Below are 43,524 nucleotides of genomic sequence, written 5' to 3' on the forward strand. Positions count from 1 at the left end.
CGTCGGAAGGCGGCCCGGGAAACCACCGAGCCGCGCCATCGAGACCCGAGCAGCGAAACCACCGGGGCACACCGTCGGAAGATGGGGAGGGAAATCACCAGGTCACGCGGCCGGGACCCGGACGGAGAAACCGCCGAGCCGCACCATCGGAAGCCGGGCGGGATGGCCGCCGAGCCGCACCATCGGAAGCCGGGCGGGAAAGCCGCCGAGCCGCGCCTCAGGGCGCCGGGTAGCGGAGCCGCCGGGGCACGCCGTACCGCGGAGTACGTCAGCGCAGCCGCGCCACGCGCCACACCGCGAGCACCACCACGGCTGCGACCATCACCACGTACGCGATCACCACACGCCAGTCGGGGCCGCGCCCCGAACCGCGCGGCGGGAAGCCGGGCCAGGTGTGGCCGACGCGGCGGGCGGCCATCATTCCCCAGCCGGCCGCGCACGAGCAGATCAGCAGTCCGAGCATGGCGACCACGGCGCCGCCGTCGCCGAACTCGAAGGCAAGCGGGAAGGCGAACATCAGGGAGCCGATCGCGGCCAGGCCGACGATGGGCGCGAGCTGCCAGATGCGCAGCCGGCGCTGCGGACGCAGCTCGACCTCGACCTCCGGCTCCGGTGACATCTCGCCGGGACCGGGACCGTCGGCGATCACGCCGTCCGGAGTGTCCTCGGGGCCGTCGGAAATCAGCGGTTCTCCGTCCGGATCCAGGTTCAGGCGATCGCCTTCCGGATCGATACCGTGCTCAGTGTCTCGTGCGGTGTCACGAGGGCCGGCCTCCATCGCCACGCGCCCTCCCAACTCGGACTTTCACTGGTCGATCGAAGCTCGATGATGGCACGGCGCCGGAGGCCGGGATGACGGCCGGAGCGTCCCGATGCCATGACGTGATCAGGCTGTGACCGGTCGTTCGACCAACGCCAGTGCGAGCTGCGGGAGTTCCGTGAGATCTGCCGCGGCCCCACTTAGCCAATGCACCCGCGGGTCGCGTCGGAACCATGAATCCTGGCGGCGCGCGAAGCGCTTGGTGGCACGTACGGTCTCGGCGCGCGCCTCCGCTTCGGTGTACTCCCCCGCCAGCGCGGCGAGTACCTGCTGATAGCCGAGTGCGCGCGCGGCCGTGCGCCCTTCGCGCAACCCCTGCGCCTCCAGTGCCCGCACCTCGTCGACCAGACCCGCGCCCCACATCCGGTCGACCCGGCGCGCGATGCGCTCGTCCAGCTCGGGGCGCGCCACGTCGACGCCGATCTGGAGGGTGTCGTACACGGAGTCGTGGCCCGGCAGATTGGCGGTGAAGGGCTTGCCGGTGATCTCGATGACCTCAAGGGCACGGACGATACGGCGGCCGTTGCTGGGCAGGATCGCGTGTGCGGCCTCGGGGTCGGCCACGGCCAGCCGCGCGTGCAGCGCGCCGGAACCGCGCAGGGTGAGTTCCTCCTCCAGCCGGGCCCGTACCTCGGGGTCGGTGCCGGGGAACTCGAGATGGTCCACGGCCCCGCGGACGTACAGCCCGGAACCGCCCACCAGGATCGGCCAGCGGCCATCGGCGAGCAGGGTGTCGATGCGGTCACGAGCGAGCCGCTGGTACTCGGCGACGCTGGCGGTGACGGTCACGTCCCAGATGTCCAGGAGGTGGTGCGGGATTCCGCCGCGCTCCTCGGACGTCAGCTTGGCCGTGCCGATGTCCATCCCTCGGTACAACTGCATGGAGTCGGCGTTGACGATCTCGCCTCCGAGGCGGCGGGCGAGGAAAACGCCCAGATCGGACTTTCCTGCCGCGGTCGGTCCGACGACGGCGATGACCCGGGGGGTGGGGGGTGTGCTTCTCACCGTCCCAGTCTCCCAAACGTACAGACCCATCCTCGAACGAGTTACGTAACGGCAAAACTCCGAGGTCGTTGCCTGTGCGAGGTTCCAGCCGCCGGCATTCGAGGGCCGGTGACCCGGGCGACGCAATGGGACGCACCGGGCGACGCGGGATTTCGCCCTCACGAGTAACGTATGGAGTGGATATGGGCGTTTTTGCATGGCTTTTCCGGAGGTCGAGGACTACGGAGGGGGCGTCAACCGCTGAGGTGCAGGCCGACACGGCGTCGACCGGGGCCGAGGCGGCGGAAGCGGCGGAGGGTTCGTCCGTGACCGAGGCCGAGGTGACGGCGGAGACGGTGGAGACGGCCGGAACCGCCTCCGCGGAGGACGTCGAGATCCCCCAGCAGCAGACCGCCGAGAAGGCCGCCGACAGCGAGGCCGGCGAAGGCGCCCGCACGTGACTGCCCGCGAGGAAGGTGGACGATGGGTCTCCTGGACAATCTGAAAGCCAAGCTGGCGCCCGCCAAGGACAAGGTCTCGGACCTCGCGCAACAGCACGGGGACAAGGTCGGCCTGGGGCTCGACAAGGCCGCCCGGGTGGTCGACGAGAAGACCAAGCACAAGTACAGCGACAAGATCGTGACGGGCACGGACAAGGCGAAGGGCGCCGTGGACCGCCTCGCGCAGAAGGACAGCGGCGGCACCACACCTCCGGCGGACACACCCCCTCCGCCCGCCGCTTCCTGAGCAGGACACCCCGGCGGACGACCGCGGAGCACTCCGGGCTCCTCGGCCGTCCGTCCGCCGTGTCATGGCGGGCCCGCCTACGAGACCTGCCTCGCGGCGGCGTCCGGTGACCGGTGACCGCCCTTACGGCCGGGCCGCAACCAGAAGCGTTCGAGGACTACCTCACGTGGCCGATTGCTGAGTCCGCCTACGACCAGCCGCACGCCTTCGAGGACCAGCTCACGCGGCGCCCGGTGACCGCCCCTACGACCACGCCGCCACCAGATACCCCACTCCGTACGGCGCGTCCTCGTACAGCAGCGCGCCGCCGAGGCCCGCGCCCTCCGCGGCGCCCGCGAGGACCTGCCAGGGGGCCCGCCCGGACGCCTTGAGCTCCTGAGCCAGCTCCGCGTCCATCGCTTTGAGGGCGGCCACGTCGGCCGACCCGAGGGCACGCGCGGCCTCCGCGTCGAAGCCCGCCGCGCGCTCGTCGAGATAGCCGGGCGCCTTGAGCGTCCGGCACGCGCTGGCGTCGCCCATCACCAGCAGCGCCACCCGCCCGGCCCGCGCGCCGATTCCCTCCCCCACTTCGATACACCGCTCGGCCTCCAGAGGTTCCCCCACCCCGAGCCCCTCGACGGGGGCGTCGGACCAGCCCGTGTGCTCCAGGAGCCACCCGGCGACGGCCAGTGAGGGCGGCAGCTCGCGCCCGTCCGCCCGCGGGCCCGCCTCGTCACCGGGGTCCGCGTTTCCCAGGCGTACGTCGATATCCACGCCGAAGCCCCGGAAGGAGCCCTCGGTGCCCGCGGCGTGCGGACCGCGCCCGCTCTGTTCCGCGGGGCCGACGACGACCAGCAGGTCGGGGCGGGAGGCGGCGAGCAGGCCCAGCGCGTCCGTACAGGCGGCTCGCGCGGCGTCGAGCTCGGGCGCCGCGCCGACGGCGACGTCCGGCACGAGCAGCGGCGGACAGGGGCAGACTGCGGCGGCTACAAGCATGATCGGCAGCGTAGTCCGCGTGCGGCGGTACGGCTCAGCGGCGGACGTAACCGACCGGCGCACGTCACCGGTCACCGGCCGAGGCATGTCACGGGCCGACGCATGTCACGGGCCGGCGCACGTCACCGGTCACCGGCCGAGGCATGTCACGGGCCGACGCATGTCACGGGCCGGCGCATGTCACCGGTCAGCGCATGTCACCGGTCGCGGACGCCGTGTCGCTCGTCGGCGAGCGGGACGTCACTCCTCGATGAGCACGTGCGTGAGGTCGATCGCGGTGAGGACGAGCACCACGAGCTTGCCGTCGCTGATCACGTACTCGATGAACAGGCTGCGCGACAGGGCCACCTCGCGGGTCGCCTCGTCACCGCCCACGGCGTGCGAGAGCTTGTGCCGCGGGTCGGCGAGCAGGATCGCCAGTCCCCGTTCCAGCACCTCCCCGCGCTCGGCGGGGAGGCTGTCCCGGACGCGAGCGGCGCGCTCGGTGAATTCCACGCTGTACGGCATGGGCGGATCCTTCCCGGCACGGGCCCCTCACAGTCCCGGCCACGTCCGTTGCCGGAAGGGCGGGCGTGGTACGGGCGACGCACGTAGCCACACCCGCACCCGACGGCCGGCGCCGTCAGTCGCAACCACATCCGTTGCCCGCCGCGACCGGCAGTGGTGCCGGCACGCCGATCTTCGGGAGGCCGAGCATGACGCCCGCCGGTTTCGCGGCCGAGGCGGCGTTCCGCTTCTCCCAGGCGTCGCCCGCGCGCGTGCGGCGCACCTTCAGGGTGGGGCCCTCGGCGAGGAGGTGGTGCGGAGCGGCGTAGGTGATGTCGACGGTGACGACGTCGCCGGGGCGGACGTCCTCGTCGGGCTTGGTGAAGTGGACCAGGCGGTTGTCGGGGGCGCGGCCGGAGAGGCGGTGCGTGGCGCCGTCCTTGCGGCCCTCGCCCTCGGCGACCATCAGCTCCAGGGTGCGGCCGACCTGCTTCTTGTTCTCGTCCCAGGAGATCTCCTCCTGGACGGCCACGAGACGCTCGTAGCGGGCCTGGACGACCTCCTTGGGGATCTGCCCCTCCATGGTGGCCGCCGGGGTTCCGGGGCGCTTGGAGTACTGGAACGTGAACGCGTTCGCGAAGCGGGCCTCTCGGACCGCGTACAGGGTCTGCTCGAAGTCCTCCTCGGTCTCGCCGGGGAAGCCCACGATGATGTCGGTGGTGATCGCCGCGTGCGGGATGGCGGCCCGCACCTTGTCGATGATTCCCAGGTAGCGCTCCTGGCGGTAGGAGCGGCGCATCGCCTTGAGGACCGTGTCCGAGCCGGACTGCATCGGCATGTGCAGCTGCGGCATCACGTTCGGCGTCTCGGCCATGGCGGCGATCACGTCGTCCGTGAAGTCGCGTGGGTGCGGCGAGGTGAAACGCACACGCTCCAGGCCCTCGATCGTGCCGCAGGCGCGGAGCAGCTTACTGAAGGCTTCACGGTCGCCTATGTCACTGCCGTAGGCGTTCACGTTCTGCCCCAGCAGCGTGATCTCGGAGACGCCCTCGCCGACGAGGGCCTCGATCTCGGCGAGGATGTCGCCGGTCCTGCGGTCCTTCTCCTTGCCGCGCAGCGCCGGGACAATGCAGAAGGTGCAGGTGTTGTTGCACCCCACGGAGATCGACACCCAGGCGGCGTACGCGCTCTCGCGGCGGGTCGGCAGCGTGGACGGGAACGCCTCAAGGGACTCGGCGATCTCGACCTGCGCCTCTTCCTGTACGCGGGCGCGCTCCAGGAGGACCGGCAGCTTGCCGATGTTGTGCGTGCCGAAGACGACGTCCACCCAGGGGGCGCGCTTCACGATCGTGTCGCGGTCCTTCTGCGCGAGGCAGCCGCCGACGGCGATCTGCATGCCGGGGCGCTTCGTCTTCATCGGGGCGAGGCGGCCGAGGTTGCCGTACAGCCGGTTGTCGGCGTTCTCCCGGACCGCGCAGGTGTTGAAGACCACGACGTCCGCGTCGCCGTCCGCGTCCTTGGGCGCGCGGACATAACCGGCTCCTTCGAGGAGCCCCGAGAGCCGTTCGGAGTCGTGGACGTTCATCTGGCACCCGTAGGTGCGTACTTCGTACGTCTTGGTTTCCTGAACGTCCACTGCCTGGCTCCGGTCGCTGCTGGTCATGCGACAAGGGTAGGCGGTACCTCGGACAGCCTCCGCCGCGCGGAGTCCGACAGTGCGGAAGCGGCGCCGGAGCGGTGCCCCGACCAGGGCCCGGCGTGCGGGTTCGCGCCGCCCGACGTCCGGGGCCCGCGGCCCCGCCCTGGTCAGACCGGCGTCCGGGCTGGCAGGATCGCGCGCATGTTCCAGGCACTCCCCCGCATCGGCAGACGCCGCGCGCTGCTCGGCTCGGCAGCCGCCTTCGCGGTCTTCGGGCTGCTGCTGTGGTGGCTGCTGCCGCTGGGCGAGGAGTCCCCGGGCGGCAGGATCACGTTCAGCACCGGGACGCCGACCGGGGTCTACCAGAAGTACGGCGAGCTGCTCCAGGGCGCCCTCGACAAGGACATGCCGCGTCTGGACGTACGGCTCCAGAACAGTGAAGGGTCGCAGGAGAACGTCCGCCGGGTGGCCACCGGACAGGCCGACTTCACCGTCGCGGCGGCCGACGCGGTGGAGACGTACATGCTCCAGGACAGGCAGGGAGCGGACATGCTGCGCAGCTGCGCGCGGCTGTACGACGACTACGTGCACCTGGTGGTCCCCCGCACGTCGTCCGTGCGGTCCGTGGCCGACCTGCGGGGCAAGCGGGTCGCCGTGGGGCCGACCGGTTCCGGCGTCCGGCTGATCGCGAACCATGTCCTCCAGGCCGCCGGACTCGACCCGGTGAAGGACATCGACCCACTTGCCGACGGCATCAGCACCATGCCGGAGAAGCTCAGGCGGCACCAGATCGACGCCTTCTTCTGGTCCGGCGGCCTGCCGACGAGCGCCGTGCTGGAACTCTCCAAGACCTCCGACATCAGGCTGGTGCCGATAGGGACCGACCTGATCACGAAGCTGCACGAGCAGGGCGGCGCCTCCCGGTACTACCGGGCCGCGGTGATGCCCGCCGATGCCTATCCCAAGGCCCAGCTGGGCTCGTCCGTGCAGACGGTGGCGGTGGCGAACCTCCTGGTCACGCGGGAGGACACGGACGCCGGGCTCACCGAGGAGATCACCCGCACGGTGATAGACAGCCGCGACCGCATCGGCGGCGTGGTGCACGCGGCACAACTGGTGGACCTGCGGACGGCCATCTACACGGATCCGCTCCAGCTCCACGAGGGCGCCCGGCGCTACTACCGGTCGGTCAAACCGTAGGCCGTACCGTCGCCCGGCCATAGGCGCAACTACCGCGCCGTCAAGCCGTGACCGTCCGCCTCCGACCGTCCCGCCCCACGGGCTGGCCCGCCCCACGGGCTGGCCCGCCCCACGAGCTGGCCCGCCTCACGAGCTGGGCCGTGACCTCGGCACCCGCACCGTCACCTTCAGGCCGTGCGGCTCGTGGTGGTCGTACGCGATGGAGCCCCCCGCGGCGGTGAGCAGCGCGCGGGAGATGGACAGGCCAAGGCCCGAACCCTTGATGTTCTGGTGGCCGGCGCTGCGCCAGAAGCGGTCGCCGATGCGGGCCAGGTCGTCGTCGCTGAGCCCCGGTCCGCCGTCGGTGACCACGACGGTCGAGGACTCGCCGTTCGAGGCGACCCGCACCTCGACGCTCTCCCCCTCGGGCGTGAACTTCAGTGCGTTGTCGATCACCGCGTCCAAGGCGCTGGAGAGGGTGACCGGATCGGTCCAGGCGGTGGTGGCGGGGCAGGTACCGAGGAGGCGGACGCCATTGCTGTCGGCGACCGGACCCCACGCCGCCACCCGCTCGGCCGTGAGCTCGCCGATGTCGGTGAGGCGCAGGTCCGCCTCGGCGTGCTCGGCGAGCGCGAGGTCGAGGAGGTCGTCGAGGACGTGCGCCAGGCGCTTGCCCTCGGTGCGGACCGAGGCGATCTCCTCATTGCCCTCGGGGAGTTCGAGAGCGAGCAGTTCGATGCGCAGCAGCAGGGCCGAGAGCGGGTTGCGCAGTTGGTGCGAGGCGTCCGCGACGAAGGCGCGCTGCTGCTCGAGCACGTCCTCGACGTTGTCCGCCATCTCGTTGAACGACCGGGCGAGGCGCCGGAGTTCCGGCGGCCCGCCGGCCGCCGCCACCCGGGACTTCAGGCGTCCGGTCGCGATGTCGTGGGTGGTGGCGTCGAGAACCCGTACGGGCCTGAGCACCCAGCCGGTCAGGCGCAGGGCGGCGCCGAGGGCGAGAAGCATCGCGGCGATCTCGCCCGCCCCGATGATCAGCCAGCCGTGCAGGGTCTTCGAACGCATCTGTCCGGTGGGAGAGTCGGTGACCACTACGGCGACGACGTCACCGTCCTTGACGACCGGGGACGCGACGATGAGCCGGTGCCTGTCCCAGGGCCAGACCTGCTCGGGGTCGTGGCTGCGGCGGCTCCCGAGCGCCTCGTTGAAGCTGTCGCGTCCTTCGCCCGTCTCGGGCAGCAGCCAGCTGTCGGGGGCGTTGGCCATGGGCGCGTCGTCGCGGTAGAAGACACCGGCCCGGATGCCGTACAGGCTGAAGTAGCGCGCGAGTTCCTTGCTCAGGGTCTCCCGGCGTTCGTCCGTGGTGCCGCTCAGGGCGCTGGTCGCCGGATCGGCGACGTACTGCGCGAGGGCCGCGAAGCGAGCCGTGTCGTCTATGCGGTCGACGACCACCTTCTGCTGCTGCGCGGCGGCGATGCTCACCGCGAGCGGGACGCCGAGCGCGAGCAGTACGGCGGCCATCAGGACGATGAGCAGCGGGAAAAGACGTGTACGCAACTGTCCCCGCTACGCCACGGGAGCGACGAGCCGGTACCCGACGCCGCGCACGGTCTCGATCAGCGCGGGCATCCCCAGCTTGGAACGGAGGGAGGCGACGTGCACCTCCAGGGTGCGCCCGGTCCCCTCCCAGCTGGTCCGCCACACCTCGCTGATGATCTGCTCCCTGCGGAACACCACTCCGGGCCGCTGGGCCAGCAGCGCGAGCAGGTCGAACTCCTTGCGGGTCAGCTGGACGACCGAACCGTCGACGCTGACCTGGCGGGTGGGCAGCTCGATGCGTACGGGGCCGAGGCGCAGCGCGCTGTCACCGGGGGCCGAGGCGTCGTCGGGGACACTGCGCCGGCTCACGGCGTGGATACGGGCGAGCAGCTCTCCCGTGTCGTAGGGCTTCACCACGTAGTCGTCGGCCCCGAGATTCAGGCCGTGGATCCGGGAACGTACGTCCGCGCGCGCGGTGACCATGATCACCGGAGTGCTGGTGCGCTTGCGGATCTTGCCGCAGACCTCGTAGCCGTCCTGGTCGGGAAGGCCCAGGTCGAGCAGGACGACCCCGAAACCGTCGCTCTCCGGCACCAGCGCCTGAAGCGCCTCCTCGCCACTGCGGGCGTGCGTGACGTGGAAACCGTGCCGTGCCAGGACCGCGGAGAGGGCGGCGGCGACATGGTTGTCGTCCTCGACGAGGAGCAGTCTCATTCCGGCCCCCTCGGGTTCATCGGTCGTACGGTGTCGGATCATCCGTCGTACGGTCCCGGGTTGTAAAACCACGGGCACGCGCGCGTGCACCCTGGCAGTCACGCTGATAGGTAAGGACGGCGTCAAGAGGGTTCGGGTTGCGCACGGCTTCCGTTATCCAGCCGGTACGCGCCCCGTTGACGGCCGCTACACAATGTGGCCAGCCGCTATCGGATCGTTATGCTCAATTTCCCCTCAGATGTAATGACGCTGGTCGTACGGGGTCACTACTGTCCTCCCAAACCGCGAGGACGGAGCCAAAAAGCGATGACCGAAGTATCGGTGGCCAAGGACGCCGTGGCCGCGACCGAGGAACTGGTCGTCCTGAAGAGCGTCAACAAGCACTTCGGCGCGTTGCACGTGCTCCAGGACATCGACCTGACGATCGCCCGTGGCGAGGTGGTCGTGGTCATCGGGCCCTCCGGGTCCGGAAAGTCCACCCTGTGCCGCACCATCAACCGTCTGGAGACGATCGACTCCGGCGACATCTCGATCGACGGAAAGCCGCTGCCCGAGGAGGGCAAGGCACTGGCCCGGCTGCGGGCCGACGTCGGCATGGTCTTCCAGTCCTTCAATCTCTTCGCGCACAAGACGGTGCTCGAGAACGTGATGCTGGGCCAGGTCAAGGTCCGCAAGGCCGACAAGAAGGCGGCCGAGGAGAAGGCCCGCGCTCTGCTGGACCGTGTCGGTGTGACCACGCAGGCGGACAAGTACCCGGCGCAGCTGTCGGGCGGTCAGCAGCAGCGCGTGGCGATCGCCCGGGCGCTGGCGATGGACCCCAAGGTCATGCTCTTCGACGAGCCGACCTCGGCGCTCGACCCCGAGATGATCAACGAGGTGCTGGAGGTCATGCAGCAGCTCGCACGCGACGGCATGACCATGATCGTCGTCACCCACGAGATGGGTTTCGCTCGTTCGGCTGCCAACCGGGTTGTGTTCATGGCCGACGGACGCATCGTCGAAGAGGCTGTGCCGGACCAGTTCTTCAGCAATCCCCGAAGCGACCGGGCCAAGGACTTCCTGTCGAAGATCCTGCACCACTGACGTCCCGCACTTCTTCGTGACCGAAGGCCGTTCCCGACGGCCTGACCTGCTGAAGGCTGCACCACTGAGGGTCGCGACCGAAGACCTGCACCACTGAAGGCCCTTTCACCAAGGCCTGCATCTCTTCACCACTCAAAGGATGTTCACCATGAAGCTCCGCAAGGTCACAGCCGCCTCGGCCGCCGTTCTCGCACTCGCCCTCACCGCCACGGCGTGCGGCTCCGACGACAAGGACGACTCCGGCTCCTCCTCTTCCGGCGGCAGCAAGAAGATCACCGTCGGTATCAAGTTCGACCAGCCCGGTATCGGCCAGAAAACGCCGGACGGCTACGCGGGCTTCGATGTGGACGTGGCGACGTACATCGCCAAGGAGCTCGGCTACTCGGAGGACCAGATCGAGTGGAAGGAGTCGAAGAGCGCCGACCGCGAGACCATGCTCCAGCGCGGTGACGTCGACTTCATCGCCGCCTCCTACTCGATCAACGAAGAGCGTCAGGCGAAGGTCGACTTCGCCGGCCCGTACCTGCTCGCCCACCAGGACGTGCTGATCCGTGCCGACGACGACAGCATCAAGTCGCCGGAGGACCTCAACTCCAAGAAGCTCTGTTCGGTGACGGGCTCGACCTCGGCGCAGAACGTCAAGGAGAAGCTCGCCCCCAAGGCCCAGCTCCAGGAGTACCCGACGTACTCCGCCTGCCTGACGGGCCTCCAGAACGGTGCGATCGACGCGCTGACCACGGACGACTCGATCCTCGCCGGCTACGCCTCGCAGGAAGCCTTCAAGGGCAAGTTCAAGCTCGGCGGCTTCAAGATGACCAACGAGAACTACGGCATCGGCGTCAAGAAGGGCAGCGACCTCAAGGCGAAGATCAACACCGCCCTGGAGAAGATGGTGTCGGACAAGGCCTGGGACAAGGCCGTGACGGACAACTTCGGTCCGGCGAACTACAAGAACGAGCCCGCCCCGAAGATCGGCGACATCAAGGCATGACGTAGGGCCTGAGAGGTGCGCCGCCCACGAGGGCGGCGCACCCGGGCATCGCCACACGCGGAAGCGCGGGAGATCGTGTTCGACTTTCTTGAAGGTTACGACCTGCTGGGAGCCTTCTGGGTGACGGTGAAACTCACCGTCTTCTCAGCGATCGGCTCCCTGATCTGGGGAACTCTGCTGGCCGCCATGCGGGTCGGCCCGGTGCCGCTGATGCGTGGCTTCGGCACCGCCTACGTCAACATCGTGCGGAACATCCCGCTGACCGTGATCATCCTCTTCACCTCGCTGGGACTCAGCCAGACCCTCGGTATCAATCTCGGCGCGGACACGTTCGAGGCCATCAACTTCCGGCTCGCCGTGCTCGGTCTGACCGCTTACACCGCGGCGTTCGTGTGCGAGGCGCTGCGGTCCGGCATCAACACGGTGCCCGTCGGCCAGGCCGAGGCCGCACGCGCCATCGGCCTCAACTTCACCCAGGTCCTGACGCTGATCGTGCTGCCGCAGGCGTTCCGCTCGGTCGTCGGCCCTCTGACGAACGTACTGATCGCACTGACGAAGAACACCACGGTCGCCGCCGCGATCGGTGTCGCCGAAGCGGCGACGCTGATGAAGGAGATGATCGAGAACGAGGCCCAGCTCGTGCTGATCTCCGCGGTCTTCGCGTTCGGATTCGTGTGTCTGACGCTGCCGACCGGCCTGATCTTCGGCTGGGTGGGCAAGAAGGTGGCGGTTAAGCGATGAGTTCGGTCCTCTATGACGCGCAGGGCCCACGGGCCAAGCGCCGAAACGTTCTCTTCACGGTGGTCTTCGTCGTCGCGTTCGCGGCGCTCGCGTGGTGGGTGCTCTCCAGCCTCAACGACAAGGACCAGCTCGCCTGGGCCAAGTGGGAGCCGTTCGTCCACACCGAGGCGTGGACGACGTACATCTGGCCGGGCCTGCAGAACACGCTCAAGGCCGCGGCGCTCGCCATGGTCATCGCCCTGCCGCTCGGCGCGGTCCTCGGCATCGCGCGGCTCTCGGAGCACGCCTGGGTGCGGGTTCCGGTCGCCACCGTGGTGGAGTTCTTCCGCTCCATTCCGGTGCTGGTCCTGATGATCTTCGGCAACGCCCTGTACGCCGAGTACACCAACGTCAGTTCGGACTCCCGTCCGCTGTACGCGGTCGTCACCGGGCTCGTGCTCTACAACGCCGCGGTGCTCGCGGAGATCGTCAGGGCGGGCATCCTGTCGCTGCCCAAGGGCCAGTCCGAAGCCGCGATGGCGGTGGGCCTGCGCAAGAACCAGGTGATGCGGTTCATCCTGCTTCCCCAGGCGGTCACGGCGATGCTCCCGGCCATCGTGAGCCAGCTGGTCGTGATCGTGAAGGACACCGCCCTGGGCGGCGCCGTTCTCACATTCTCCGAGCTGCTCGCCTCGGTGGGCCCGATGAGCGGCTACTACGGCGCGAACACCATCGCCAGCTTCACGGTCATCGCACTGATCTACATCGCCCTCAACTTCGCCCTCACGACCTTCGCGAGCTGGCTGGAGCGGCGGCTGCGACGGGGCAAGAAGTCGACCGGAGCGGTCGTCGGCGCCGGCGCGGTCGAGGAACTCGCGGCACCCGGCGACCACGGGGGCACCACCAAGGCGCCGTGACCCGCCGGGCTCCCTGGCTCAAGACCGGGCTCCCTGGCTCAAGAACTGACGAGATGTGAGCAACCGGAGGCAGTGGCGCGAGCGCCACTGCCTCCGTCACTTGACGCAAGCACCGGCAATGGGTTGCATACGTTCTGTGATCGTGCACCCCGCCCCAACTGGCTTTTCCCGTACGTCCCTCAGGACACCGCTCCGGGCGGGGGGCAACGCGCCGTGGACCCGGTGATCATCGTCGGGGCGGGGCCCGTGGGGCTCACGCTCGCCCTGGCACTCGCCCGCCAGGAGGTTCCCTCCGTGGTCCTGGACGAGGGGCCGGGCAAGGACGAACAGCGGCCGGCGCGAACGGTGGTGCTGCGCGAGGACACCGCCGCGCTCATCGAGCGGCTGACCGGCTTCCCGCTCTCCGGGGCCGGCTTCCGTTGGGCCGGATGGCGGTCGATGCGGCGCAAGCAGGTGATGCGCGAGATCAGGTTCGGTGCCGGAGGTTCCGAGGACGCCGAGAGCCTGGACGATCCCAGCCGCACCGAGGATGCCGCCGCCACGGAGCTCCCGGGTGACGACGAGCCGTACACCGCCCCGCTGCACGTCGCCCAGCACGTGCTGACCGCCGCCCTGCGCGGCGCCCTCGCCGGCGAACGGCTCGTCAAGATCGCCTCGGACAGCCGCCTCGACTCCATGGAACAGGAGACGAACGGCGTCACCGCGCACACCCGCGGCCCCAAGGGCACGTGGTGGCGCGGCAGTTACCTGGTGGGCTGCGACGGCCCCCGCTCCACCGTGCGCAAACTCCAGGACATCCGCTTCCCCGGCCGTACCGCCGTCGAACGACACGCCGTGGCGGCCCTGCGTACGGAACTTCCCTGGCCCGGCGAAGCGTTGTTGCACCGTATGCCGCCATGGCGGACCTCGGGCCCCTCGGCCGGCGAGGTGACCGCCCGTCCCCTCGCCGACAGCGTGTGGCGGCTGGACTGGCTGCTGCCCCCGGGCAAGGACCTGGTCACGCCCGAGCTGCTGGTCGCGCGAGTCCGGGAGACCCTCGGCGGCTGGAGCGGGGGAACCACCCCGCCGTACGAGCTGCTCGACACCGGAGTCCACACCGTCCATCACCGCCTCGCCCGCCGGTGGCGCTCCCGCCGCGTCTTCCTCGCCGGGGACGCCGCCCATCTGCTCGGCGCGCTCGGCACCCAGGGCCTCGACGAGGGGCTGCGGGACGCCGACAACCTCGCCTGGAAGCTGGCGCTCGCCTGGCACCACGGACCGCACGAGGCGCTGCTCGACAGCTACCAGGCCGAGCGGCGCGCGGTCGTCGCGGCCCGGCTGCGCGCCGCCGACCAGTCGCTGCCCCTGCTGCGCGGCGGCGGAGGGCTGCGCGCGTACGTCCCCGGGTCGGCCCGGGGACACGACGCGCTGCTCACGGACGGTCACCTGGGGCACGGCCTGCTGGGTGCGCCGGGGTCGTACGCCGACTCGCCGCTCGCGCCTCCGTACGCCGAGGCGCAGACTCCGGTGGACACGGCACCAGGAACGCCGGTCGTCGACGTACGGGTGACGGCGGAGGACGGCTCGTTCGTGCCCCTGCGGGAGCGGCTCGGGCGCGGAGTCCTGCTCGTGGTGCTCATCGCACCGGGCACCGGCGTGTGGGAGCGGAAGCACTGGGTGACGGCCGGAATCATGCCCCGGCTCGCGGCCGCCGTGACCGCGCTGCCGCACCCGGCCGAGCTTCTGGTCGCGGAGAGTTACCCGGGCGCGGCCGCCCACACAGTGCTGCTCGTCCGCCCCGACGGGCATCTGGTGACCGCGCTGAGCGGGGTGCGCCCGGCCGATCTGTACGCCGCCGCCGAGGCGACGGTGGGTGGACCGTCGAAGACGGAGGCGACGGCGAGCACGAGTTGATCACACGGTCGCTCGAACCCGGCTCGAGCGACCGCGGACCCGGCGGTCCACATAGTGACTGTCAGTTGACCCGTCTCCACCACCATGGTGTACTCCGGATCGTGACCGATACCTGTGTGCACCTGTGGCGGAGGGTCCATATGGACCTGATCCGCTACGCGGGCTGCGTCTGTCACCCGTCCTGCTGATTCGCATCCCTCTTCCCGCGTGAGCCGCTTCTCGACGGCCGCGGGCTCCCAGGCGAAACCCCCAGGACGGTAAGTGTGTCTGTGTCACCCTCTGTCTCCGCGCCCACGCAAGCTCCCACCCAGGCCGAGTTGCTCGACTTCGTGCGCCGTAGCGCCGCCGACGCCGAACTGATCGCCTCCCTGCCGCTCGACCCCGAAGGCCGCACCTGGGTCCGCCTCGAAGGCCCCGGGGGCAGCGAGGCCTGGCTCATCGGCTGGCCGCCCGGTACCGGAACCGGCTGGCACGACCACGCCGACTCGGTCGGCGCCTTCCTCACCGCCTCGGGCGAACTCCGGGAGTACTCCCTCGCGGCCCGGCTTCCCACCGACGGGTGGAAGACCCTCGAACTCAGCGAAGGTGTGGACCGCGAGCGGCGGTTGACGGCCGGCAAGGGCCGCTCCTTCGGCCGCCACCACGTGCACGAGGTGCTCAACGAGTCCACCGAGGAGCACGCGATCTCGGTCCACGCCTACTACCCGCCCCTGCCGCAGATCCGCCGCTACAGCCGCACGGGCCAGGTGCTCCGCCTGGAGCAGGTCGAGCGCCCGGAGGACTGGCAGTGACGGCCCAGCCCTCGGCGGGGCGACACCCCTTGGGCATCGACGAGTTGCTGGACAAGGTCCGCGAGGGACTCGACCGTGTGGAGGCCGAGGAGGCGTACGCCGCCGACCGGGCCGGTGAGGCCCTCCTGGTCGACATCCGCTACGCCGCCCTGCGCGAGCGCGACGGCCTGATCCCCGGCGCCCTCGTCGTCGAGCGCAACGAACTGGAATGGCGGCTCGACCCCCAGGGCAGCCACCGAGCCCCGGAGGCCACGAGTCACGACCTGCGGGTCGTGGTGGTGTGCAACGAGGGCTACGCGTCGAGCCTGGCGGCCGTGTCCCTGCGGCAGTTGGGACTGCACCGGGCGACCGACCTGATCGGCGGCTTCCAGGCGTGGAAGGCGGCCGGGCTTCCGGTGAAGCAGTGACGCGGTGACGCGGTGACGCGGTGACGATCCAGGTCGTACGTCGATGTGGGCGCCCCTGACGTAAGGGGTGCCCACCGTTGCGTGCTGGTCCTTACGCTGTTGGGCCTCTGGGGGTACCCGGGCGGCCCTTACCCTTTTGGACCTCGGGGGGTTAACGGGGTCCTCTGCTCCCGGACCCGAGGGCGCCCGGCGGCAACCTGGATCACCCCGGGGGCAACCGGGTCACCTGAGCGGCCACGGCCACCGATACTGAGCGGCCCCCGATACCGAGCCGCCATCGCTCCGGAACGGCCGCCGGATCAGAACCCCTCGTCCTCGAGCCCCTCCGTGTCCTCGCCCTCTTCCTCCAGTGCCTGGCGAACCACGCGCAGGGCCATGCCCTGGGGATAGCCCTTGCGGGCGAGCATGCCCGCGAGACGCCGCAGCCGCTTGTCACGGTCGAGGCCGCGCGTGGAGCGCAGCTTGCGGGCGACCAGCTCGCGCGCGGTCGTCTCCTCCTGCTCGGAGTCGAGCTGTCCGACCGCCTCGTCGATCAGCGCCGAGTCCACGCCCTTGGTCCGCAGCTCCTGCACGAGCGCCCGTCTGGCCAGGCCCCGTCCGTGATGCCGGGACTCCACCCAGGCGTCGGCGAAGGCACTGTCGTTGATCAGGCCGACCTCCTCGAAGCGTGACAGCACCTGCTCCGCCACGTCGTCGGGGATCTCACGCTTGTGCAGCGCGTCCGCGAGCTGCTTCCGCGTGCGCGGGGTCCCGGTGAGCAGGCGAAGGCAGATCGCCCGCGCCCGCTCGACCGGGTCCGCTGGGGGCTCCCCCTTCTCGGCCCTCGACGAGGAAGGGGCACCTCCGTCCTGTGGGTCGCCGGACGGCTCGCCGAAACCGCCACGCCGCCGACGCCCTCGTCCACGCGGCCCGCCGTCACCGCGCCGGCCACCGCCCCGGCGTGAGCCGCCGCCGGGTGGACCGGCGCCCCAGGGCGACTCCGCACCGCCCCGCGAACCGCTCTCCGGCGACGACCCTCCGCTGTCCGGATCGCCGCCGTGGAACCCGTCGGTACCGGTCCCACCGCCGTACGCCCTGTCACCGTCTCCGGCCGAGCCACCCACGCCCCCGTCATACGCCTGCCCCTGCCCCTCCGGGGCGGCAGGGTAGGTGTACTCGGCCCAGTCGGTTCGTCGCGTCATGGCCTAGCTCTTGGCCGCCGCGGCCTTGGGCTTGGAGGCCTTGGCAGCCGGAGCGGGCACCGTCTTCGCGGCCTCGTCCGACGCGGCCGGGACCGCCGCGTCCGCACCCGGCTCGGCGCTGGGCTTCTCCGCCTTCACACCGACGCCCAGCTTCTCCAGGATCTTCTTCTCGATCTCGTTGGCGAGGTCGGGGTTGTCCTTGAGGAAGTTGCGCGCGTTCTCCTTGCCCTGGCCGAGCTGGTCGCCCTCGTACGTGTACCAGGCGCCGGCCTTGCGGACGAAGCCGTTCTCCACGCCCATGTCGATCAGGCCGCCTTCACGGCTGATGCCGTGCCCGTAGAGGATGTCGAACTCGGCCTGCTTGAAGGGCGGGGCGACCTTGTTCTTGACGACCTTGACGCGGGTGCGGTTGCCGACCGCGTCGGTGCCGTCCTTCAGCGTCTCGATGCGCCGGATGTCGAGCCGCACCGAGGCGTAGAACTTCAGCGCCCGGCCACCGGTCGTGGTCTCCGGGGAGCCGAACATCACGCCGATCTTCTCGCGGAGCTGGTTGATGAAGATCGCGGTGGTGCCGGACTGGCTCAGCGCACCGGTGATCTTACGGAGCGCCTGGCTCATCAGACGGGCCTGCAGACCCACGTGCGAGTCGCCCATCTCGCCCTCGATCTCCGCGCGCGGCACCAGGGCTGCGACGGAGTCGATGACGATCAGGTCGAGCGCGCCGGAGCGGACCAGCATGTCCACGATCTCCAGAGCCTGCTCGCCGTTGTCCGGCTGCGACAGGATCAGGTTGTCGATGTCGACGCCGAGCTTCTTCGCGTACTCGGGGTCGAGGGCGTGCTCGGCGTCCACGAAGGCCACCTGGCCGCCCGCCCGCTGCGCGTTCGCCACCGCGTGCAGAGTCAGCGTCGTCTTACCGGAGGACTCCGGGCCGTACACCTCCACCACTCGGCCGCGCGGCAGTCCGCCGACGCCGAGCGCGACGTCGAGCGCGGTCGACCCGGTGGGGATGACCTCGATGGGCTCATTGGGCCGCTCGCCCAGGCGCATCACCGCGCCCTTGCCGAACTGCCGTTCAATCTGTGCGAGCGCGGCGTCCAGCGCCTTCTCGCGGTCGGTTCCTGCCATGGGTTCCACCCGATTTGCTTGAGTCGATCGCTTCACGTCAAAGACGCTAACGCCTGCCACTGACAATGCGTCCCGACGCCCGTCCGGCCTGTGGATAACTCGGGCACATCTCCATGAAAACCGTGCCTAAATCCCCGTCGAGAACTCCGCCGGAGACTCCATCAGAATGGATGTTCGATTTTGGTGTCAAGCGCACCACGCGGCACCGCCGAGACCGGATTCGCGCTCTGGCCCCGGCTGAACCCGTGACCTCGCGTGTCCCCCGGGCAACCGGCGTCCATCGGGTCCCGCCCGGGTTCCGGCACGGTCCCGCCCGGGTTCCGCCCGGGTTCCGGCACGGTCCCGCCCGGGTTCCGGCACGGGCCCGGCAGGTCAGGCCCGACAGGTCCGGACCGTCTCACCGGACCGACAGCCAGCCACTACCGGCTGAACAACCGCCGCACGCGCGCGAAGAGCGGGCTCGAACCGCGATCCCGGTGACCGTGCACCCGGGGGTCGTCCGTCACGTCGTACCGCTTCACGTAGGCACCCAGGAACGCCTGCAGCGTGGCGATCGCGGGGATGGCGATCAGCGCGCCGACGGCGCCGAGGAGGGCGGTGCCGGCGACGACCGACCCGAAGGCGACCGCCGGGTGGATGTCGACGGTCTTGGAGGTCAGCTTGGGCTGGAGTACGTAGTTCTCGAACTGCTGGTAGATCACGACGAAGATCAGCACCCACAGCGCGTACCAGGGATCGACTGTGAAGGCGATCAGCATCGGCAGGGCACCCGCGAGATAGGTGCCGATGGTGGGGATGAACTGCGAGACCAGGCCCACCCAGACGGCGAGCACGGGCGCGTACGGCACGCTCAGGGCTTCCAGCAGGATGTAGTGCGAGACCCCTGAGATGAGCGCCATCAGACCGCGCGAGTAGAGATAACCGCCGGTCTTGTCCACGGCGATCTCCCACGCGCGCAGCACCTCGGCCTGCCGGGCCGGCGGCAGTACGGAGCACAGGGCGCGGCGCAGTCTCGGCCCGTCCGCGGCGAAGTAGAACGAGAACAGTGTGATCGTGAGGAGCTGGAAGAGGCCACCGAGCACCTGGGCGGAGACGTCCAGGACTCCGGTGGCGCTGTTCTGGACGTAGTTGCGCAGCCAGTCGGAGCGGAGCAGGCCCTCCTGGACGTCGACCCGCTTCAGGTCGGTCTTGAAATGCGCGTTGATCCAGTTGATGACGGAGTCGAGGTACTGCGGGAAGTCCTCGACGATCTTGATGATCTGGCCCGCGAGCATGGAGCCGAGCAGGGTGACGAACCCGGCGGCGAAGACCAGCAGACCGAGGAAGACCAGGAACGTGGCCAGCCCCCTGCGCATGCCCCGCGAGGCCATCCGGCTCACCGCCGGTTCGATGGCGAGCGCCAGGAAGAACGCGATCAAAATGTTGATCAACAGGCCGGTGAGCTCGTGGAACGCCCAACTGCCCAACTGGAAGACGGCGATGAGCGTGAGTGCGAGCACCATGGCGCGCGGCAGCCAGCGCGGCATGCGTCCACCCTGCGCGGCGGCGCCCTCGGCCGGGGGGCCCTCGGGCGGCGTCGTGCCGAGCGGTGCTGCCTGCTGGTCGACCTGAGCGGTGTCGTCTGTCGGGGCCACGGGGCAAGTCTCGCCCACGCCACCGACAATCGAGTGCCGCCCCCGGATCTTCGTGCCCCGTTACCGGTTTTCGTACGGAACGTCCGCGGTCGCGCAGACCACGCGCCACACGTCCTTGGCATCCCAGCCGGCGTCCAGCGCTTCGTGCACTGTCCGCCCGCCGAGCTCCGTCATCACGTGGTCGCGCGCGAAGGTGTCGGCATACCCCGCACCGAAGTGATCCGCCATCCGCTGCCAGAAGACCGTCAACCGCATGACTCCAGTATCCCGCTCCTGAGGGTGGGCCCGTGCCGGGACCACTTGCCGAGACCGCTTTCCGTCCTACGGTCTGACCCATGGCCGAACAAGGAGCATCCCCACTCCCCCCGACGCCCCCGGCGCACTCCCCGCTCGCGCGCGCCGAACACTTCGTCTGGCTCACCGCGCGCGTGCTGGAGCAGCGTCGCTTCGAGTACCACTTCCTGAACAGCGATGTCGGCGGCGCGGACGCGGTGGAGACCGCGCTGGCCGCCTACCGCAACGACGACGACGGCTACGGTCACGCGCTGGAACCCGATCTGCGCGGCCCTGTGAGCCAGCCACTGCACACCGGGCACGCGCTGCGGGTGCTCGACTCGATCGGCCGCTGCGGCGGACAGCGCGTAGAGCGCGTGTGCCGCTACCTGACCGCCGTCTCGACCCCCGACGGCGCGCTGCCGGCGATCCATCCCAGTCAGCGCGGCTATCCGGCGGCACCCTTCGTGCCGGTCGTCGACAACCCTCCGAGCGAACTCCTCGCCACCGGGCCCGTGGTGGGCCTGCTGCACCGGAACGAGGTATGGCACGCCTGGCTGTTCAGGGCGACCGACTTCTGCTGGCAGGCGGTCGACTCCCTGGAGAAGTCCCATCCGTACGAGATCGAGGCGGCGGTTGCCTTCCTGGACTCCGCACCCGACCGCCCGCGCGCGGAGGCCGCCGCGGACCGGCTGGGCCGCCTGGTCCGCGAGCACGGGCACGCGGTGCTGGACCCGGAGCGCCCGGAGGCGTTCCCGGTCTCGCCCGGCTACGCGCCCGGTGAGCGTCATTTCCCCCACGACTACGCGAAGACGCCGGGCTCACTCGCGCGCGCGTGGTTCACCGACGAGGAGATGACGCGTTCACTCGACCATCTGGCGAGCGAGCAGCAGGAGGACGGCGGCTGGCCCATCAGCTGGCGGCAGTGGGCGCCTGGGACCGCCCTGGAGTGCCGCCCCATCGTGACCGTCGAGGCGCTGCGCACCCTGCGGGCGTACGGGCGGTCCATCGACTGATCGTGCGGGGGCATGCCGTACGGAATGCCGCCGTACGGCATGCCACCGTACGACGTGCTCCGGGGCGTCCGTCCCTCAGGTGCCCCACGGCCTGTCCCGGGCGTCCCGGAGGGCCGTACGGCGGGCCTCAGCCCGTCATCGCCCGCACTCCCGCCGTCACCACCACGGCCGCGGCGACCACGACCAGGAAGGGCGCGCGCAGGATCAGCGCGACGGCGGCCGCGGCGACCCCCGCGGCCTTCGCGTCCACCATCAGGGCCTGCCCGTCGGCGAAGGTCTGCTGGGCCGTGAGAGCGGCGAGGAGGGCGACGGGCAGCAGGGCGGCGAGGCGCTGGACGAGCGGCCGCTCCAGTACGCCCGCGGGGACCAGCAGCCCGATGAGCTTGACCACATAGCAGCCGACGGCGGTCGCGCCGATCGCGATCCAGATGCTCATCGGTCCTCCCCGGGAGCTTCGTCGGCGGACCGGTTCGCTTCGCCGTCAGGTGCTTCCCCCGCGGACCTCGCACCACGACGGCCCTCCACATAGAGGGCGGCGGGAGCGGCGAGCGCCGCCACCAGGACGGGGACTCCGGCGGGCAGGACGGGCAGGAGACCGAGGCCCAGAAGGACCGCGACACCCGCGACCACGCGCTCCGTGGTGGTCTTCAGCATGGGTGCGAGCAGCGCCAGGAAGACGGCGGGCCCCGCGGCGTCCAGTCCCCACGCGTCGGTGTCTCCGATGGCCTCCGCGCCTACCGCGCCGAGCAGGGTGGTGAGGTTCCACAGCACGTAGAGGGTGAGCCCGGTGACGGTGAACCCGATGCGGACGCTGCGGCGGGTGGGCTGGGCGAGCGCGACCGCCGTGGTCTCGTCGATGACCCACTGCGCGGCGAACGGGCGCACCGCGCGCGGGAGTGCCAGTAGCTGCGAAAGCCGCAGGCCGTAGAACGCGTTGCGCACTCCGAGGAAGAAGGCACCCGCGGCCGCCGTGAGGGGGTTCCCACCGGCCGCGAGCGCGCCCACGAGCGCGAACTGTGAGGCACCGGTGAACACCAGCAGGCTGAGCGCGCAGGTCTGGAGCAGGGTGAGCCCGCTGCCCGCGGAGGTCACCCCGAAGGCGAAACCGGACAGTCCGACGGCGACCCCGACTCCCAGGGCGTCTCGGACGACCGCCGCGTCGGGTTTTCCGCCGTCGTCCCGGTGTGTGTCTGCGAAAGCTGTCTGTTCTGCCACGCCCTGGACGGTAGGAGCAGCGACCCCTCGCGGTCTTGTACGTTCTTGCGCTCCCGCTGGTAGGCGCCCGGCGGCACGCCCACGATCCGCGTGAAGTGACGGTTCAGGTGCGGCTGGTCGGTGAAGCCGACGGCCACGGCGGCCTCCGCGGGCGCGGAACCGGTGTCCAGGAGGTGGCGGGCCCGGCGTACCCGGGCATCGGTCAGCCAGGTGTGGGGCGGCATGCCGTAGGCGTCACGGAAGGCGCGCAGCAACGCGAACGGGCTGGTGCCGAGGTCGGCGGCGAGCCGCTCCAGCGACGGCGGCTCGGCCAAGCGCTCTTCCAGCACGGTACGCGCGCGTGCCGCGACCCTGGCTCCGGCGGTGTGCACGGCCCGCTGCGGCAGCGGACCTCCGTTCAGGCGCAGCAGCCGGGTCACGGCGACTCGCAGCAGGGTGTCGGCGGCGAGCGCGTTGCCCTCCTCGGCGGCCCTGAGCACCTGGTGGACGAGGCCCGCGGCGTACGGGTCGTCGAGCACGGGGCTGATGAAACCGGGGGTGCCGCGGATCGTAGTGGTCTCGGCGGCGATCTCGGCCACCAGCTCCGGTGACGGGTACACCGCCCCGTACCGCCAGCCCTCCGGGACACCTGCCCTGCCGGTGTGCGGGGTGTCGGGGTTGACCAGGGCCAGGGAGCCCGGGCCCGCGTACTGATCGGCGCCGGCGTGGTGGAAGACCTCCACCCCGTCCGCGATGGCGGCGATGACGAAGTTCTCGTGGGTGTGCCGCACGAAGATCTTCTCGACGTACCGGGCCCGCAGCAGATCCACGCCTGGCAGTTCCGCGTACTGCCAGTGCCGCGCCTTCTCCGCCGAACCCGCCATGCCCCCATTCTGCGTCAGGGGCGCGGGCGGGCCGTTCGCGTCAGCGGCGGGCATGACCTCGACCCGCAAGCCGCAAGCCGGGCGGCGCACGGTGTGCGGTTCGAGGTATGCGGTGTGCGGTGTGCGGTTCGCAGCTCGCGGTGTGCCGTGCACCGTGCGCGGTGCACGGACCGAGGTCGCGCCGAGTGTGCGTCGTTCGTGGTGGCCACCCACTTTGGCCACCCACTTTGGCCGCCCGCCTTCCGGCGGAGGCGCCGCGGGCGGGCCCGGCTCTCACTCCCGCCCGGCGGCGCGAGGCCGCCGCACCCCCGACGGACACGTCGGCAGCCGCGTCCTCGCAGGTCAGAGCGATTGTCAGTGGTCGGGTGCAGGATGGACACATGGTCAGCTCCGCACACCGAGCCCTCGACGGCTTCTCCCCCGCGACCCGCGGCTGGTTCACGGGGGCGTTCTCCGCGCCCACCGCGGCCCAGGCCGGGGCGTGGGCGGCCATCGGTGCGGGCTCGGATGTGCTCGTCGTGGCCCCGACCGGCTCCGGCAAGACCCTGGCCGCGTTCCTCGCCGCGCTCGACCAGTTGGCCTCGACCCCGCCACCGGCCGACCCCAGGAAGCGCTGCCGGGTGCTGTACGTCTCACCACTGAAGGCCCTGGCGGTGGACGTGGAGCGGAATCTGCGCAGCCCGCTGACCGGCATCCGCCAGGAGTCGGTGCGGCTCGGGCTGCCCGAGCCCGAGGTGAAGGTGGGCATCCGCTCGGGCGACACCCCGCCCGCCGAGCGCCGCGCCCTCGCCACCCGTCCGCCGGACATCCTGATCACCACCCCCGAGTCGCTGTTCCTGATGCTGACGTCGGCCACGCGCGACGCGCTGACGGGCATCGAGACGGTGATCCTGGACGAGGTGCACGCCGTCGCGGGCACCAAGCGTGGCGCCCATCTCGCGCTCACCCTGGAGCGCCTCGACGAGCTGCTGCCCAAGCCGGCCCGCCGCATCGGCCTCTCCGCCACCGTGCGCCCGGTGGACGAGGTCGCGCGCTACCTCTCTCCCCAGCGCAAGGTGGAGATCGTCCAGCCGCCGTCCGGCAAGGAGTTCGACCTCTCCGTGGTCGTTCCGGTCGAAGACCTGGCCGAGTTGGGCGGCTCCCCGGTCGCCAATGCCGACGAGGGCGCGGAGAAGCCCTCCATCTGGCCGCACGTCGAGGAGCGGATCGCCGACCTCGTCCAGTCCCACCGGTCCACCATCGTGTTCGCCAACTCCCGCCGCCTGGCCGAGCGCCTCTGCAACAGGCTCAACGAGATCGCGTACGAGAGGGCGACCGGCGAGCCCCTCGAAGAGGCACACTCCCCGGCCCAGCTGATGGGCGGCTCGGGCGCCGCACAGGGCGCACCACCGGTCCTCGCCCGCGCCCACCACGGCTCGGTCTCCAAAGAACAGCGGGCCCTCGTCGAGGAGGACCTCAAGGCAGGCCGTCTGCCCGCCGTGGTCGCCACCTCCAGCCTCGAACTGGGCATCGACATGGGAGCCGTGGATCTCGTCATCCAGGTCGAGTCACCGCCGTCCGTGGCCTCCGGGCTCCAGCGCGTCGGCCGCGCGGGCCACCAGGTGGGTGCGGTCTCCACCGGCGTCGTCTTCCCCAAGTACCGCGGCGACCTCGTGCAGGCCGCCGTGGTCACGGAGCGGATGCGCACCGGCTCCATCGAGTCCCTCCGCGTCCCGGCCAACCCCTTGGACGTGCTCGCTCAGCAGCTCGTCGCCATGACCGCGCTAGACACCTGGCAGGTCGACGACCTGCTCACCACGGTCCGCCGAGCGGCGCCCTTCGCGTCGCTCCCCGAGTCGGCGTTCACGGCCGTACTCGACATGCTCGCGGGCCGCTATCCGTCCGACGCCTTCGCGGAGTTGCGGCCCCGAGTGGTGTGGGACCGCGTCACCGGTACGGTCACCGGGCGCCCCGGCGCGCAGCGCCTCGCCGTCACCTCCGGGGGCACCATCCCCGACCGCGGGCTGTTCGGAGTCTTCCTCGCGGGAGCCGACCCCAAGAAGGGCGGCGGCCGGGTCGGCGAGCTCGACGAGGAGATGGTCTACGAGTCCCGGGTCGGCGACGTCTTCACGCTCGGCACCAGTTCCTGGCGCATCGAGGACATCACCCGCGACCGCGTGCTGGTCTCCCCGGCGCCCGGTGTCCCCGGCAGGCTGCCCTTCTGGAAGGGCGACCAGCTCGGCCGCCCGCTCGAACTGGGCCGCGCGGTCGGCGCGTTCCTCCGCGAGGTGGGCTCCCTCCCCAAGGAAGACGCCCGGCTCCGGCTGCTCGCCGCGGGACTGGACGCCTGGGCAGCGGACAACGTGCTCTCCTATCTCGCCGAACAGCGCGAGGCATGCGGTCACATCCCGGACGACCGCACCATCGTCGTGGAGCGGTTCCGCGACGAGCTGGGCGACTGGCGGGTCGTCGTGCACTCCCCCTTCGGCGCCCAGGTCCACGCCCCCTGGGCCCTCGCGCTCGGCGCCAAACTCTCCGAGCGGTACGGCATGGACGCCCAGGTCATGCACGCCGACGACGGCATCGTGCTGCGGCTCCCCGACGCCGACCTGATGAGCCTCGACCTGTTCGACCAGGCACCGACGAATACCGGCACCCCCTCGCACACGGCGGTCGACGCCGACCAGGCTCCCGTAGGCGCCGCGGACGTCGCCTTCGACAAGAGCGACGTCAACCAGATCGTCACCGACCAGGTCGGCGGCTCGGCACTGTTCGCCTCCCGCTTCCGCGAGTGCGCCGCCCGCGCGCTGCTGCTCCCCCGCCGCAGCCCCGGCAAGCGCACCCCGCTGTGGCAGCAACGACAGCGCGCCGCCCAACTGCTCGAGGTGGCAAGCGAATACGGCTCGTTCCCGATCGTCCTGGAAGCCGTTCGCGAGTGCCTCCAGGACGTCTTCGACGTCCCCGGCCTGACGGAGCTGATGGGCGACATCGAGTCCCGCAAGGTGCGGCTGGTCGAGGTCACCACACCGGAGCCATCGCCGTTCGCCCGCTCACTGCTCTTCGGATACGTCGCCCAGTTCCTGTACGAGGGCGACTCACCGCTCGCCGAGCGGCGCGCCGCCGCGCTGTCCCTGGACTCGCACCTCCTCGCCGAGCTCCTCGGACAGGCCGAGCTGCGCGAACTGCTCGACGCCGATGTGCTGACCGAGCTGGAGCGGGAGCTCCAGTGGCTCACCGAGGACCGCAGGATCAAGGACGCCGAGGGTGTCGCGGACCGGCTGCGGCTGCTCGGCCCGCTCACGGACGCCGAGCTTGCCGAGCGCGGCGCCGAGCCTTCGTGGACCCAGGAGTTGGCCGCTTCGCGCCGCGCCATCCGGGTCCGGATCGCCGGAGCCGATCACTGGGCCGCGATCGAGGACGCGGGCCGACTGCGGGACGCCCTCGGTACGGCGCTGCCCGTCGGTGTCCCGGAAGCCTTCACCGAGCCGGTCAAGGACCCGGTCGGTGACCTCCTCGCACGGTTCGCGCGCACCCACGGCCCCTTCACGTCGGCGACGGCCGCCGCTCGCTTCGGGCTCGGCACCGCTGTCACGGACGGCACCCTGCACCGACTCGCCTCGGCCGGACGCGTCGTACAGGGCGAGTTCCATCCGGCGGGTATCGGTCAGGAGTGGTGCGACGCGGCGGTGCTGCGCCGGCTGCGACGTCGTTCGCTCGCTGCCCTGCGGCATGAGCTGGAGCCCGTGCCGCCCTCCGCGCTCGCGCAGTTCCTGCCGCAGTGGCAGCACATCGGCAGCGGACACGGACTGCGCGGTGTCGACGGGCTGGTGCGTGCCATCGAGCAGTTGCAGGGAGCGTCCGTTCCCGCGTCCGCGCTGGAGAAGCTCGTCCTGCCGTCCCGGGTCACCGGTTACGCCCCTGCCCAGCTCGACGAGCTCACCGCCGCCGGAGAGGTGGTGTGGGCCGGGGCCGGGTCGCTGCCGGGCAAGGACGGCTGGGTCTCGCTGTATCTGGCGGACGCGGCCCCGCTGCTCCTGCCCGCCCCGCACCCCCTGGAACTGACCACGCTCCACCAGGCCATCCTGGACACGCTCTCCGGGGGCTACGGCCTCTTCTTCCGCCAGATCGCCGACCAGGTCCGGGCGACCACGCATCCTGACGCCACCGACCCCCAACTGGCGGACGCGATGTGGGATCTGGCCTGGTCCGGACGGCTCACGAACGACACGCTCTCCCCGATGCGCTCCCTGCTGGGCTCGGGCCGCACGGCGGGGTCCACGGCCCACCGTGCCAAGCGCTCGGCTCCCCGCGGGCGCTACGGCTCCCTGACCGGTGCCGCGCGTCCCCAGTCCCGTACGGGGCCGCCCACGGTGGCAGGCCGCTGGTCCCTGCTCCCCGACCGTGAACCCGACCTCACCGTGCGCGCCCACGCGCTTGCCCGCACCTTGCTCGACCGGCACGGCGTGGTGACCCGAGGCGCGGTCGCGGCAGAGGGCGTCGAGGGCGGTTTCTCCGCGGTCTACCGCGTCCTTTCCGCCTTCGAGGACAGCGGCCAGGCACGACGCGGCTATGTGGTCGAAGGACTCGGCGCGGCCCAGTTCGCGATGGACGGCGCGGTGGACCGTCTGCGTGCGGCGGCGAACGCCCGGGACCGGGGCGAGGCCCTGTTGTCCGAGCCGGACCTCGCCGACGGGTTCCCCGCCCAGCACGCCTTCCCCGCCGACCCCCGCTCCACAGGAACCTGGAGCCCCCAAGCCAACGGCGACTCCACCGGCGCTTGGGAATCCCCCGCCGCCGGAGACTCCCGGGGCAACACTTCCGCTCTCCCCGTCGACGAAGTCTCCCCTCGCCCTTCGGCTCTCCCCACCAACGGAGACTCCCCAGGCACGCCGGGTTCCTCGGGCGCCGACGGGCCGGGCTGGTCCACTTCCCCCGCTCCCTCCGGCTTCGCCGACGACCACCACGGTTTCTCCGCCGACTCCGCCTACTCGGCCGACGCGTCCTTCCCAGCGCGCTCCACCTCCCTCAGCAGCTCTGGATTCCCCGATGCCGCCGGCCCCTCGGGGACCCGCACCCGCGTCCGCGCGACCACCCAGGCCGTTGTCCTGGCCGCCGCCGACCCCGCCAACGCCTACGGCGCCGCTCTCCCCTGGCCAGAGTCCCCGACCGGCGCGGGACACAAGCCCGGCCGGAAGGCCGGCTCCCTGGTCGTGCTCGTGGACGGCGAGCTGACGCTCTACATGGAGCGCGGCGGCAAGACCCTGCTGGCCTGGCCGTCCGACCCGGAAGGCACTCTCACGGAGGACGCACGTCTGCGCGCCGCCGCCGAGACCCTCGCCGCGGCGGCCCGCGTCGGTTCGCTGGGCACGGTCACGGTGGAACGCATCAACGGCACCTCCGCCCTGACCTCCCCCTTCGGTACCCTCCTGGAAGGAGCGGGCTTCATCGCGAACCCCCGCGGACTGCGCCTGCGCGCGTAAACGCCCTCCAAGAGCCACGGCCACCCCGCCCCCCAAGCCCCCAGGCCCCCAGGCCGCCAGGCCGCCAAGAAAGCCCGAGCCCCACCCGCAGGCCCGGCATCCGCCGCTCCCGCACCCCAGCACCACCCCCGAGAGGCCCCCAAGCTCCCCGCCCCCACTCCCCGACATGCCACCCTGGAGCCATGCCCGAAGGAGACACCGTCTGGCAAGCCGCGAAGCGCCTGCACACCGCCCTCGCGGGCAGAGTGCTGATCCGTTCCGACCTACGAGTGCCGAAGTTCGCCACCGCGGACCTCGCCGGCCGCACCGTCCTGGACGTGACCCCGCGCGGCAAGCACCTCCTCACCCGGATCGAGGGGGGTCTGACCCTGCACTCGCATCTGCGGATGGACGGTTCATGGAAGGTGTTCACGCACGGGCAGCGCTGGAGCGGCGGCCCGGCGCATCAGATCCGGGCAATCCTCGGCACCGAGGACCGCACAGCCGTCGGCTACCGACTCCCCGTACTGGAACTGCTCCGCACCACCGACGAGGACCGCGCCGTGGGCCACCTCGGCCCCGATCTACTGGGCCCTGACTGGGACCCGAACAGGGCGTTGGAGAACCTGCTCCGCGACCCGGCCCGCCCGCTCGGCGAGGCCCTGCTCGACCAGCGCAATCTCGCCGGCATCGGCAACGTCTACAAGAGCGAGCTGTGCTTTCTGCTCGGCGTCACCCCCTGGCTCCCGGTCGGCGCCCTCCCCGCCGACCGCGCCGCCCTGCTGCCCGTCCTCGCCCAGAAGCTCCTCGAAGCCAACCGCGACCGCCCGACGCGCATCACCACAGGCGTAGTAGCCACCAGCCGCACCACCACAGGCCCTCGCGGCCAGGGACCGGGCATCACGGGGCGCGACCAGAACCTCTACGTGTACGGCCGTGCATCGCGCCCCTGCCTGCGCTGCCACACCCCCATCCGCTTGGCCAACCAGGGCGACGGCTCCCGCGAGCGCCCCACCTACTGGTGCCCGTCGTGCCAGTTCGGCCCCACACCCCCGCCGGGCACCGCGCAACCCCGAACAGGCACCCGACGTACGACCAACTGACGCACGACCAACTGACGTACAACCAACCGACGAACAGATAATTGACGGCCCGTCAGAAACCCTCGTACGGTCGTCGCATGCCCCTCAAGGCGTACGACCTCACCGGACGCACCGCTTTCGTCACCGGCGCCGCCAGCGGCATCGGCCGCGCGTCCGCCGTCCTGCTCGCCGAGGCGGGCGCCACCGTCCACTGCGCGGATCGCGACGCGCGGGGGCTGCACGAGACAGCGACCCTGATCAAGGGGCAGGGCGGCACCGCCCACACCCACCAACTCGACGTGACCGACCGCGAGCGGCTCAGGCAGGCCGTCAGGTCCTGCGAGCGCCTCGACGTCATGGCGGCGGTCGCCGGGATCATGCACAGCAGCACGGTCCTGGAGACCAGGGACGAGGACCTCGACCGCGTACTGAACATCAACTTCAAGGGCGTGCTGTACGCCTGCCAGGAAGCGGCCCTGGCGATGATCGAGAGCGGCACCCACGGCAGCATCGTCACGATGGCGTCAGGCGCCGTCGACACCGGCGGCCCCGGGCTGCTCTGCTACGGCGCGGCGAAGGCGGCGGTCGTCCAGCTGACCAAGACCCTGGCGACCGAGATCGGCCCGCACGGCATCCGCGTGAACGCCGTGGCGCCGGGCTGGATCCGCACGCCGATGACCGACCGGCACGACGGGAAGGCGCAGGCGCACACCGAGGCGTTCATGGCCCGACTGGCTCCGCTGGGCCGTGTCGGCGAACCGGAGGACATCGCCCAGGCCGTACTGCACCTGGCCTGCGACGCCTCTGCGTTCACCACCGGCCAGATCCTCCGCCCCAACGGCGGCGTCGCGATGCCCTGGTAAACCCCGCACCGAACCTCCGAGAAGCGCCCCCTCACCCACCCGACAGCCCCTGCCCCCAAACCCGGACACCGGCCCGGACTCGACGCAGCCCCTACCCCCACGCCCCCGACAGCAGCCCGGACTCACCCCAGCCCCTGATCCACCCCAGGCACCCGATCCACCCCGCCCACCGCACCACCCCGCCCCCTACGCGCCTCCCGCAACGCCCGCGCCCGCGGAACGCAGTGCACCGGCAGCAGGCTCAACCCCCACCCGCCGGCCGCGACAGCGCCCTCCAGCACTCCCGCGTCAGGCACCAGCGCGAGCCGGAGCACGCTCCACCACCACAGGCCCCCGAGCCCCAGCGCCACCCCCCAGCGCACTATCCGCCCCGTCATGGCCACCACCTCCAGCCGGGCGTCAGAACCGCACCCTCACGACAGACAGAGGGCATCAGCGACACGCGGGCCGGGGACGGCGGGGGCCGTCGACTCGGGCGGAGCCGACCGCACCCGATGCCGCCGCAGCGGGCCGGTCACCGCTTCTCCAGCTGGACGTTCTCCGCCTGGAACATCCAGTGGTGCTTCTCCAGATCGGCCGTGATCCCGATGAAGATGTCCTGGCTCACCGGATCGGGGTCCGCGGTGGCCTCCACCCGGTCCCGCATCCGTGCGATCACCGCGCTCAGCGCGTCCACGAGGGCCGCCACGGCGTCGGTGTCCTTGACCCAGCCCTCGGGCGTCGCGCCGATACCGCTGCTGCCGGCCACGGTCGCGGCCCGCCCGTCGGGTGAGACGCCCAGCGTGGACGCTCGCTCCGCCACGGTGTCGGAGTGCAGCCGCGCGGTGTCCACGACCTCGTCGAGCTGAAGGTGAACGGAACGGAAGCGGGGTCCGACCACGTTCCAGTGGATCTGCTTCGCCACCAGGGAGAGGTCGACCAGATCGACCAGCGCACCCTGCAGGGCCTCACCCACCGTCTTCAGATCCGCGTCGGGCAACGAGCTCTTGACGACATACATCAAAATCCTCCGATTCCTGTGACCTCCCCAACCATGTCATATATGCGCATTTAGGGTCACTCGAAAGCGTCGAAGAGTAGCGCTGTGAGCACGCTCGGAGAGCGCTCGGAGAGCGCTCGAAGACGGGAGCGCACGCAAAAGCCCCGGTCGGGTCTCTCCGGGTCTCCCCGAAGGCCCCGACCGGGGCTTCACGCACATTCTCGGCTCAGGAGAGCCGGCCCGTGGACGTCAGGCGGCGACGACGTCGACCGCCTCCGCGGGCGCCTTGATCGTGACCCGTTCCGGTGGCACGCCGGTCACCGAGACGGAATTGAGCATCGGGCGACGCACCGGTGCGGGCACCGGTTCGGTGGCCGCAGCCGACCGTGCCAGCTCGGCAAGGGCGAGCTCGTCGCTCACTTCCCGCATGAGCTCGGACATCCGTACGTCCAACGCGTCGCAGATCGCGGAGAGCAGTTCGGAGGATGCCTCCTTCTGCCCCCGCTCCACCTCGGAGAGATAGCCGAGTGAGACTCGGGCGGAGGAGGAGACTTCGCGCAGAGTACGGCCCTGGCGCTGGCGCTGCCGACGCAGCACGTCACCCAGCAGGCGACGGAGCAGAATCATCGGTGGCTCCCTCCTCGGACCGCGTAGCCGCATCCTTCACGCCCCACCGTACCGCCTTGCGCCGCGGCCGTGCGGGGAGCGATGTCGTGTTCACTCAGGGCTGCAAACATCAAAACCCCCCGTTCTGTTCCGTATCCTGTGCCCGCTCATTCCCGGTCTGTTCGCCCGCGAGCTCCTTCAGAAGCAGCGCGAGTACGCTCCGTGCACTCTCCATACGGATTTCCGCCCGGGAGCCGTTCAACCGCAGTGGCACGACTTTCCCGCCACCGGCGGCATCGGAAGGGGTCTCCGACGGGCCCTCGACGGCCACGAAAACGGTGCCCACGGGCTGTCCGTCCTGGGGATCGGGCCCGGCGACACCGGTCGTGGCGATCCCCCAGTCCGCGCCGAGGGTCGTGCGTACACCGGCCGCCATCTGGGCCGCGACCTGCGGATCAACCGCACCGCGCGCCGCCAGCAGAGTGGCGTCGACGCCGAGCAGTTCGTGCTTGAGCTCGGTGGCGTACGCGGTCACCGAACCCCGGAAGGCCTTGGACGCCCCAGGCACCGCTGTGAGCTCCGCCGCCACCAGGCCACCGGTGAGGGACTCGGCGACGGCGAGCGTCTCGCCTCTCACCGTGAGTAGTCGCAGCACTTCAGTGGCCTCGGAATTCACCGCTCCGCCTCCCGTGCGGCGGCCAGCCGCGCGGCGATCCCGCTCCTGCGCAGCACAATGGCCTGTCTCACATAGTCGAGCCCGGTGACCACGGTCAGGACGACCGCCGCAGCCATCACCCAGAACCTCAGGGTGGCCAGCGGCCCCGTCAGTGCCAGGACGTACATCCCGACAGCTGTGCCCTGGACCAGCGTCTTCATCTTGCCGCCGCGGCTCGCCGGGATGACCCCGTACCGGATCACCACGAAACGCAGCAGGGTGATCCCGAGCTCACGCCCGAGGATCACCCCCGTCACCCACCACGGCAGATCCCCGAGGTAGGACAGACAGATCAGCGCCGCACCCATGATCGCCTTGTCGGCGATGGGGTCGGCGATCTTCCCGAAGTCGGTGACGAGGTCGTAGGTGCGCGCCAGATGGCCGTCGAAGATGTCGGTGATCATGGCGACGGCGAAGGCGGCCCAGGCCCAGGCGCGCATGGCGGGGTCGTACCCGCCGTCGGCCAGCATCAGGGCGACGAAACCGGGCACGAGAACGAGCCGGATCATGGTCAGGATGTTCGCGATGTTCCAGAGGCTGGCCTGGTTGACGGCCGCAGCGCCCAGCTTCCCGGCCCGCACCGGCTTCGCGCCCCCCGGAGCGCCGGGAACGCCCGGCGCACCTTTCGCGCTGGGGGTGCTGCCCGCCGCGGATGCCGGGGCTCCGGTCATCTGCCCGCCTCCTCAGTACACGGGAGCGAGCCCAGAAGCGGCTCGGCCACCAGGTCGACACCTTCCGTACCGACCACCTTGGCCTCGACGATAAGGCCGACGGTCAGACCTTCGCCGCTCGTGAAGAGCACCTGCCCGTCCGTCTCGGGCGCCTGGTGCTCGGCCCGTCCGTAGGCGCCGTCCGCCGAGTCGACCGACTCGACGAGGACGCGCACCGTCTCCCCCACACGCTCCTCGGCCCGCTGCGACACGAGCTCCTCGGCCAGCCGGGAGACCCGCGCGAGCCGCTCCGCGACGACGTCCGCGTCGAGCTTGTGCTCGTACGTCGCCGCTTCCGTGCCGTCCTCGTCGGAGTACCCGAAGACGCCGATCGCGTCGAGCCGCGCGCCCGTGAGGAACCGCTCCAGCCCGGCGAGATCGGCCTCGGTCTCGCCGGGGAAACCGACGATGAAGTTGGACCGCACACCGGCCTGCGGTGCCTTGGCACGGATCGTGTCGAGCAGTTCGAGGAAGCGGTCGGTGTCACCGAAGCGCCGCATCGCGCGCAGCACGTCGGGCGCGGAGTGCTGGAAGGAGAGGTCGAAGTAGGGCACCACGTTCGGCGTCGAGGTGAGCGCGTCGATGAGTCCGGGGCGCATCTCGGCCGGCTGGAGGTAGCTGACCCGCACGCGCTCGATGCCCTCGATCTCGGCCAGCTCGGGCAGCATCGTCTCCAGGAGCCGGATGTCACCGAGGTCCTTGCCGTACGAGGTGTTGTTCTCGGAGACCAGCATGACCTCCTTGACGCCCTGCTCGGCGAGCCAGCGGGTCTCGTTGAGCACGTCGCTCGGGCGGCGCGAGATGAACGAGCCGCGGAAGGACGGGATGGCGCAGAAGGTGCAGCGCCGGTCGCAGCCGGAGGCGAGCTTCACCGAGGCGACGGGCGAACCGTCCAGACGGCGCCGCAGGGGCGCACGCGGGCCGGACTCGGGGGCGAGGCCCTCGGGGAGGTCGGTGGGGGCGCCGTGGCCGGGCAGGGCCACGTCCTCGCCCGCGCTCTGCCGCTCGGCCGGGCTGATCGGCAGCAGCTTGCGGCGGTCGCGGGGGGTGTGCGCGGCGTGGATCCCGCCGTTCAGGATGGTCTGGAGGCGGTCGGAGATGTCGGCGTAGTCGTCGAAGCCGAGCACGCCGTCGGCCTCGGGCAGCGCCTCGGCGAGTTCCTTGCCGTACCGCTCGGCCATGCAGCCCACGGCCACGACGGCCTGGGTTCTCCCGTGCCCCTTGAGATCATTGGCTTCGAGGAGGGCGTCGACGGAGTCCTTCTTGGCGGCTTCCACGAAGCCACAGGTGTTGACGACGGCGACGTCCGCTTCCTCGGCGTCCTCCACGAGTTGCCAGCCGTCCGCCTCCAAGCGGCCTGCGAGCTCCTCCGAGTCCACCTCGTTACGGGCGCAGCCAAGGGTGACGAGTGCGACGGTACGGCGTTCAGGCATGGGCTCAAGACTACTTCGTCCCGCTGACAGCCCACGTCGACGGGGTTGGCCGATCTTGGCCAACCCCGTACACACGTGCCCCTTGGGCCGGTTATCCGACCTCGGGGTCGCCCTTCGTGTACGTCAGGCGCTCGACCTGACCGGGCTGGAACTCGTCTTCGATTTCCTTGCCGTTGACGTGCAGCTGGATGGCGCCCGCGTCACCCAGAACCAGATCGATCTTCTCCTGGTCCTGGAAGGTCTTGGACTGGCCACGCTCCAGGAGTCCGTCGAAGAGCAGCCGTCCGTTGTGGTCCTTGGCGGAGATCCAGCTGCGCCCGTCGGGGGCGCTGACCTGGACGGTCACCTTGTCCTGCGGGGCGGCGGCGATGGCGCTGTCGGAGGGGTCCGGCTTCGGGTCCGCGGGCTTGGTCGCGGTCGGCTTGGCCGCGGGCTTGCTCGCGGTCGGTGTGGACCCCTCGGCGACCTGCGTCGTGGAGTCGTCACCGCCGTCGCCCTTGACCATGGTGAAGCCGACGAAGCCGATCACCGCGACGATCGCGGCGACCATGGCGGCGGTCCAGTTCGGTCCGCGCCGCTCGGGACGGATCCGTTCCGCCTCGAAGAGCGGGGCGGCCGGCGTCGGCGCGGGACGCCCGCCGTGCTCGGCGTCGTAGCGCGCGAGCAGCGGACCGGGATCGAGGTGGACGGCGTTCGCCAGGGTACGGATGTGACCGCGCGCGTAGACGTCGCCGCCACAGGGCGCGAAGTCGTCCTGTTCGATCGAGTGCACGATGGCGATGCGGACCCGGGTGGCATTGCTGACGTCGTCGACGGTGAGCCCGGCTTCGATGCGGGCCTGGCGCAGGGCATGGCCGATCGAAGGCTGGGCGGCCTCACGGTCGTCTTCGAACGGACGCTCGTCTTCGGGAGAGTTGCCGTCGGGGGGGGTGCCGATGGACACGGGGGCGCCTTTCGAGCGTGTAGCCACCTGTGCTGGAGGTTCAGTTTAGGGGGGGTACGAGAGGGTGGGGCAACCGGGCGGTGGGACTTCTTACGCCATCAGAATGGCCGGTCATCCTGATGTTGGGACACGTACGTGTCCCCTCCCTCAACTTGACGCGCGACGAAGGGAAACGGTTGCTCACCGTTTCCTTACGGGTGAGTCACGTTCAGGTACCCGTTCACGGCGATCTCATCCGCGGAGCCGGCCGTCCTGTCTTGATTTCCTGTGCTTCGCTTCCTGCTTCTCGTGTGCTTCGGCTTCCCCGCGTTCCTACGCTTCGGCTTCCCCGCGGATCACGGCCAGCACACCATCCAGCTCGTCGGCCTTCACCAGCACGTCACGGGCCTTGGAGCCCTCGCTCGGACCCACGATGCCGCGGGACTCCATCAGGTCCATCAGGCGCCCGGCCTTCGCGAAGCCGACGCGCAGCTTCCGCTGGAGCATCGAGGTGGACCCGAACTGGGTGGAGACGACCAGTTCGGCCGCCTGGCACAGCAGGTCGAGGTCGTCGCCGATGTCCTCGTCGATCTCCTTCTTCTGCTTGGTGCCCACCGTGACGTCCTCACGGAAGACCGGCGCCATCTGGTCCTTGCAGTGCTGCACGACCGCCGCGATCTCGTCCTCGGTGACGAAGGCGCCCTGGAGCCGGACGGGTTTGTTCGCCCCCATCGGCAGGAAGAGCCCGTCGCCCTTGCCGATCAGCTTCTCGGCACCGGGCTGGTCGAGGATGACCCGGCTGTCGGCGAGCGAGGAGGTGGCGAAGGCGAGCCGGGACGGCACGTTCGCCTTGATCAGACCGGTGACGACGTCGACGGAGGGCCGCTGTGTGGCCAGCACGAGGTGGATGCCGGCCGCACGCGCGAGCTGGGTGATGCGCACGATCGAGTCCTCGACGTCGCGCGGCGCGACCATCATCAGGTCCGCGAGTTCGTCGACGATCACCAGCAGGTACGGGTACGGCGTCAGCTCGCGCTCACTGCCCTCGGGCAGCTTCACCTTGCCGTTCCTGATGGCCTCGTTGAAGTCGTCGATGTGCCGGTACCCGAACGCCGCGAGGTCGTCGTACCGCAGATCCATCTCCCGTACGACCCACTGGAGCGCCTCGGCGGCCCGCTTCGGGTTGGTGATGATCGGCGTGATCAGGTGCGGGATGCCCTCGTACGCGGTCAGCTCGACGCGCTTGGGGTCGACGAGGACCATCCGCACGTCCTCGGGGGTCGCGCGGACCATGACGGACGTGATCAGGCAGTTGATGCACGAGGACTTGCCGGAGCCGGTCGCGCCGGCCACCAGGACGTGCGGCATCTTCGCGAGATTGGCCATCTCGTAGCCGCCCTCGACGTTCTTGCCGAGCGCGACGAGCATCGGGTGGTCGTCCTCGGCGGCGTCCGCGAGGCGCAGCACGTCGCCGAGGTTGACCATCTCGCGGTCGGAGTTCGGGATCTCGATGCCGACCGCCGACTTTCCGGGGATCGGGCTGATGATCCGCACGTCGGGGCTGGCGACGGCGTACGCGATGTTCTTGGCGAGTGCCGTGATCCGCTCGACCTTCACGGCGGGGCCGAGCTCGACCTCGTACCGCGTGACCGTCGGCCCGCGCGTGAAGCCGGTGACCTTGGCGTCGACCTTGAACTCCATGAAGACGTTCTGGAGGGAGGCGACCACCGCGTCGTTGACGGCGCTGCGGGTCTTGCCGGGGCCGCCGCGCTCGAGGAGGTCGAGCGAGGGCAGGGAGTAGGTGATGTCTCCGGAGAGCTGGAGCTGCTCCGCGCGCGGGGGCAGTTCGCGCGGTTCCTCGGGCGCGGCCTTGGTGAGGTCGGGCACGACGGATTCGGCCTTGAGCATCTCCTGCTTGGGCCGCTTGGCCCCGGGAACGACTTTGGCGCGCGCGGCCGGGACCGGCGTCGTCTCCTCGAACCCGTCCCGCTCGCCACCGACGCCCTGCGTCAGGTCGGCCACCAGCGGCGAGGGCGGCATCCCGTGCAGCACGGCCCCGTCGAGCGCCGCGGCGGCGGCCGCGGCTACGTCCACCGCGTCCATCGGCCGGTTCATGTCGGGCTGCCGCACGGCGGGCCGTCTGGGGCGCCCACGGCGCTTGCTGAGCGCCTCCTGCTCGGCGACGTCGGGGTCGTACTCCTCGGGGGCGCGTGAGCCCTTCCTGGGGCGCGCGGGGAGCGCCTCGCGCCACTGCTCGTCGTAGCGCTCGTCGTCCGCGTCGAGGAAGTCCTCCTCGTCGGCCTGGATGATGCCCAGCTTCTGGCCGAGCAGCCGCAGCCGCTGCGGAATCGCGTTGACCGGCGTCGCCGTGACGACGAGCAGGCCGAAGATCGTGAGCAGCACCAGGAGCGGGACGGCGAGCACATCGCCCATGGTGTACGTCAGTGGAGTGGACGCGCCCCAGCCGATGAGGCCGCCCGCGTCCCTTATCGCCTGCATGCCGTCGCTGCGCGCGGGCGCCCCGCACGCGATGTGGACCTGGCCGAGCACCCCGATGGCGAGCGCGGACAGGCCGATCACGATGCGGCCGTTCGCCTCGGGCTGCTCGGGATGCCGGATGAGCCGGGCCGCGATGACTCCGAGCAGTATCGGGACCAGCAGGTCGAGGCGGCCGAAGGCGCCGGTGACGAGCATCTCGACGAGGTCGCCGACCGGGCCCTGGAGGTTGGACCAGGTGCCCGCGGCGGTGATCAGTGCGAGGCCGAGCAGCAGCAGAGCGAGACCGTCCTTGCGATGCGCCGGGTCGAGCCCTTTCGCGCCCCGCCCTATGCCGCGGAACGTCGCCCCCACGGCGTGCGCGACACCCAGCCAGAGGGCGCGCACGAGCCTGTACACGCCCGCGGTCGGACTGGGCGCCGGCGCGGGTGCGGGCTTCTTCGCCGCGGCCTTCTTGGCGGGCGCCTTCTTGGCGACGGCCTTTTTCGCGGGGGCCTTCGTCGGAGCGGCCGTCTTCTTCGCGGGCGGCTTCCTGGCTGCGGACTGACGTGAGGCCATGTGTGTGAGGTTACCGGTGGAGACGACAGCGGACACGTGTGCCTACTGCTTCACCCGTTCGTGTCGCCCGAACTCGTACGCCGAACTGACGCCGCCTCACCGGCCTTGCCCCGCCCGGCACACCCGGCCGCGCCTCGGCGGCCCGGCCGAACCCGCCCTCGGCGCGCGGCCGGTCCGAGCAGGTCCGGGGTTCCTCGACGGTGCCGGCCGGGACCCGCTCAGTTCTGCGACGGCACCGACGCCGCACCGTTCCCCGTGCCCGGTTCCAACGCGTCCAGCGCTCTGCGCAGGCCTGTGAGCTTGCGTTCGAGATGGGCCGCTGTCGCCACTGCCGCCGCGTCCGCCGAGTCGTCGTCGAGCTGCTTGGACAGGGCCTCGGCCTGTTCCTCAACAGCCGCGAGCCGCGCGGAGAGTTCGGCGAGCAGCCCGGCGGGCTCCTTCGTGTCCCCCAGCGTCGCCTTGCCGCCGCCGCCCTCCAGCTGGAGCCGCAGCAGCGCCGCCTGCTCCCGGAGTTGGCAGTTCTTCATGTAGAGCTCGACGAAGACCGAGACCTTCGCGCGCAGCACCCATGGGTCGAACGGCTTGGAGATGTAGTCCACCGCGCCGGCCGCATAACCCCGGAAGGTGTGATGCGGGCCGTGGTTGATGGCGGTGAGGAAGATGATCGGGATGTCCCGGGTCCGTTCCCGCCTCTTGATGTGCGCGGCGGTTTCGAAACCGTCCATGCCCGGCATCTGGACGTCCAGCAAAATGACCGCGAAGTCGTCCGTGAGTAGTGCTTTGAGCGCTTCCTCCCCGGACGATGCCCGCACCAGTGTCTGATCGAGCGCGGAGAGGATCGCCTCCAGCGCCAGCAGATTCTCCGGCCGGTCATCGACCAGGAGGATCTTGGCCTTCTGCACCATGGCCCGCCCTCCTCGCCCCGGCAGTGCACCGGGCGCCACCCCAGGGGACGACTCCGTTGCGTCGCCCGCCCTTGTGCCGGTCATGGTAGCCGCACCCCGCCTGTCGCCACACCCTGTCACCGCGATGTCACTGTGCACGTAGCAGAAACGCGGTGGGAGACCAGAAGGTTCCCCGAATCCCGTGCTTCTACACGGCGTCGGCCACAGTGAGTTATCCGGAAGCGGACCGTCGTACACGATTTCCGATGCGAGAGTGTCACTGCTCACGCATCCACTGTTCCATCACGGTGAGCAGATGGTCGGGATCGACCGGCTTGGTCACATAGTCGGAAGCACCCGACTCGATGGCCTTCTCGCGGTCGCCCTTCATCGCCTTCGCCGTGAGCGCGATGATCGGCAGCCCGGCGAACTGAGGCATCCGCCGGATCGCCGTCGTCGTCGCATAACCGTCCATCTCCGGCATCATGATGTCCATCAGAACGACCGTCACATCGTCGTGCTGCTCCAGGACCTCGATGCCCTCGCGGCCGTTCTCGGCGTAGAGCACCGAGAGGCCGTGCTGCTCCAACACGCTGGTCAGCGCGAACACGTTGCGGATGTCGTCGTCGACGATGAGCACCTTCTCACCCTCGAACCGGATCCCGCGACGGGGCTGCGGCGTCGCCTCCGGCCGGCCCGCGGGCGCCCACTGCTCCAGCGTCCCGCCCGGCTGCCCGGCCTGCGCCGTCCTCGGCTCGTCGGCGGGCACCGTCCTGCGGCGCCGCCGGAAGAGCGCGGCGGGCCCGTTCTGGGTCTCCTGGTACGACTTCACCTCGGCCGGCATCTGGATACCCGACCCGGCGAGCTCCGCCTCGGAGGCGAGCAACTCCCCCGCCTCCAGGGCCGGCGCGAGCTGCCCGTAACCCTGGGGAGGCAGTTCACTGGGGTGCAGCGGCAAATACAGCGTGAACGTGGAGCCGCGTCCGGGTTCGCTCTGCGCGTGGATCTCACCGCCCAACAGCCGCGCGATCTCCCGCGAGATGGAGAGCCCCAGGCCCGTACCGCCGTACTTGCGGCTGGTCGTACCGTCCGCCTGCTTGAAGGCCTCGAAGATCACCCGCATCTTGCTGGCCGCGATCCCGATGCCGGTGTCCGTCACGGAGAACGCGATCAGGTCCGCGTCCGCGTCCCGCAGCGAACCCGCTTCGAGGAGCTGCTCCCGGATGGCCACCGGCACCTCCGCGCCGGCCGGCCGGATCACCAGCTCGACCGCCCCGGAGTCGGTGAACTTCACCGCGTTGGAGAGCAGGTTGCGCAGCACCTGGAGGAGACGCTGTTCGTCGGTGTGCAGCGTGGCGGGCAGTTCCGGCGACACGCGTACCGAGAAGTCGAGGCCCTTCTCCGCGGTCAGCGGGCGGAAAGTGGCCTCCACGTAGTCGACGAGCTGAACCAGCGCGATGCGGGTCGGCGACACGTCCATCTTGCCCGCCTCGACCTTCGACAGGTCGAGGATGTCGTTGATCAGCTGGAGCAGGTCGGAACCCGCGCCGTGGATCGTCTCGGCGAACTCGACCTGCTTGGGGGTGAGGTTCGTGTCCGCGTTGTCGGCGAGCAGTTTGGCCAGGATCAGCAGGGAGTTGAGCGGTGTGCGCAGTTCGTGCGACATGTTCGCCAGGAACTCGCTCTTGTAGCGCATCGAGACCGCGAGCTGCTCGGCGCGCTCCTCCAGGACCTGCCTGGCCTCCTCGATCTCGGTGTTCTTCACCTCGATGTCGCGGTTCTGCTGGGCGAGTTGCTCGGCCTTCTCCTCCAGCTGGCCGTTGGAGTCCTGGAGTGCCTTCTGCCGGCTCTCCAGCTCCGCCGACCGCTCCTGGAGCTGCTCGGTCAGCTCCTGCGACTGCTTCAGCAGCACCTCCGTCTTCGTGTTGACGGAGATGGTGTTGACGCTCGTCGCGATCATCTCGGCGATCTGGTTCAGGAAGTCCTTCTGGATCTGCGTGAACGGCGTGAAGGACGCGAGCTCGATGACGCCGAGCACGGTCGCCTCGAAGAGCACGGGCAGGACGATCACCTGTGCCGGGGGCGCCTCCCCGAGCCCGGAGGAGATCTTCAGATAGCCGCTCGGGGCGTTCTCCACCAGGATCGTGCGCTTCTCCTTGGCCGCCGTGCCGATCAGCGCCTCACCGGGCCGGAACGACGTCGGCATGGAGCCCATCGAGTAGCCGTAGGACCCGAGCATGCGCAGCTCGTACGCGCCCTCGTCCTCCAAGCCGCTGTCCTTGCCGTCCACCATCGGCATGGACAGGAAGAACGCGCCGTGCTGCGCGGCGACGACGGGAGTCAGCTCGCTCATGATCAGCGACGCCACGTCCTCAAGGTCACGGCGGCCCTGCATCAGCGCGGAGATGCGGGCGAGGTTGCCCTTGAGCCAGTCCTGTTCCTTGTTGGCGATGGTGGTGTCGCGCAGGTTGGCGATCATCTTGTTGATGTAGTCCTGGAGCTCCTGCATCTCGCCGGAGGCGTCCACGTCGATCTTCAGGTTCAGGTCGCCGCGGGTCACCGCGGTCGCCACCCGCGCCATCGCGCGTACCTGCCGGGTGAGGTTCCCGGCCATCTCGTTCACGGACTCCGTCAGGTCGCGCCACGTGCCGTCGACATCCCGCACCCGCGCCTGGCCGCCCAACTGGCCCTCCGTGCCCACCTCGCGGGCCACCCGGGTGACCTCCTCGGCGAACGAGGAGAGCTGGTCGACCATAGTGTTGATGGTGGTCTTGAGTTCCAGCATCTCGCCGCGGGCGTCGATGTCGATCTTCTTGGTCAGATCGCCCTTCGCGATGGCCGTCGTGACCATCGCGATGTTGCGGACCTGACCGGTCAGGTTCGACGCCATGCCGTTCACCGACTCGGTGAGGTCCTTCCACGTGCCGGCGACTCCCGGTACGTGCGCCTGGCCACCGAGGATGCCGTCCGTGCCCACCTCGCGGGCCACCTTGGTGACCTGGTCGGCGAACGAACTCAGCGTCTTCACCATCGTGTTGACGGTGTCGGCGAGAGCGGCGACCTCGCCGCTCGCCTCGACGGTGACCGTCTTGGTGAGGTCGCCGTTGGCCACCGCCGCCGCGACCTGGGAGATGTTCCGCACCTGGTTGGTCAGGTTGTTGGCCATCACGTTGACGTTGTCGCTCAGGTCCTTCCAGATGCCCGTGACACCCGGCACCCGCGCCTGCCCGCCCAGGTTGCCCTCGGTGCCCACCTCGCGGGCGACCAGGGTCACCTGCTCCGCGAAGTTGGACAGCTGGTCGACCATCGTGTTGACGGTGGTGACGAGTTCGAGGATCTCGCCCTTCGCGTCGACGGTGATCTTCTTCGACAGGTCGCCCTTGGCCACCGCCGTGGTGACCTCGGCGATGTTGCGCACCTGGATGGTCAGGTTGTTGGCCATGAAGTTCACCGACTGGGTGAGGTCCTTCCAGGTGCCGGAGACACCCTGCACCTCGGCCTGACCGCCCAACTGCCCCTCGGTGCCCACCTCTCGGGCCACCCGCGTCACCTGCTCCGCGAAGTTCGAGAGCTGGTCGACCATCGTGTTGAGGGTGTTCTTCAGCTCCAGGATCTCGCCGCGCGCGTCCACGTCGATCTTCTGGGA

The 43,524-nt window shown here is 70.4% G+C and carries 38 protein-coding genes and 1 pseudogene; 15 read left to right on the top strand and 24 right to left on the bottom strand.

Annotated features, from left to right (window positions below; translation table 11 throughout):
• Positions 1-268: 268 nt before the first annotated feature.
• Both ACIP79_RS22915 and miaA read right to left on the bottom strand, forming a co-directional pair.
• On the bottom strand, positions 269-778 hold the full coding sequence (locus ACIP79_RS22915) for a hypothetical protein (protein WP_383679437.1): 510 nt from the start codon (positions 776-778) through the stop codon (positions 269-271).
• A 108-nt stretch (positions 779-886) separates the two neighbouring features.
• Complete coding sequence (gene miaA / locus ACIP79_RS22920) at positions 887-1,825, bottom strand: tRNA (adenosine(37)-N6)-dimethylallyltransferase MiaA (RefSeq protein ID WP_401226175.1); 939 nt, start codon at positions 1,823-1,825, stop codon at positions 887-889.
• A 245-nt stretch (positions 1,826-2,070) separates the two neighbouring features.
• Between miaA and ACIP79_RS22925 the strand changes: the two genes are divergently transcribed.
• Both ACIP79_RS22925 and ACIP79_RS22930 read left to right on the top strand, forming a co-directional pair.
• Positions 2,071-2,265, top strand: a complete 195-nt coding sequence (locus ACIP79_RS22925; RefSeq protein WP_401226178.1) for a gliding motility protein — start codon at positions 2,071-2,073, stop codon at positions 2,263-2,265.
• A 22-nt stretch (positions 2,266-2,287) separates the two neighbouring features.
• Complete coding sequence (locus ACIP79_RS22930) at positions 2,288-2,551, top strand: antitoxin (protein ID WP_401226180.1); 264 nt, start codon at positions 2,288-2,290, stop codon at positions 2,549-2,551.
• Between the two features lie 243 nt (positions 2,552-2,794).
• On the opposite strand, the gene ACIP79_RS22935 is transcribed toward ACIP79_RS22930, so the two are convergent.
• The 3 genes from ACIP79_RS22935 to miaB all read right to left on the bottom strand — a co-directional run bounded on the left by ACIP79_RS22935 (position 2,795) and on the right by miaB (position 5,675).
• Complete coding sequence (locus ACIP79_RS22935; protein ID WP_401226183.1) at positions 2,795-3,526, bottom strand: class III extradiol dioxygenase subunit B-like domain-containing protein; 732 nt, start codon at positions 3,524-3,526, stop codon at positions 2,795-2,797.
• Positions 3,527-3,766: 240 nt separating this feature from the next.
• Complete coding sequence (locus ACIP79_RS22940; RefSeq protein ID WP_383679329.1) at positions 3,767-4,033, bottom strand: hypothetical protein; 267 nt, start codon at positions 4,031-4,033, stop codon at positions 3,767-3,769.
• A 115-nt stretch (positions 4,034-4,148) separates the two neighbouring features.
• Positions 4,149-5,675 (bottom strand): tRNA (N6-isopentenyl adenosine(37)-C2)-methylthiotransferase MiaB, encoded by a 1,527-nt coding sequence (gene miaB / locus ACIP79_RS22945; protein WP_401226185.1) that lies wholly within the window; start codon positions 5,673-5,675, stop codon positions 4,149-4,151.
• A 177-nt stretch (positions 5,676-5,852) separates the two neighbouring features.
• Between miaB and ACIP79_RS22950 the strand changes: the two genes are divergently transcribed.
• Positions 5,853-6,851, top strand: a complete 999-nt coding sequence (locus tag ACIP79_RS22950) for a TAXI family TRAP transporter solute-binding subunit (protein WP_401226187.1) — start codon at positions 5,853-5,855, stop codon at positions 6,849-6,851.
• A 126-nt stretch (positions 6,852-6,977) separates the two neighbouring features.
• On the opposite strand, the gene ACIP79_RS22955 is transcribed toward ACIP79_RS22950, so the two are convergent.
• Both ACIP79_RS22955 and ACIP79_RS22960 read right to left on the bottom strand, forming a co-directional pair.
• Positions 6,978-8,384, bottom strand: coding sequence for an ATP-binding protein (locus ACIP79_RS22955; protein WP_401226190.1), 1,407 nt, complete (start codon positions 8,382-8,384; stop codon positions 6,978-6,980).
• Positions 8,385-8,393: 9 nt separating this feature from the next.
• Positions 8,394-9,080, bottom strand: a complete 687-nt coding sequence (locus ACIP79_RS22960) for a response regulator transcription factor (RefSeq protein ID WP_383679317.1) — start codon at positions 9,078-9,080, stop codon at positions 8,394-8,396.
• Between the two features lie 306 nt (positions 9,081-9,386).
• Between ACIP79_RS22960 and ACIP79_RS22965 the strand changes: the two genes are divergently transcribed.
• The 8 genes from ACIP79_RS22965 (at position 9,387) to ACIP79_RS23000 (ending at position 15,882) form a co-directional block, all read left to right on the top strand.
• Complete coding sequence (locus ACIP79_RS22965; RefSeq protein WP_383679314.1) at positions 9,387-10,163, top strand: amino acid ABC transporter ATP-binding protein; 777 nt, start codon at positions 9,387-9,389, stop codon at positions 10,161-10,163.
• A gap of 148 nt (positions 10,164-10,311) precedes the next feature.
• Positions 10,312-11,154, top strand: coding sequence for a glutamate ABC transporter substrate-binding protein (locus tag ACIP79_RS22970; RefSeq protein ID WP_401226194.1), 843 nt, complete (start codon positions 10,312-10,314; stop codon positions 11,152-11,154).
• A gap of 75 nt (positions 11,155-11,229) precedes the next feature.
• Complete coding sequence (locus tag ACIP79_RS22975) at positions 11,230-11,895, top strand: amino acid ABC transporter permease (protein WP_401226196.1); 666 nt, start codon at positions 11,230-11,232, stop codon at positions 11,893-11,895.
• Positions 11,892-12,791 carry an amino acid ABC transporter permease gene (locus tag ACIP79_RS22980; RefSeq protein WP_401226198.1) on the top strand — a complete coding sequence of 300 codons (900 nt, stop codon included), beginning with the start codon at positions 11,892-11,894 and terminating at the stop codon, positions 12,789-12,791. Before ACIP79_RS22975 ends, ACIP79_RS22980 begins: the two co-directional genes overlap by 4 nt.
• Positions 12,792-13,004: 213 nt before the next feature.
• Complete coding sequence (locus tag ACIP79_RS22985; RefSeq protein ID WP_401226200.1) at positions 13,005-14,684, top strand: FAD-dependent monooxygenase; 1,680 nt, start codon at positions 13,005-13,007, stop codon at positions 14,682-14,684.
• Positions 14,685-14,800: 116 nt separating this feature from the next.
• The gene (locus tag ACIP79_RS22990; protein WP_401226285.1) at positions 14,801-14,872 is read left to right on the top strand and encodes a putative leader peptide; all 72 of its coding nucleotides are present in this window, start codon (positions 14,801-14,803) and stop codon (positions 14,870-14,872) included.
• Positions 14,873-14,947: 75 nt separating this feature from the next.
• Positions 14,948-15,475, top strand: coding sequence for a cysteine dioxygenase (locus tag ACIP79_RS22995; protein ID WP_383679299.1), 528 nt, complete (start codon positions 14,948-14,950; stop codon positions 15,473-15,475).
• Entirely contained in the window at positions 15,472-15,882 is a 411-nt protein-coding gene (locus tag ACIP79_RS23000; RefSeq protein ID WP_401226203.1) for a rhodanese-like domain-containing protein, read from the top strand. Before ACIP79_RS22995 ends, ACIP79_RS23000 begins: the two co-directional genes overlap by 4 nt.
• Before the next feature lie 299 nt (positions 15,883-16,181).
• Here the strand turns inward: ACIP79_RS23000 and recX are convergent, their stop codons facing one another.
• The 4 genes from recX to ACIP79_RS23020 form a co-directional block, all read right to left on the bottom strand.
• Complete coding sequence (gene recX, locus ACIP79_RS23005) at positions 16,182-17,063, bottom strand: recombination regulator RecX (protein WP_401226205.1); 882 nt, start codon at positions 17,061-17,063, stop codon at positions 16,182-16,184.
• 3 nt (positions 17,064-17,066) lie between these two features.
• A complete protein-coding gene (recA, locus tag ACIP79_RS23010; RefSeq protein ID WP_401226206.1) occupies positions 17,067-18,191 on the bottom strand; it encodes a recombinase RecA in 1,125 nt (374 codons plus the stop codon).
• Positions 18,192-18,610: 419 nt separating this feature from the next.
• Complete coding sequence (locus ACIP79_RS23015; RefSeq protein ID WP_401226208.1) at positions 18,611-19,825, bottom strand: AI-2E family transporter; 1,215 nt, start codon at positions 19,823-19,825, stop codon at positions 18,611-18,613.
• A 60-nt stretch (positions 19,826-19,885) separates the two neighbouring features.
• On the bottom strand, positions 19,886-20,080 hold the full coding sequence (locus tag ACIP79_RS23020; RefSeq protein WP_383679285.1) for a DUF3046 domain-containing protein: 195 nt from the start codon (positions 20,078-20,080) through the stop codon (positions 19,886-19,888).
• Positions 20,081-20,160: 80 nt separating this feature from the next.
• Here ACIP79_RS23020 and ACIP79_RS23025 point away from each other — a divergent pair, with 80 nt between their 5' ends.
• Positions 20,161-21,114: a hypothetical protein gene (locus ACIP79_RS23025; RefSeq protein ID WP_401226211.1), complete on the top strand. Its 954-nt coding sequence runs from the start codon at positions 20,161-20,163 to the stop codon at positions 21,112-21,114.
• Between the two features lie 127 nt (positions 21,115-21,241).
• Here the strand turns inward: ACIP79_RS23025 and ACIP79_RS23030 are convergent, their stop codons facing one another.
• From ACIP79_RS23030 to ACIP79_RS23040, 3 genes and pseudogenes are all read right to left on the bottom strand, one after another.
• Complete coding sequence (locus ACIP79_RS23030; RefSeq protein ID WP_401226213.1) at positions 21,242-21,550, bottom strand: AzlD domain-containing protein; 309 nt, start codon at positions 21,548-21,550, stop codon at positions 21,242-21,244.
• Positions 21,547-22,329, bottom strand: coding sequence for an AzlC family ABC transporter permease (locus tag ACIP79_RS23035; protein ID WP_401226216.1), 783 nt, complete (start codon positions 22,327-22,329; stop codon positions 21,547-21,549). Before ACIP79_RS23035 ends, ACIP79_RS23030 begins: the two co-directional genes overlap by 4 nt.
• A 113-nt stretch (positions 22,330-22,442) precedes the next feature.
• A pseudogene (locus tag ACIP79_RS23040) lies at positions 22,443-23,246 on the bottom strand (AraC family transcriptional regulator); the annotation flags it as partial.
• Between the two features lie 326 nt (positions 23,247-23,572).
• Here ACIP79_RS23040 and ACIP79_RS23045 point away from each other — a divergent pair.
• The 3 genes from ACIP79_RS23045 to ACIP79_RS23055 all read left to right on the top strand — a co-directional run bounded on the left by ACIP79_RS23045 (position 23,573) and on the right by ACIP79_RS23055 (position 30,575).
• Positions 23,573-28,651, top strand: coding sequence for an ATP-dependent helicase (locus ACIP79_RS23045; protein WP_401226219.1), 5,079 nt, complete (start codon positions 23,573-23,575; stop codon positions 28,649-28,651).
• A gap of 182 nt (positions 28,652-28,833) precedes the next feature.
• Positions 28,834-29,733: an Fpg/Nei family DNA glycosylase gene (locus tag ACIP79_RS23050; RefSeq protein ID WP_401226222.1), complete on the top strand. Its 900-nt coding sequence runs from the start codon at positions 28,834-28,836 to the stop codon at positions 29,731-29,733.
• A gap of 77 nt (positions 29,734-29,810) precedes the next feature.
• A complete protein-coding gene (locus ACIP79_RS23055) occupies positions 29,811-30,575 on the top strand; it encodes an SDR family NAD(P)-dependent oxidoreductase (protein ID WP_401226225.1) in 765 nt (254 codons plus the stop codon).
• 122 nt (positions 30,576-30,697) lie between these two features.
• On the opposite strand, the gene ACIP79_RS23060 is transcribed toward ACIP79_RS23055, so the two are convergent.
• The 10 genes from ACIP79_RS23060 to ACIP79_RS23105 all read right to left on the bottom strand — a co-directional run.
• A complete protein-coding gene (locus ACIP79_RS23060) occupies positions 30,698-30,952 on the bottom strand; it encodes a hypothetical protein (RefSeq protein ID WP_401226228.1) in 255 nt (84 codons plus the stop codon).
• A 137-nt stretch (positions 30,953-31,089) separates the two neighbouring features.
• Entirely contained in the window at positions 31,090-31,575 is a 486-nt protein-coding gene (locus ACIP79_RS23065; RefSeq protein WP_383679264.1) for a Dps family protein, read from the bottom strand.
• A 228-nt stretch (positions 31,576-31,803) separates the two neighbouring features.
• Positions 31,804-32,181: a helix-turn-helix domain-containing protein gene (locus ACIP79_RS23070; RefSeq protein ID WP_266474405.1), complete on the bottom strand. Its 378-nt coding sequence runs from the start codon at positions 32,179-32,181 to the stop codon at positions 31,804-31,806.
• Positions 32,182-32,290: 109 nt separating this feature from the next.
• On the bottom strand, positions 32,291-32,836 hold the full coding sequence (locus ACIP79_RS23075; protein WP_401226231.1) for a CinA family protein: 546 nt from the start codon (positions 32,834-32,836) through the stop codon (positions 32,291-32,293).
• Positions 32,833-33,546 (bottom strand): CDP-diacylglycerol--glycerol-3-phosphate 3-phosphatidyltransferase, encoded by a 714-nt coding sequence (pgsA, locus tag ACIP79_RS23080; protein ID WP_401226233.1) that lies wholly within the window; start codon positions 33,544-33,546, stop codon positions 32,833-32,835. The genes ACIP79_RS23075 and pgsA overlap by 4 nt, the downstream gene beginning before the upstream one ends.
• The gene (rimO, locus tag ACIP79_RS23085; protein WP_401226235.1) at positions 33,543-35,018 is read right to left on the bottom strand and encodes a 30S ribosomal protein S12 methylthiotransferase RimO; all 1,476 of its coding nucleotides are present in this window, start codon (positions 35,016-35,018) and stop codon (positions 33,543-33,545) included. The genes pgsA and rimO overlap by 4 nt, the downstream gene beginning before the upstream one ends.
• A gap of 91 nt (positions 35,019-35,109) precedes the next feature.
• Positions 35,110-35,961: a helix-turn-helix domain-containing protein gene (locus tag ACIP79_RS23090; protein WP_401226237.1), complete on the bottom strand. Its 852-nt coding sequence runs from the start codon at positions 35,959-35,961 to the stop codon at positions 35,110-35,112.
• Positions 35,962-36,273: 312 nt separating this feature from the next.
• Positions 36,274-38,994 carry a DNA translocase FtsK gene (locus ACIP79_RS23095; RefSeq protein ID WP_401226239.1) on the bottom strand — a complete coding sequence of 907 codons (2,721 nt, stop codon included), beginning with the start codon at positions 38,992-38,994 and terminating at the stop codon, positions 36,274-36,276.
• A 218-nt stretch (positions 38,995-39,212) separates the two neighbouring features.
• A complete protein-coding gene (locus ACIP79_RS23100; protein WP_401226242.1) occupies positions 39,213-39,899 on the bottom strand; it encodes a two-component system response regulator in 687 nt (228 codons plus the stop codon).
• A 256-nt stretch (positions 39,900-40,155) separates the two neighbouring features.
• A partial coding sequence (locus tag ACIP79_RS23105) for a HAMP domain-containing protein (RefSeq protein WP_401226244.1) occupies positions 40,156-43,524 on the bottom strand: 3,369 nt, incomplete at its 5' end.

Origin of the sequence: Streptomyces sp. NPDC088747 (genome assembly GCF_044751025.1) — a bacterium.
Classification (GTDB): domain Bacteria; phylum Actinomycetota; class Actinomycetes; order Streptomycetales; family Streptomycetaceae; genus Streptomyces.

Coding starts and splice junctions, on each gene's coding strand:
- ACIP79_RS22915 (WP_383679437.1), bottom strand. CDS start 778: ATGGAGGCCGGCCCTCGTGACACCGCACGAGACACTGAGCACGGTATC.
- ACIP79_RS22930 (WP_401226180.1), top strand. CDS start 2,288: ATGGGTCTCCTGGACAATCTGAAAGCCAAGCTGGCGCCCGCCAAGGAC.
- ACIP79_RS22935 (WP_401226183.1), bottom strand. CDS start 3,526: ATGCTTGTAGCCGCCGCAGTCTGCCCCTGTCCGCCGCTGCTCGTGCCG.
- ACIP79_RS22940 (WP_383679329.1), bottom strand. CDS start 4,033: ATGCCGTACAGCGTGGAATTCACCGAGCGCGCCGCTCGCGTCCGGGAC.
- miaB (WP_401226185.1), bottom strand. CDS start 5,675: ATGACCAGCAGCGACCGGAGCCAGGCAGTGGACGTTCAGGAAACCAAG.
- ACIP79_RS22950 (WP_401226187.1), top strand. CDS start 5,853: ATGTTCCAGGCACTCCCCCGCATCGGCAGACGCCGCGCGCTGCTCGGC.
- ACIP79_RS22960 (WP_383679317.1), bottom strand. CDS start 9,080: ATGAGACTGCTCCTCGTCGAGGACGACAACCATGTCGCCGCCGCCCTC.
- ACIP79_RS22965 (WP_383679314.1), top strand. CDS start 9,387: ATGACCGAAGTATCGGTGGCCAAGGACGCCGTGGCCGCGACCGAGGAA.
- ACIP79_RS22970 (WP_401226194.1), top strand. CDS start 10,312: ATGAAGCTCCGCAAGGTCACAGCCGCCTCGGCCGCCGTTCTCGCACTC.
- ACIP79_RS22980 (WP_401226198.1), top strand. CDS start 11,892: ATGAGTTCGGTCCTCTATGACGCGCAGGGCCCACGGGCCAAGCGCCGA.
- recX (WP_401226205.1), bottom strand. CDS start 17,063: ATGACGCGACGAACCGACTGGGCCGAGTACACCTACCCTGCCGCCCCG.
- recA (WP_401226206.1), bottom strand. CDS start 18,191: ATGGCAGGAACCGACCGCGAGAAGGCGCTGGACGCCGCGCTCGCACAG.
- ACIP79_RS23020 (WP_383679285.1), bottom strand. CDS start 20,080: ATGCGGTTGACGGTCTTCTGGCAGCGGATGGCGGATCACTTCGGTGCG.
- ACIP79_RS23025 (WP_401226211.1), top strand. CDS start 20,161: ATGGCCGAACAAGGAGCATCCCCACTCCCCCCGACGCCCCCGGCGCAC.
- ACIP79_RS23030 (WP_401226213.1), bottom strand. CDS start 21,550: ATGAGCATCTGGATCGCGATCGGCGCGACCGCCGTCGGCTGCTATGTG.
- ACIP79_RS23045 (WP_401226219.1), top strand. CDS start 23,573: ATGGTCAGCTCCGCACACCGAGCCCTCGACGGCTTCTCCCCCGCGACC.
- ACIP79_RS23050 (WP_401226222.1), top strand. CDS start 28,834: ATGCCCGAAGGAGACACCGTCTGGCAAGCCGCGAAGCGCCTGCACACC.
- ACIP79_RS23055 (WP_401226225.1), top strand. CDS start 29,811: ATGCCCCTCAAGGCGTACGACCTCACCGGACGCACCGCTTTCGTCACC.
- ACIP79_RS23060 (WP_401226228.1), bottom strand. CDS start 30,952: ATGACGGGGCGGATAGTGCGCTGGGGGGTGGCGCTGGGGCTCGGGGGC.
- ACIP79_RS23065 (WP_383679264.1), bottom strand. CDS start 31,575: ATGTATGTCGTCAAGAGCTCGTTGCCCGACGCGGATCTGAAGACGGTG.
- ACIP79_RS23070 (WP_266474405.1), bottom strand. CDS start 32,181: ATGATTCTGCTCCGTCGCCTGCTGGGTGACGTGCTGCGTCGGCAGCGC.
- pgsA (WP_401226233.1), bottom strand. CDS start 33,546: ATGACCGGAGCCCCGGCATCCGCGGCGGGCAGCACCCCCAGCGCGAAA.
- rimO (WP_401226235.1), bottom strand. CDS start 35,018: ATGCCTGAACGCCGTACCGTCGCACTCGTCACCCTTGGCTGCGCCCGT.
- ACIP79_RS23095 (WP_401226239.1), bottom strand. CDS start 38,994: ATGGCCTCACGTCAGTCCGCAGCCAGGAAGCCGCCCGCGAAGAAGACG.
- ACIP79_RS23100 (WP_401226242.1), bottom strand. CDS start 39,899: ATGGTGCAGAAGGCCAAGATCCTCCTGGTCGATGACCGGCCGGAGAAT.